Source organism: Pseudomonas sp. SJZ078, assembly GCF_007828255.1.
Taxonomy (GTDB): domain Bacteria; phylum Pseudomonadota; class Gammaproteobacteria; order Pseudomonadales; family Pseudomonadaceae; genus Aquipseudomonas.
Map to the genome: position 1 here is coordinate 57,672 of NZ_VIUG01000026.1, position 41,713 is coordinate 99,384.

Consider the following 41,713-nt stretch of genomic DNA (forward strand, 5'->3'; position numbering starts at 1 on the left):
CACTATGTTCATCCAGCAGCAGCTGAACCCGACGCCTCCGGACCCTATGCAGGCGAAGGTCATGAAAATGATGCCGATCATCTTCACCTTCTTCTTCCTGTGGTTCCCGGCCGGTCTGGTGCTGTACTGGGTTGTGAACAACGTGTTGTCCATTACTCAACAGTGGTACATCACGCGTAAGATCGAATCGGCTACGAAGAAAGCCGAGGCGTAACTTGCACTGTGGATAACCACACAGAACGCCCCCTAGTGGGGCGTTTTGCTATCTGTCACTTTTGTCTGGATACCGGTTTATGAGCACACCTCGTGAAACCATCGCCGCCGTTGCCACCGCCCAAGGTCGCGGTGGCGTCGGCATCGTCCGTATTTCGGGGCCTCTGGCCAGTGTCGCGGCCCAGGCCATCAGCGGTCGTGAGCTCAAGCCACGGTTTGCTCATTACGGCCCATTCTTCAGTGACGACAAGCAGGTGCTCGACGAAGGCCTCGCTCTGTATTTCCCGGGGCCGAATTCATTCACCGGTGAAGACGTACTGGAACTGCAGGGCCATGGCGGGCCCATCGTGCTGGACATGCTACTCAAGCGTTGCCTTGAACTGGGTTGTCGGCTGGCCCGGCCGGGGGAATTCAGTGAACGGGCCTTCCTCAACGACAAACTCGACCTGGCCCAGGCCGAAGCGATTGCCGACCTCATCGAAGCCAGTTCGGCCCAGGCAGCGCGCAATGCCTTACGTTCGTTGCAAGGTGCTTTCTCGCAGCGTGTGCATAACCTCACCGAACAATTGATCGGCTTGCGTATCTACGTTGAAGCGGCGATCGACTTCCCGGAAGAAGAAATCGACTTCCTCGCCGATGGCCATGTGCTTAGCATGCTTGATAAGGTTCGCGATGAGTTATCCACAGTATTGCGCGAAGCGGGGCAGGGTGCCCTGTTGCGTGACGGTATGACGGTGGTGATCGCTGGACGGCCAAACGCAGGTAAATCCAGCCTGCTGAATGCCCTGGCTGGTCGTGAGGCAGCGATTGTCACAGAGATCGCCGGTACCACCCGAGACATCCTGCGCGAACATATCCACATCGATGGCATGCCGCTGCACGTGGTGGACACTGCGGGTCTGCGAGATACCGATGATCATGTGGAAAAGATTGGCGTTGAACGGGCACTGAAGGCTATTGGCGAGGCCGATCGTGTATTGCTGGTGGTCGATGCGACGGCACCGGAAGCGGATGATCCTTTTGCGTTGTGGCCTGAGTTCCTCGAAGTGCGCCCGGACCCGGCGAAAGTCACCTTGATCCGTAACAAGGCCGACCTGACCGGCGAAGCAATCGCCCTTGAGGTCAGCACCGACGGTCACGTGACCATCAGCCTGAGCGCAAAAGCCGCAGGAGAGGGCCTGGAACTGCTGCGTGAACATCTCAAGGCCTGCATGGGCTACGAGCAAACCTCGGAAAGCAGCTTCAGCGCCCGGCGTCGTCACCTCGAAGCCTTGCGTCATGCCAGCGCCGCGCTGGAACACGGTCGTGCACAGTTGACGCTGGCGGGTGCCGGTGAGTTACTGGCCGAAGATTTGCGCCAAGCCCAGCAATTCCTGGGAGAAATCACCGGCGCCTTCAGCTCCGATGACTTGTTGGGGCGGATTTTCTCTAGCTTCTGCATCGGCAAGTAACACCTTCCCTCAAAGCGGGCTGCAGATCTGTTCCCTGCGGCCCGGCGTCCCTTTTCCTTCTCTCGATTGCCCTTCATGGCGGCTCGCCCATGGGGTTCGCTTGTGGATTAAGCCCTGTGGGTAACTGACGTTGAGCTCAGTTGATAAACCCCCTCGAAAAGTGAAGATAACCTGCCCTGTGGATAACCATTCACTTAATCCACAGGCTTACACCGCTTATCCAAGCCCCTCAGCGCCAGATGATCACAGGGTTCAGGATCTCTGTACATATTGAATTTAAAGGCCTGCATGGTTTTATCCACAGAATGCTTGGGCTGTAAGAATAAACATAAAAACAAAGGTTTTATAAATTTCTTTCTTTTTTATTTTTTTAACCGCGAGTTCTCCACAGCTGGTTAAATTTTGTGCAAAGGGTTCTTTAGGAAAGGGGAAGTCCCTATACTTGCCGACCTGGTCCATAAAACATTCGGACCAGGCTCATAACCTATTTCCGAATTACCTGAATTAAGCAGGCACGAGGTGCGTGGTGGATTTCCCTTCCCGTTTTGAAGTGATCGTCATCGGCGGCGGTCATGCCGGTACCGAGGCAGCACTTGCATCAGCGCGCATGGGTGTAAAAACCCTGCTGTTGACGCATAACGTGGAAACCCTCGGCGCCATGAGCTGTAACCCAGCCATCGGTGGTATTGGCAAAAGCCATCTGGTCAAGGAAATCGATGCCCTCGGCGGCGCGATGGCGATGGCTACCGATAAGGGCGGTATCCAGTTTCGCGTATTGAACAGCCGCAAGGGCCCCGCGGTACGGGCCACTCGTGCCCAGGCCGACCGGGTCCTGTACAAGGCCGCTGTCCGCGAAATCCTGGAAAACCAGCCGAACCTGTGGATATTTCAACAAGCGGCTGATGACCTGATCGTCGAACAGGATCAGGTACGCGGTGTCGTGACGCAGATGGGCCTGCGTTTCTTCGCCGATTCCGTAGTGCTGACCACTGGGACATTCCTTGGCGGACTTATCCACATTGGTTTGCAGAACTTTTCCGGCGGTCGCGCGGGTGATCCGCCGTCAATCGCGCTGGCTCACCGTTTGCGCGAGTTGCCATTGCGTGTCGGGCGCTTGAAAACCGGTACGCCACCGCGTATCGACGGCCGGTCTGTGGATTTCTCGGTGATGACCGAGCAGCCTGGTGATACGCCGATCCCGGTAATGTCGTTCATGGGCAACAAGGAACAGCATCCACGGCAAGTCAGTTGCTGGATCACCCACACCAATGCCCGCACCCATGAAATCATTGCGGCGAACCTCGATCGTTCACCGATGTATTCCGCTGCCGGTGAAATTGAAGGCATTGGCCCGCGTTATTGCCCGTCGATCGAAGACAAGATCCATCGCTTTGCCGACAAGGAAAGCCACCAGGTCTTCATCGAGCCGGAAGGCCTGACCACACACGAGCTGTACCCGAACGGGATCTCCACCTCCCTGCCGTTCGATGTGCAATTGCAGATCGTGCAATCGATTCGCGGCATGGAAAACGCCCACATCGTTCGCCCCGGCTACGCCATCGAATACGACTATTTCGACCCGCGTGATCTGAAGTACAGCCTGGAAACCAAGGTCATCGGCGGCCTGTTCTTCGCCGGGCAGATCAACGGCACTACCGGTTACGAAGAGGCTGGCGCCCAAGGGTTGTTGGCCGGTGCCAACGCGGCACTGCGCGCCCAGGGCAAAGACAGCTGGTGCCCGCGCCGCGATGAGGCATACATCGGTGTGCTGGTGGACGACCTGATTACCCTGGGTACCCAGGAACCGTATCGGATGTTCACGTCCCGTGCCGAATATCGCCTGATCCTGCGTGAAGACAACGCCGATCTGCGCCTGACCGAGAAAGGTCGCGAGTTGGGGCTGGTAGATGATGTGCGTTGGGCTGCGTTCTGCAAGAAACGCGAAGGGATCGAACTGGAAGAACAGCGGCTGAAAAGCACCTGGGTACGTCCCGGTACCGAACAGGGCGACGCCATCGCGGCGAAATTCGGCACGCCGCTGACGCACGAATACAATCTGCTCAACCTGTTGAGCCGGCCGGAAATCGACTACGCCGGGCTGGTGGAAGTAACGGGCCAGGGCGCGGAAGATCCGCAGGTCGCCGAACAGGTCGAGATCAAGACCAAGTACGCAGGCTACATCGACCGCCAGCAGGACGAGATCGCCCGGCTGCGCGCCAGCGAAGACACGAAACTGCCTGTGGATATCGATTACACCGGTATTTCCGGGTTGTCGAAAGAAATCCAGAGCAAGCTCGGTGCGACCCGTCCAGAGACCCTGGGCCAGGCATCGCGCATCCCCGGCGTAACCCCAGCGGCGATTTCCCTGTTGATGATTCATTTGAAAAAACGCGGCGCGGGCCGTCAGTTGGAGCAAAGCGCTTGAGTTCGATGGTCACCTCACAACACGCCGAAGAATTATCCACAGGTGCCCGTCAACTCGGGGTCAGCCTGAGCGAAGCCCAGCATGCGCAACTGCTGGGTTACCTGGCGTTGTTGATCAAATGGAACAAGGCCTACAACCTGACCGCCGTGCGGGATCCGGATGAAATGGTCTCGAGACATCTGCTTGACAGTCTCAGCGTGATGTCTTTCATCGAAAACGGTCGCTGGCTCGATGTCGGCAGCGGCGGTGGCATGCCAGGAATACCGTTGGCGATCCTGTTTCCGGCTTCGCAAGTGACCTGCCTGGACAGCAACGGCAAGAAAACCCGCTTCCTGACCCAAGTCAAACTCGAGCTCAAGCTGGACAACCTGCAAGTTATCCACAGCCGGGTCGAAGCGTTCCAACCTGCACAGCCGTTCAACGGGATCATCTCCCGGGCCTTCAGCAGCATGGAGAACTTCAGCAACTGGACTCGCCACCTGGGCGATGTCGAAACACGCTGGCTGGCAATGAAGGGCGTCCATCCGGCCGATGAGCTGGTAGCATTGCCGTCGGATTTCCACCTCGATAGCGAACACGCCCTGGCCGTACCCGGTTGCCAAGGCCAACGCCATCTGCTGATACTGCGCCGCACGGCATGATTGGGAACACAAGCAAGAATGGCTAAGGTATTCGCGATAGCGAACCAGAAGGGTGGTGTGGGCAAGACCACCACCTGCATCAACCTCGCAGCATCCCTGGTCGCGACCAAGCGACGGGTGCTGTTGATCGACCTTGATCCACAGGGCAACGCCACCATGGGCAGTGGTGTGGATAAACATGGCCTGGAAAACTCCATCTATGACGTCCTGATCGGTGAATGCGATCTGGGCCAGGCCATGCATTTCTCCGAACACGGCGGTTATCAACTGCTGCCGGCCAACCGTGACCTGACGGCGGCCGAAGTGGTGCTGCTGGAAATGCAGATGAAGGAAAGCCGTCTGCGCAGCGCATTGGCGCCGATCCGGGAAAACTACGATTACATCCTGATCGACTGCCCGCCGTCGCTGTCGATGCTGACCCTTAACGCCCTGGTGGCCGCCGATGGGGTCATTATCCCCATGCAGTGTGAGTACTTTGCCCTGGAAGGCTTGAGCGACCTTGTGGATAACATCAAACGCATCTCCGAATTGCTGAATCCGGACCTGAAGGTCGAAGGTCTGTTGCGAACCATGTATGACCCGCGCCTGAGCCTGATGAACGACGTATCGGTGCAGCTCAAGGAGCACTTCGGCGAGCAACTCTACGACACGGTCATTCCACGTAACATCCGCTTGGCCGAAGCACCGAGCTATGGCATGCCCGCCCTGGCCTACGACAAACAATCCCGTGGTGCGCTGGCTTACCTGGCCCTGGCGGGCGAAATGGTTCGCCGCCAGCGCCGCAACCCACGCACCGCTGCCGCCCAGCCAACTTAAGGAAACCCCATGGCCATCAAGAAACGTGGTCTCGGACGTGGACTGGACGCGCTGCTCAGCGGTCCCACAGTCAGTGCGCTGGAAGAGCAGGCCGTACAGGCCGACCAGCGCGAGCTGCAACACTTGCCGCTGGATCTGATCCAGCGCGGCAAGTACCAGCCACGCCGGGACATGGACCCGCAGGCGTTGGAAGAACTGGCTCAGTCGATCAGGGCCCAGGGCGTGATGCAGCCGATCGTGGTTCGTTCGATCGGTAATGGGCGCTTCGAGATCATTGCCGGAGAACGCCGCTGGCGCGCCAGCCAGCAGGCCGGCCAGGAAACCATTCCGGCGATGGTGCGTGACGTATCGGATGAAACCGCCATCGCCATGGCGCTGATCGAGAACATCCAGCGCGAAGACCTCAACCCGATCGAGGAAGCGGTCGCGCTGCAACGTCTGCAGCAGGAATTCCAGCTGACCCAGCAACAAGTCGCCGAAGCGGTGGGCAAGTCCCGCGTCACCGTGGCCAACCTGTTGCGCTTGATTGCGTTGCCGGAAGTCATCAAGACCATGCTGTCCCATGGCGACCTGGAAATGGGTCATGCCCGGGCCTTGCTCGGATTGCCGGAAAATCAACAGGTTGAAGGGGCGCGACATGTTGTCGCACGAGGCCTGACCGTGCGCCAGACCGAGGCACTGGTTCGTCAGTGGCTGAGCGGTAAACCGGCCCCCGTCGAAGCCCCCAAACCGGACCCGGATATCGCCCGCCTGGAACAGCGCCTGGCCGAGCGGCTGGGCTCTACGGTGCAGATTCGCCACGGCAAGAAGGGCAAGGGGCAATTGGTAATCGGTTACAACTCCCTCGATGAGCTGCAAGGCGTCCTTGCGCACATTCGCTGAAACAATTGCTCTTGTAGCGCGCGATCGGAAATCACTACCCGGCAGTTGAATAGGGGCAGAACCGCCCCTATACTCTGCGCGCATTTTGTCGGCACAAATTATGCCAAGTTATTGATTTCAGGCAGCCGACCATTGGAGAGCAAAAGCGATGGAAACCCGCACGCCAAACCGCCTGCCATTCCATCGTCTGGCTGTTTTCCCGGTGTTGATGACTCAGTTGGTCGTTGTACTGATCGCCTCATTGGCGCTCTGGCAATGGAAAGGAGTCGTCGCCGGATACTCGGGTCTTTGCGGAGGCCTGATAGCCTTGCTTCCCAATATTTATTTCGCTCACAGGGCATTTCGGTTTTCCGGCGCCCGAGCAGCCCAAGCCATCGTCCGGTCTTTTTATGCCGGTGAGGCGGGGAAACTGATTTTGACGGCAGTGCTGTTTGCATTGACGTTCGCAGGTGTGAAGCCGTTGGCACCACTGGCTGTATTCGGTGTCTTCCTGTTGACCCAGATGGTCAGCTGGTTCGCTCCCCTGCTAATGAGAACAAGACTTTCGAGACCTTAGGGCGTTTGAGGCAACCATGGCAGAGACAACCGCTTCGGGCTATATCCAGCACCACTTGCAGAACCTGACCTTCGGTCAGCTACCCAACGGCGGCTGGGGCTTTGCCCACTCCGCAGCAGAAGCCAAGGAAATGGGTTTCTGGGCTTTCCACGTCGATACCCTCGGCTGGTCGGTCGCGCTGGGTCTGATCTTCGTTTTCCTTTTCCGCATGGCAGCCAAGAAGGCGACTTCGGGCCAGCCAGGTGCCTTGCAGAACTTCGTTGAAGTCCTGGTCGAGTTCGTCGACGGTAGTGTGAAGGACAGCTTCCATGGTCGCAGCCCGGTGATCGCACCGCTGGCCCTGACCATCTTCGTCTGGGTGTTCCTGATGAACGCCGTCGACCTGGTACCGGTCGACTGGATTCCTCAACTGGCCATCCTGATCTCCGGTGACCACCACATCCCGTTCCGCGCCGTGTCGACCACCGACCCGAATGCGACCCTGGGTATGGCGTTCTCGGTTTTCGCACTGATCATTTTCTATAGCATCAAGGTCAAGGGCATCGGCGGCTTCATCGGCGAACTGACCCTGCACCCGTTCGGCAGCAAGAACATCCTCGTTCAGGCCCTGCTGATCCCGGTGAACTTCCTGCTGGAATTCGTGACTCTGATCGCCAAGCCGATCTCTCTGGCTCTGCGTCTGTTCGGCAACATGTATGCCGGCGAGCTGGTGTTCATCCTGATCGCCGTGATGTTCGGCAGCGGCCTGCTCTGGCTCAGCGGCCTGGGCGTCGCACTGCAATGGGCGTGGGCTGTGTTCCACATCCTGATCATCACCCTGCAGGCGTTCATCTTCATGATGCTGACCATCGTCTACCTGTCGATGGCGCACGAAGAAAACCATTAAGGCCAGTCTCGACTAGTCTGATGTCCTTCCCGGTCAAACGGGAAGGGGGCCGAACAGGCCTTGATGAAACGATTTGTTTTACCGCTTTAAATTAAAAAAACCTAAACCATACGACGTAAAAGTCGGGAGGAAAGATGGAAACTGTAGTTGGTCTAACCGCTATCGCTGTTGCACTGTTGATCGGCCTGGGCGCACTGGGTACCGCAATTGGTTTCGGCCTGCTGGGCGGCAAGTTCCTGGAAGGCGCTGCGCGTCAGCCAGAAATGGTTCCAATGCTGCAAGTCAAAATGTTCATCGTTGCCGGTCTGCTCGACGCCGTAACCATGATCGGTGTTGGTATCGCTCTGTTCTTCACCTTTGCGAACCCGTTCGTTGGTCAGATCGCTGGCTAATTACTCGGATTTCTCGAGTAGTTTGATGTGATGGACAACGTAACTGCGAGGTGTTGGCGTGAACATTAATGCGACCCTGATTGGCCAGTCCGTTGCGTTCCTGATTTTTGTATTGTTCTGCATGAAGTTCGTATGGCCTCCGGTCATCGCGGCTCTGCACGAACGTCAAAAGAAGATCGCAGATGGTCTGGACGCTGCCAGCCGTGCAGCTCGCGACCTGGAGTTGGCCCATGAAAAAGTGGGTCAGCAACTGCGCGAAGCGAAAGCCCAGGCAGCTGAAATCATCGAGCAAGCCAAGAAACGCGGTACCCAGATTGTCGACGAAGCCCGTGAACAGGCTCGCGTCGAAGCTGACCGTGTGAAGGCTCAGGCTCAAGCCGAGATCGAACAGGAACTGAACAGTGTCAAAGACGCCCTGCGCGCCCAAGTGGGTAGCCTGGCCGTTGGCGGTGCTTCGAAGATCCTGGGTGCCACAATCGATCCAAGCGCGCACGCAGAGCTGGTTAACCAACTGGCTGCTGAAATCTAAGCGAGGGCGATCATGGCAGAACTGACCACGTTGGCCCGACCTTACGCTAAGGCGGCCTTCGAGCACGCTCAGGCCCACCAGCAACTGGCCAATTGGTCAGCCATGCTCGGCCTGGCAGCAGCGGTGTCGCAAGACGACACCATGCAGCGCGTGCTCAAGGCCCCGCGACTGACGAGCGCACAAAAGGCCGCCACGTTCATTGACGTGTGCGGCGACAAGTTCGATGCCAAGGCACAGAATTTCATCCATGTCGTTGCTGAAAACGACCGTCTCCCGCTTCTGCCGGAGATCGCCGCCCTGTTCGACCTGTACAAGGCCGAGCAAGAGAAGTCGGTAGACGTGGAAGTGACCAGTGCTTTTGCATTGAACCAAGAACAGCAAGACAAACTCGCCAAGGTTCTCAGTGCACGACTCAACCGGGAAGTGCGCCTGCAAGTCGAGGAAGACAAATCCCTTATTGGGGGCGTTGTCATCCGCGCCGGCGACCTGGTTATCGATGGCTCGATTCGCGGCAAAATCGCGAAACTTGCCGAAGCATTGAAATCTTGAGTTTGAAGGGGCAGCAGAGCAATGCAGCAACTCAATCCTTCCGAAATAAGTGAAATCATCAAGGGCCGCATCGAAAAGCTCGATGTGACCTCCCAAGCCCGTAACGAAGGCACTGTCGTCAGCGTATCTGACGGTATCGTGCGGATTCACGGTCTGGCCGACGTCATGTACGGCGAGATGATCGAGTTTCCGGGCGGCGTCTACGGTATGGCCCTCAACCTGGAGCAAGACTCCGTAGGTGCCGTTGTACTGGGCGCTTACACGACTCTGGCTGAAGGCATGAGCGCCAAGTGCACCGGCCGCATCCTCGAAGTTCCGGTTGGTAAGGAACTGCTGGGTCGCGTAGTCGATGCACTGGGTAACCCTGTTGACGGCAAAGGTCCGCTGAACAACACCGAGACCGACGCGGTCGAGAAAGTTGCTCCAGGCGTGATCTGGCGTAAGTCGGTAGACCAGCCTGTACAGACTGGCTACAAGGCTGTCGATGCCATGATCCCTGTCGGCCGTGGCCAGCGTGAGCTGATCATCGGTGACCGTCAGATCGGTAAGACCGCTCTGGCGATCGACGCGATCATCAACCAGAAAAACAGCGGCATCTTCTGCGTATACGTGGCAATCGGTCAGAAGCAATCGACCATCGCCAACGTGGTTCGCAAGCTGGAAGAGAACGGTGCACTGGCTAACACCATTATCGTTGCTGCCAGTGCGTCCGAATCGGCCGCGCTGCAGTTCCTGGCACCGTACTCCGGTTGCACCATGGGCGAATACTTCCGCGACCGCGGTGAAGACGCGCTGATCGTTTATGACGATCTGTCCAAGCAAGCAGTGGCTTACCGCCAGATTTCCCTGCTGCTGCGCCGTCCGCCAGGACGTGAAGCCTACCCAGGCGACGTGTTCTATCTCCACTCCCGTCTGCTGGAGCGCGCATCCCGCGTTTCGGAAGAGTACGTCGAGAAGTTCACCAACGGCGCCGTGACTGGCAAGACCGGTTCCCTGACCGCTCTGCCAATCATCGAAACCCAGGCTGGCGACGTTTCCGCGTTCGTTCCGACCAACGTGATTTCCATCACCGACGGTCAGATCTTCCTGGAATCGGCCATGTTCAACTCGGGCATCCGTCCTGCTGTGAACGCCGGTGTTTCGGTATCCCGTGTAGGTGGTGCCGCTCAGACCAAGATCATCAAGAAGCTGTCCGGTGGTATCCGTACCGCCCTGGCCCAGTACCGTGAACTGGCGGCATTCGCCCAGTTCGCTTCTGACCTGGACGAAGCGACCCGTAAGCAACTTGAGCATGGTCAGCGCGTTACCGAGCTGATGAAGCAGAAGCAATACGCACCGATGTCGATCGCTGACATGGCGCTGTCGCTGTATGCCGCTGAGCGTGGGTTCCTGACTGACATTGAAATCGCCAAGATCGGCAGCTTCGAACAAGCGCTGATTGCTTTCTTCAACCGCGATCACGCCGATTTGATGGCCAAGATCAACGTGAAGGGTGACTTCAATGACGAAATCGACGCTGGCCTCAAAGCCGGTATCGAGAAGTTCAAGGCCACCCAAACCTGGTAAGCCGCAGCGGGAGCCGCAAGGCTCCCGCTTGCTAACCTGATAGGTGTTACATGGCAGGCGCAAAAGAGATTCGCAGTAAGATTGCGAGCATCAAAAGCACGCAAAAGATTACCAGCGCCATGGAAAAAGTGGCGGTCAGCAAAATGCGCAAGGCACAAATGCGCATGGCTGCTAGCCGTCCTTATGCGGAGCGCATCCGCCAGGTGATTGGTCATCTGGCCAACGCCAACCCGGAATATCGCCACCCCTTCATGATCGACCGCGCCGTCAAGCGCGTCGGTTACGTTGTGGTGAGCAGTGACCGTGGTCTGTGCGGTGGCTTGAACACCAACCTGTTCAAGGCCCTGGTCAAGGACATGGCGGTAAACCGCGAACAAGGCGTCGAGATCGATCTGTGCGTGGTAGGTAGCAAGGGTGCGGCTTTTTTCCGTAACTTCGGCGGTAACGTCGTCGCCGCTATCAGCCACCTGGGTGAAGAACCGTCGATCAATGACCTGATCGGCAGCGTCAAGGTGATGCTGGATGCTTACCTGGAAGGCCGGATCGACCGCCTGTCCGTGGTATCCAACAAATTCATCAATACCATGACGCAACAGCCGACCGTGGAGCAGTTGATTCCATTGGTTGCAACCCCGGAACAGGAACTCAAGCACCACTGGGACTACCTCTACGAACCGGATGCCAAGGAGCTGCTCGACGGCTTGATGGTCCGCTACGTGGAGTCGCAGGTGTACCAGGCGGTGGTCGAGAACAACGCAGCTGAACAAGCCGCGCGGATGATCGCGATGAAGAACGCTACCGACAACGCCGGTGATTTGATCAGCGATTTGCAGCTGATCTACAACAAGGCGCGTCAGGCTGCGATCACCCAAGAGATCTCGGAAATCGTCGGCGGCGCTGCCGCGGTTTAACGGTTCAAATATTCAGAGGATCCAGCTATGAGTAGCGGACGTATCGTTCAAATCATCGGCGCCGTTATCGACGTGGAATTCCCACGCGACAGCGTACCGAGCATCTACGACGCCTTGAAGGTTCAAGGCGCCGAAACCACCCTCGAAGTTCAGCAGCAGCTGGGCGACGGCGTGGTTCGTACCATTGCGATGGGCTCCACCGAGGGCTTGAAGCGCGGTCTGGACGTCAACAACACTGGCGCAGCCATCTCCGTACCGGTCGGTAAAGCGACCCTGGGCCGGATCATGGACGTACTGGGCAACCCGATCGACGAAGCGGGTCCGATCGGCGAAGAAGAGCGTTGGGGCATTCACCGTCCTGCGCCGTCCTTCGCTGAGCAAGCGGGCGGCAACGACCTGCTGGAAACCGGCATCAAGGTTATCGACCTGGTTTGCCCGTTTGCCAAGGGCGGTAAAGTCGGTCTGTTCGGTGGTGCCGGTGTAGGCAAGACCGTAAACATGATGGAACTGATCCGTAACATCGCCATCGAGCACAGCGGTTATTCCGTGTTCGCCGGTGTGGGTGAGCGTACTCGTGAGGGTAACGACTTCTACCACGAGATGAAGGATTCCAACGTTCTGGACAAAGTGGCACTGGTCTATGGCCAGATGAACGAGCCGCCGGGAAACCGTCTGCGCGTAGCCCTGACCGGCCTGACCATGGCCGAGAAGTTCCGTGACGAAGGTAACGACGTTCTGCTGTTCGTCGACAACATCTACCGTTACACCCTGGCCGGTACCGAAGTATCCGCACTGCTGGGCCGTATGCCTTCGGCAGTAGGTTACCAGCCGACCCTGGCTGAAGAGATGGGCGTGCTGCAAGAGCGCATCACTTCGACCAAGCAAGGCTCGATCACCTCGATCCAGGCGGTATACGTACCAGCGGACGACTTGACCGACCCGTCGCCAGCGACCACCTTCGCCCACTTGGACGCCACCGTCGTACTGTCCCGTGACATCGCTTCCCTGGGTATCTACCCAGCGGTAGACCCACTGGACTCGACTTCCCGTCAGCTGGATCCGAACGTGATCGGCACCGAGCACTACGAGACCGCTCGTGGCGTTCAGTACGTGCTGCAGCGCTACAAAGAGCTGAAGGACATCATCGCGATCCTGGGCATGGACGAGCTGTCGGAAACCGACAAGCAGTTGGTAGCCCGTGCTCGTAAGATCCAGCGCTTCTTGTCGCAGCCGTTCTTCGTGGCTGAAGTCTTCACCGGTGCTTCGGGTAAATACGTTTCCCTGAAAGACACCATTGCTGGCTTCAAAGGCATCCTCAACGGTGACTACGACCACCTGCCAGAACAAGCGTTCTACATGGTCGGCGGCATCGAAGAAGCGATCGAGAAAGCCAAGAAACTGTAATCCCGGCGCCCGGCAACGGGCGCTAATTTAGGTTGAGGCAATCAGATGGCTATGACAGTCCATTGCGATATCGTCAGTGCGGAAGGGGAAATTTTCTCCGGTCTGGTCGAGTTTGTGGTTGCGCATGGTGAGCTGGGGGATCTTGGTATCGCTCTGGGGCACGCACCGCTGATCACCAGCTTGAAGCCAGGTCCGATTAGTCTGACCAAGCAGGGCGGGGAAAAAGAGGTGTTCTACATCTCTGGTGGTTTCCTCGAGGTTCAGCCGAACATGGTCAAGGTCCTTGCCGACACCGTGCAACGTGCTGCCGACCTGGACGAAGCCTCCGCTCAGGAAGCCGTCAAGGCTGCCGAGAAGGCCCTGCATGAAAAAGGCGCAGACTTCGACTACGGTTCTGCTGCTGCACGTCTGGCCGAGGCCGCAGCCCAGCTGCGCACCGTCCAGCAGATCCGCAAGAAGTTCGGCGGCTAAGCCGTCTGCTTTCTGTGCGATTGATTAAAAAGGGTAGCCTCGGCTACCCTTTTTTCTTTTCACGACTCTCATCATCTGGTCGCAGTCGTTGACCACCCAGGATTGGTACCAGTCATGTCTCTCGAAATCGTTATCCTCGCGGCCGGCCAAGGCACTCGCATGCGTTCGGCGCTGCCCAAGGTACTGCATCCGATCGCTGGCAACTCCATGCTCGGTCATGTTATCCACAGCGCTCGCCAACTCGATCCACAGCGCATTCACGTGGTGATCGGCCACGGTGCCGATGCCGTGCGTGAACGGCTGGCCGCCGATGACTTGAATTTTGTCCTGCAGGATAAACAACTCGGGACAGGTCACGCGGTGGCCCAGGCGGTGCCGTTCATTACCGCTGACACGGTGCTGGTTCTTTACGGTGATGTGCCGCTGATCGAAGTCGACTCCTTGCTGCGCCTGCTCAAGCATGTAGGCCCGCAGCAACTGGGCCTGTTGACCGTCGAGCTGGACGACCCTACCGGCTACGGTCGCATCGTGCGCGACGCCGACGGCCAGGTCACTGCCATCGTCGAGCAGAAGGATGCCAACGAAGCCCAACGCGCCATTACCGAGTGCAATACCGGGATCCTGACGCTGCCGGCCGGGCACCTGGGTGACTGGATGAGTCGCCTGTCGAACAACAACGCCCAAGGCGAGTACTACCTGACCGACGTCATCGCCATGGCGGTGGCAGACGGCCTGGTGGTTGCCACTGAGCAACCGCTGGATGCGATGGAAGTGCAGGGTGCCAATGACCGTCGGCAGCTGGCCGAGCTGGAACGCCACTATCAGTTGCGCGCCGCTCGCCGCCTGATGGCCCAGGGCGTAACCCTGCGTGACCCGGCCCGTTTCGATGTTCGAGGTGATGTCAGCGTCGGCCGCGACGTGGTCATCGACATCAACGTGATCCTCGAGGGCAAGGTGGTTATCGAAGACGACGTGGTCATCGGTCCGAACTGCGTGATCAAGGACAGCACCCTGCGCAAAGGCGTGGTGATCAAGGCCAACAGTCACCTGGACGGTGCGGTGATGGGTGAGGGCAGCGATGCTGGCCCGTTTGCCCGTTTGCGTCCTGGCTCCGTGCTGGAAGCCCGCGCCCATGTGGGGAACTTTGTCGAACTGAAGAACGCCCATCTGGGTGAAGGCGCCAAGGCCGGTCACCTGACCTACCTGGGTGACGCTGAAATCGGCGCCCGCACCAACATTGGTGCCGGCACCATCACCTGCAACTACGATGGCGCGAACAAGTGGAGGACGGTGCTGGGCGAGGACGTGTTCATCGGCTCCAACAACTCCCTGGTGGCGCCTGTGGATATTTCCAGCGGTGCGACCACGGCGGCTGGTTCGACCATTACGCAGAATGTGGATAACCAACAACTGGCTGTGGGGCGTGCGCGCCAGAAGAATATCGACGGCTGGAAACGTCCGGAAAAAATCAAGAAACCTTAAAGTTATCCACAGTCACCCTGTGGGAGCGGGCTTGCTCGCGAAGGCGTCGGCACATTCGAATTAGATGCAAGCTGACCCACCGCTTTCGCGAGCAAGCCCGCTCCCACATGTACTCGATCATTTCTGAATTTTTCTCCCTCGGCCTTGACGATCGCAGCACAATAGGTTTTGATTGCTTACGTTATCTTTCGAATCGAAACTTAAACCGTCATGTCGAAGCGCAACACTCCCCAACGCCGCCACAACATCCTAGCCTTGCTCCAGGACCAGGGTGAAGTGAGTGTGGACGAGCTGGCCAAGCGCTTCGAAACCTCGGAAGTTACGATTCGCAAGGACCTGGCCGCCCTGGAAACCAATGGCCTGCTATTACGTCGCTACGGTGGCGCGATACCAATGCCGCAGGAGTTGGTCGCCGATAACGCACTGACCGTCTCGAAGTACAAGCAAGCCATTGCCCGGGCTGCAGTGAAGCGGATTCGCGAACACGCACGGATCATCATCGACAGCGGCAGCACCACCGCCGCCATGATTCCCGAACTCGGCCTGCAACCGGGATTGGTGGTCATGACCAATTCGCTGCACGTTGCCAGTGCCTTGAACGAACTGGAACACGAACCGGTATTGTTGATGACTGGCGGTACCTGGGACCCGCATTCCGAATCCTTCCAGGGTCAGGTCGCCGAACAGGTCCTGCGTTCCTATGACTTCGACCAGTTGTTCATCGGTGCCGACGGCATCGATCTGGTTCGTGGCACGACCACCTTCAACGAACTGCTGGGGCTGAGCCGTGTCATGGCTGAAGTTGCCCGCGAAGTGATCGTGATGGTGGAGGCCGACAAGGTCGGCCGCAAGATCCCCAACCTGGAACTGCCGTGGAGCAGCGTCCATACCCTCATTACCGATGATCGCCTGCCCGTGGAGGCCCGCGATCAGATTCAGGCGCGTGGCATCCAGGTGATCTGCGCATCTGTCAGCCAGGAGAAATAACATGTGTGGAATTGTCGGCGCCGTTGCTGAACGCAACATCACAGCCATCCTGCTCGAAGGCCTCAAGCGCCTGGAATACCGTGGCTATGACAGCGCGGGTGTGGCGGTGCTCACCCACGACGGGCAGCTTGCACGCATGCGTCGGCCGGGCAAGGTCAGTGAGTTGGAACAGGCACTGGAAGCCGAGCCGCTGATCGGTCGCCTGGGCATTGCCCACACCCGTTGGGCCACCCACGGTGCGCCGTGCGAGCGCAATGCCCACCCGCATTTCTCCGGCGACCTGGCGGTGGTGCACAACGGCATCATCGAGAATCACGAAGCCCTGCGCGAGCAGCTCAAGGCCTCGGGCTACGTCTTCACCTCGGACACCGACACTGAGGTCATCGCCCATCTGCTCAATCACAAGCTCAAGGAGCTGATAGACCTGACGCTGGCCCTCAAAGCGACCGTCAAGGAGCTCCACGGTGCCTATGGCCTGGCGGTGATCAGTGCGAAACAACCGGATCGCCTGGTGGCGGCCCGCAGTGGCAGCCCGCTGGTGATCGGCCTGGGTCTTGGGGAGAACTTCCTCGCGTCGGACCAGTTGGCGCTACGTCAGGTCACCGACCGTTTCATGTACCTGGAAGAAGGCGACATCGCTGAAATTCGCCGCGACAGCGTGCAGATCTGGGATCTTGATGGCAAAGCGGTAGAGCGCGAGACGGTGCAGTACCAGGACGGTGCCGAAGCCGCCGACAAAGGCGAGTTCCGTCACTTCATGCTCAAAGAAATCCACGAACAACCGGCTGTGGTGCAACGTACCCTGGAAGGCCGCATGAGCCAGAACCAGGTATTGGTCCAGGCCTTCGGCCCACAGGCCGCCGAATTGTTTGCCAAGGTGCGCAATGTGCAGATCGTCGCCTGCGGCACCAGTTATCACGCCGGCATGGTCGCCCGTTACTGGCTGGAGGAATTGGCTGGTATCCCGTGCCAGGTGGAAGTTGCCAGTGAGTTCCGTTACCGCAAGGTGGTGGTGCAACCGGATACGCTGTTCGTCACGATCTCCCAGTCCGGTGAAACCGCCGACACCCTGGCGGCCCTGCGCAATGCCAAGGCCCTGGGTTTCCTTGCCAGCCTGGCGATCTGCAACGTCGGCATCAGCTCGCTGGTGCGCGAATCCGACCTGACCCTGTTGACCCAGGCCGGCCGTGAAATCGGCGTGGCTTCGACCAAGGCCTTCACCACCCAGTTGGTCGCCCTGTTGTTGTTGACCTTGTCGTTGGGCCAGGTGCGTGGGACTTTGGCCGAGGGCGTAGAGGCGAAACTGGTGGAAGAACTGCGTCGTCTGCCGGCTCGTTTGGGTGAAGCCCTGGCGATGGATAGCACTGTGGAAAAAATCGCCGAACTGTTCGCCGAGAAGAACCACACGCTGTTCTTGGGCCGTGGCGCGCAATTCCCGGTGGCGATGGAAGGCGCCCTGAAGCTTAAGGAAATCTCCTACATCCACGCCGAAGCCTACCCGGCCGGCGAACTCAAGCACGGCCCGCTGGCCCTGGTGGACAACGACATGCCGGTGGTCACCGTGGCGCCGAACAACGAGCTGTTGGAAAAGCTCAAGTCCAACCTCCAGGAAGTGCGCGCCCGTGGCGGCCAGTTGATCGTCTTCGCCGACGAAAAGGCCGGCATGACCAATGGCGAAGGGAATCACGTGGTGCACATGCCGCACATCCATGACAGCCTGGCGCCGATTCTCTACACCATTCCACTGCAGTTGCTGTCGTACTACGTGGCTGTGCTCAAGGGTACTGACGTGGACCAGCCGCGGAACCTGGCGAAGTCTGTGACGGTGGAGTAAAGAGTGCAGCTGTCGAACAGGACTGGCTTCACGGAATAAAGATTGACACAAAATAATAAAGTCTGACACAAGCTATTATAGTTTGACACTAACCGTAAGCCCCTGTATCTACAGGGGTTTTCTGTTTCTATGCTAGGCCGTTTGTCAGGAGCCGCTGCCTCAATTTTCAGCAGGAGTATTCTGGAAAGCCCTACGACATGGCAGCTTGTGAGCTCATGTTTTCCTATAACTACTCTCTTGCCGAACGAGGGGAGCGGTCCGGACGGACTTAGGAGGGCGGGTGCGAGGTCGTAGGTTTGCTTCAAATCAGGATATCGAACGGCACATCGCCAATGGGTTTGGAGCTGGCGCCGGAGCTGAGTATGTGCCTTGGTTACGTGTTCAGGATGTCCCTTCGATGGGGCGTTCCTGGAAAATCCAAGGTGTTAAGATTGATCGAATTCATCACCTCTTATCCGACCTTGAACGAGCGTACTTTTTACTCTGTGAGTTTTCAGAGGACGTCGTAGATATCCGCGAGCAGTATCCCCTACTGCCGGTGGAGAGCACCCAGGCGATCGCCAGGGCTATCGGTGTACGGTATCCAAAATACAAAACGACCTCTGTTCCTATGGTAATGACCACTGACTTTTTGCTGTCTGTAAAGCAGCCAAATGGAGACGTAAAGTCCGTTGCCAGGACGATCAAATACGCGAAAGACCTTCAAGGAAAAGGCTGTGCTCGCACGTTAGAAAAACTCGAAGTCGAGAGACGGTTCTGGGTGAGCCAAGGTGTAGACTGGAGCATCGTAACGGAGGAGTTGTTTACGCCCGATTTGATCCTGAATCTCGTATTTCTTCGCAAATTTGCCAAATTGCCTCGTGCCTTGATGGATGTCCCGCTGCATTTGCAATTCATCGAGATACTTGAATCAATAAAGGGTTGCCCTTGGTCAACGTCGGAGAGCTTGCGGAAGATTGGACACCGATTATCCATACCGTATACCGATGCTCGCGACATTTTCTTTAATTTGATCTGGCGGAAAACTATTAGGATTGACTTAAGTGGTGCGCCGTTACAGCTCAAGTCACCTTTGCCAGACTTCAGTGTTGTTTATCCCACTGAAATATCCACACTGAGCGAGAAGTCGTCATGAAAATTTCAGTTAATGACGTCTTTGAGCCTGTCACGGAACTCTCCTTGCTCTCTACTATGGCGAGAGCAATTCACCTCGACGAGAAGCACGACGCACTGATTGTTATGGATCTAACGGATCCTCCCAGGAAGCCGTATTCGATTGGTCTTGAGGAATTCAGGGTGTCATTGGTATCAGGCGATACAAAGCCTGTGGTGATGGCAGTGCCAGAATTTCTACTGGTTTTGGAAGAAGATCTCGACGAGCGCGCGAGGCGTGATAGAGACCAAAAATGGGCTCTGATTGCGCCACTTTTGGACCCGGCCTATCCAGGGCGAATATTTGTTCATGGCGAGATGGGCCGATTGGTAAGTGATCGCGCCGCTGAGGCGGGTGTGCAGCGTAAAACGCTATATCGTTTGTTGTATCGATACTGGTTTTACGGGCAAGTAAGAAATGCGCTTCTTAACAACTATTCTGCTGTAGGTGTTGGGAGTCGTAATTACTCCGTTGATAAGCCGCCGGGACGAAAACCAAGGTTTCAAGGGTTGTTAGTGTCGCCTGCCAAATTACTAAGCGATATCGACAAGAAGTGTATCCGGGTTTGTTACGCGCTTTACGTAAAGAACAAGAAGTCGACGATTGATAGCGCGTACAACAAAATGCTCAATAAATATTATTCGGAGAAGCGGCTTTCTAAAAATCCCGAAAACGAGGTCGTATTGCTTCCTCAATCTGAAATTCCAACGTTTAACCAGTTTAATTACTGGGGAAAGCAGTTCTTTGATGATACCGAGACTGATCGTGGACGCATGGGGTTGACGAAGTGGCTGAAGGATTGCCGTCCATTATCCGGTACCGTCCGCGACTGGCTTAGAGGCCCTTGTCATCAATTCGAGATCGACGCGACCATCGCTGACATTTACTTGGTCAACAGCTACTCCCGACGAATGCTTATCGGTCGCCCCGTGGTGTACATCGTAGTCGACAGTTTCTCAGGGATGATCGTTGGCCTTTATGTAGGCCTTGAGGGGCCTAGCTGGAACGGAGCTCGACAGGCGCTGTTCAACGCGTTCACCTCCAAGGTTGAGTTCTGCGCGCAAAACGGTGTTGATATCACTCCTGAGGATTGGGACTGTCGTCATCTGCCACATCAAATCTACGCCGATAGAGGTGAAATGTTGGGGGCTGCTGCTGAGGGGCTCGCGTCTGGCCTGGGTATCGATATGGGGACAGCCCCGCCATACCGACCGGATTGGAAACCGATGGTCGAGAGCCGCTTCGGCATCCTGAACGACTTAACCGGTATTAGGTGGCTCCCCGGCGGAGTAGCAGCCCGAGAGAAGGAACGCGGTGAGCGTGATTATCGGCTCGACGCGACGCTGAATTTGAAGGAGTTCACCCAAGTCCTCATCGAGTGCATTCTTCACTACAACCGTTTCCACCGACAGCCGGATCGTCTTACCCAGGCGATGATGAACGATGGCGTGGAGCCCACTCCGATGGGGATCTGGAGGTGGGCGTTAGAGAACGACCTTATCCAGCCTAACAAGCGACCTGACGAGCTGATTTATCTCAATCTGCTGCCTCGGGAAAGGGCCACCGTCCAAAAAGGTGGCGTGTTGTTTCGCGGCATGCATTATCTCTGCGAGATGGCTATCGAAAAAAACTGGTTCGCAAAAGCGCGTCGCAATGGCGTCTGGGCGATTGATTGCTGGTTTGATCCGAACTCTGCGGCGCACATCTGGATCCAGGACGAGAACAAGGAGTTCCTGCGTTGCGACCTGCGGAGGTCGGATGCGAAGTATGCGGATTATCGCTCGGACGAGATCTACGACCTCCTGGAGGCCTACAGGCAAGTGCCACCAGCTCACAGACGAGCTGAACGGGAAAGCCAAGTTGGCCTGGTCGATAAAGTTGAGCAAATTGTCGGCAATGCAATGGCCGAGAAAAAGCTTGAACCCGCAGCCGGCTCTAAGGCTGAAGCAGTGGCGAATATCCGCGAGAATCGTACGGAAGAGCGGTTATTGGAGAGAGAGCAGGCGACTGTACCTGACGGTATACGTGCGGATCCCGTTCAACCTGATGCTCAGAGCCCTTCCATTGTCAGAGAGTCGTACGCTGGGCCGCGCACCGCGCAGGTTATCGATTTACTCAAAAGAGTTCGCCCGGGGCAGCCCAAATGAGAGGTGCTAAAGCTCTTGCGAGCTATACGAAGCAGGCCATCACTGAGTACGCGGGAAACCCTCTGATCGAAGCGCTGCCACCAATTCTTGACGAAGCGGCGGCTGCCGAGCTGATATCAAATTTTCCCCAGCCGGTAGCACCTGAGGAGCTAGAGCTCGACGGGGCAATGCGGATTCACTGTATTGATCGCTTGAGGACGGTTGTGCAGCCGTTTCTGCTGCACCTAGAGCTAGAGTCCCTGTTATCTCTGCTGATCCGTCGTGGATATGTTGGCCGTAATCCAACTAGCGCCTCCACAGTCAGGCACCTGCATTCTTTGTCAGGGGCTCAGCGCTATCACGATGCTTTCAAATCAACAGCTGACACTTTCAGCGTTGTGGGACTGAGTGGTATTGGGAAGTCCACCGCACTGCATGCCATTTTAAGCTTGTACCCTCAGACGATCCGACATGAGCGTTATGAGGGTCAGCAATTCGTCCACACCCAGATCACCTGGCTCAAGCTTGATTGTCCACGAGATGGCTCGTTGGCTGGATTTTGTCAGCAGTTCTTCCACGCGGTTGGCCAGGCACTCGGCGATCAGGACTACCACAAGCGCCACCGGCATCGAAATATCAACGATGCGCTTCAGCAGATGGAACAGGTAGCCAGCACGTTTTTTATCGGCGCCTTGCTCATTGATGAGCTGCAGAACCTTCACCTGGCCAAGACCGGGGGTAAGGAAAGCATGCTGAATTTCTTCCTTCACCTGGTGAACAATATCGGTATCCCGGTCGTGTTCATCGGGACGAATTCGATGGTCAGTCTGTTCTCGGACGTAATGCGTGTCGCCAGGCGCAGTTGCGGTGGGGGGATGATCGAGTTCAAGCGCTTCGAGAAGGAGGATGACGAGTGGCGTTTTCTAGTCGAGAACCTTTGGAGCTATCAGTGGTGCAAGCAGGCCGCTGAACTGACTCCTGAGATTTTTGACGCGCTGTACGAGCACACCCAGGGTGTGACTGACTTCCTAGTTAAGTTATTGGTGCTGAGCCAGCGCTATGCAATTCAGAGTGGCTCCGAGTGTCTGACTGCCGAGACGATCGTCAAAGTAAGCAATTCCAAGATGCAAATACTCAGGCCAGCGCTATCGGCTCTGCGTAGTCGCGACCCTAGTCGCATGCGCAAGTTCGACGACCTGCTTCCCATAGAGGAGCAGTTGATGGAAATGATGGCGTTCAACGGACTTGGGCGAGCAGACCGTCTCGCTTTGCTTCGAGGCATAACTCCAGCTGCACGGGCAAATACTGCGTTACCGGAAGCTACTGTGAGCAAACCTAATGCGCCTTCAGCAGTTGCCGTGGAGGCTTCTGAAGCGAAGGTGTTCAGCGAGCATCCCGACACCCTTGCAGAACTGAAGTCAGCTGGCTGGATAACCAGGGATCTCTTCGAGTTCTCGCCGGCCTACCGCCGACCATGATTCGAGGGTCGTGTAATGGAGCTGAAATTCCATTTCTTCCCTGCTGCGTTCCCCGACGAGACGCTTCACAGTGTCCTATCCCGCTATGCCCGGCTTTGTGGCGGGCATAGCCGAAAAGCCGCTTTCGCTGGCGATAGGGCTGCAATCTCATACACACAGAACGTAGCGTTTCCCTGTCGATTGGGTGACTTAGCCGAGTCACTTCCACCTGCCACGGATCTCTCGGTATCCAAAATAATTACATGCCATACCGTTCTGCCCTATTACGCGCCCTTTCTCACCGACGATCAGGTGCAGCATGCTCGTACCTCAATGGCCGGGGCCGGCAAGTGGCTGATGCTGAAATTAGGAGTCAACGCCAGTCGGATCGAGGTCGCTTCGAGAGTACGATTCTGTCCTGCTTGCCTCAATGAGGATATCGTTCGGGTTGGCGCAGCGTACTGGCACCGTGTTCACCAGCTTCCCGGTGTATTGGTATGTCCCCACCACGGCCATTCGCTCAAGATGGTGGATCCCAGTTGGTATAGCCGCAACTCATGGCAGCTCCACCTGCCTGACGAAGACGATGTACAAGCTCATTCATATCAGGTCGATGCTGATCTGGAGGCTTATCCAGCGCTGCGTCAAATAGCGCTCCGATCAATGCAATTGCTTGCGCTAGACCTCAAACCTCTTTCACCCACTGCAGTGCGCTCTTGCTTTGTTCAAAGAGCTGTAGAGTTAGGCCTGACCCATGGCGCATCGCACCGGCTGGATCTATGCCGTTTGGCCGCACATATGGCCGGCGTTTTCAACGCTCTGCCTGCAGCTTGGGAATACTCGATTCTAGGAGAGTCACCCGCAGATCTACCCGCGACTTGGGTCACCAAGCTGCTACGGAGGCCAAGGCATACGCACCACCCACTCAAATACATTGTGCTGGCCACCGCCCTTGGGGTTGATCTGGCTCATCTCCAGTGCAGCGACAAACCATCAACGCCAGCTGTTAAGCGATCATCGCCAACTGGTGTCGGCTACCCAAAAACGAAACTTTCTAAGGCCCTGCTAGAGGGGCTAGAAGGCTTACCTGCTGCTGTTTGGGAACTAGCACTTGCAGGGTGCGAGGCTCGGCAGATCGCCTCTGCGCTTGGAGTCTCCCAAGTGTATGTGTATCGAACCATTCGTACCGTCGATGGCGGCTCGCAGGTCTGGAAAGACGCAAGATTTCAAAGCGAGCGCCACAGGCGCCGAGCTACTTTCGAGGTTGAATATCGGGGCCTGCAAGCTCACCAATGCAAAGATTACATGTGGCTGTATCGCCATGATCGAAACTGGCTCTCAGGCTGCATCGCCAAACATGCAGGTACTCATACAAGCCGCGCTGATAACACCGATACATTCGCTACTCTCGACGCGAATCTTGCTGATCAGATCAGGTGCTGTGTGCAGCGCCTTCGAGCAGGATCGGGAAAGCCTATTTTGATCTCGCGCGCTAGGATAGGGCGAGAGCTGCATGTCCTTTCACGCCTTGAGAAACAACTCTCCAAGCTACCCCTTTGCGCCAGAGCACTGGAGCAGACGTGCGAGTCTATTGAGGAGTTTCACGCTCGTCGCCTGCAGTGGGCCAAGGAGAAGCTGGCAGACGAGCAGCGAAGCGTAACCCGGTCAGCGTTGTATCGGACTGCTTGCATCAGACCGTAGTCACGTGCACCACTGTGCGGCACTGTTCCACTTTTCTTCGTACATATTTTTAAGAAAGTGTGAGCCTTCGTAAGACCCTCATTAGGGTGTGGCCCGTGATATGGCTGGTGCAAACCTGATTTATATTAGTTAACTGCTTTTCGCAAAAATGTGTGAGAGTGCAAAATCGGTGTGGCACCCGTCCGCCATATTTTCGTGTGCTTTTAATATCCTTCCTCTGTAAAACTATATGTTATGTGTTAAAAATACGCCGCATCGTAGAATGCGTGTACTTCCAGGCCTTATCTCGCTAGTTAATTATCGATGTCTGATCTGCTATTTTTCCCCATGTCCATGCCGGACGAGATGTTGCATTCTCGTATCACGCGCTACCACTTCCTGTCAGGTAACAGGACTGCAGCTGAAACCTTCCAAGACCTATTTGGCTCGGCACCCTTCAGCGTAGGGCTTCTGCCAAAGCAGATTGAAGTGCTTGCTGCCAGACTACCTGGAGATCCAGAAAGCAATCTCGACGAGCTGATCTGTACCAATACGCTGTTTCCAGCGTACAGGCCCTTTCTAGGGGTTAGCCAAGGGGCGGAGAATGCCCCAGCAGGCTCCAGTTTATTTGGGGTTGCTCGTATTCCCCGCCGAGAGGGTGCGGTCCACGGGAAGGCTAAGCTCTGCTCCACCTGTGTGCAGCAGGATCTGCTTGAAACGGGATACGCATACTGGCATCGCTCACACCATTTGCCAGGTGTGTCCGTCTGCTGGCGCCATGGTGAGCCGCTGATGCACGCGTGCCCCAAATGCTCTCACCCGTTCTTCCGTAAGCTTAGGCTGCTTCCAAATCCGACTGATCCGTGTGTATGCGGCTGGAGCGCTCTCGATCCTTCGACAGTTAAGCAGGGCACTGTGCTGGAAAAGAATTTTGCGCAGTTCGCCTACGAAGTACTGCAGCGTAAGTTTCCGCTAATGAGTTGTGAAACGTTAGGCGCAAGTTATGTACGACAATGCAGAAAGCGAGGTTTCGTACACGGAAACCTTGTCGGTACTGCGAAGCTATTTGACAGTATCCGCACGAAATATGGAGATGAAGCCCTGTCTCGAATGGACAAAGCTTATGAAGCAGGTAAACACGATCAATGGATACGGTTTAGATTTTACAATGGCCAGATGGATATGCCCCTCGCCCGGCATATGATTATTGCGCAGCATTTATTTGGGAGCGCGGATGACTTTGAGGCCGCCTTGCAGAAAGAACTCATTCTTCGGCACGCGGCAAGTGCAAAATTACGTTTAAAGTTGGAAAAGCCTCAGCTTGGTAGGAAGGCGCAGCATCGTCAGAAAATAAACACGATCTTGGCTGTACGAGCGAATGTCGATTTGGGGTATCTCTGGGATAACGCTTACCAAGCCACCCGCTGGCTTACGGAGCACGACAACGCATGGTTGATGGAAAAGCTCAGTATGCCAAAGCACGTACCTGAAGTAGTCGAGGAGGTTAGCGATCCCCGAGATAGCGCGTTTGCTGCCGTTCTTCTAGCGGGTGCTGAGGATCTTTATCGAATTTCCAAAGGACAGAAGCGGGTTAATCTCAGTAATCTGCAGAAACTCCTACCCGTGCGTTTACCTCCCTGCCCAAAATTACGTAAACGTAGATTCCCCTTGGCTTCTCATCAGGCTGAACTCCTCATGGAGTCTGTTTGGCACTTTCGATTGAGAAGGCTAATTTGTGCCCTTGCCGATATGAAGAGGCTAAACCTTCCGATGAACACTGGGAGCCTGGGTCTGGTTTCCAGCGTGTCAAACACTATTTTTCAAACCCTCGTCAGTTTTTTTGAGTGGGACTTGGAGGCGTTTTTAAGAAACGGCGTGGACTCAGAAAACCTGCTTAAGTCCACTGGTGTGCCAAGGGATTGGCAGGGACCTCCTGGCTTCAACCGGGTTTTGGGGGGCACTGCATACTACCGGAATAAGGCTGTAGCTGAGCAACTGGAAAAAAGCAGCAGTGAGTGAGGTGCCTGTGGTGCTGCCCCTGGTTTGGATGAAAGTGACATGCACTATTATCCATCCGCTCGGCACGCTGTCGAATGGCCGGTATTCGGCTGCCGCACACCCGTGAGGTTGAATAGGTTTGCCAGCCCCCGAAGGTGCACCATTAGCACAAGGAATTTTCCGGCTTCGCAATGAAGAGGCTAGGACGCTCTAGAATCGGCTTTATAGGCTTTTATAGTCAATTATAGAGTGATTATAGAATCCGTCCTGGGCGCCTGATTTACGCTGCCCGCTTCCGGCCAGAAGCGGGCGCTTGCAAAAGGCAGTGTCGAACTCAAGCTGATGATCGCGATGCTGGGCTGACGACAAAATGAGTGCCCCCAGCTTGGCAAAATCGGTCGGGACGGCATGGGCTAGGGGCAGAAGATGCCTTGTGGTCGATGAGCCCTGGCTAACAACACAGCCCAATATTGCCGCCAGTGACCTAGAAAGCAGCGTGCAAACGTCGACGCCGCCGATATTCGATAGATAAGCCGTTGGACTCAAAGTGGTTGTTAGGTACTCAGCCACTATTCCTGCAAATCACAGCCGCCAGAAAATATGGCTAATGAGAAATGCGTACACCAACTTCTTAGCCCGAAGAACTGCACCGCCTGCTTGCACCATCAGGAGAGAATCGCCTTGACGACTCTCGACTTGAAATGGTCGATCATCCACAAGTTACTGTCGGGGCCCATGACTATATCGATAAGCCCTGAATCGCCCTGCGGCGCATCTAGCACACTGAAACTGCCATCTGGCGCAAGCCGGAAGATCTGAGCGGCACCACGAACGATACCCCATATGGCGCCATCCGGGCCGGCCGCGAGGCAGTTGGGCTTGCGGTCCGCCCCCAAGTTGAACTCGACCACGTCGCCGTTTGGCAGCAGGTGCGAAACTCGGTACCGCTCGAAGTCCACGAACCACAGCTCGCCGCTAGCCGACAGTATGGGAGAAACCAGGTGCCACCCATCCGGGTCGAGCGCCATATCGAACACCAGTTGGCCGTCGGCATCTAGCGAGAATATACGCGCCCGGCCAACGCCCCACATGCGCCCATCTGAACCGAACACCAGGCCTTGGTTCTTGACGCTATGCAGGACTCGCACCCCTCCAGACGGCAATATTACGCTGATTACCGAATTAGCCCCCGAAACCCACACCTCCCCGTTTGCGTGTACGGTCATATGACTGGGGTGGCTTCGCCTGTCCAGCGCGATTTCCCGGCTTTCAAACGTCCCGTCCGTCGAAATGTGGCCCACCACAGCACCAAGGGAATCGCAATACCAGATGCGGCCACCGGGCCCAGCCACGATATCTAAGAAGTCCTTGCCGTCTGGGCGCTTGTACAGGCGCTTACGACCGTCCACTTCAATGCATCCAATGGTATTGGGACCGGCACGAAACCAGAGCTTCCCGTCCGGACCATTGGTGATTCTGGTCGGCATTGAATCCGGCACGAGGTGAAACTGCATGAACTTTAATGGCGGATGGAGGACAGGCTTGAGCACGCCCTGTACCATCTGCCCCGGGCGAGTTGGCAGCCGGCTCATTCCTGCACCTCGAAGATATCAACCGGGGGCTCGCCATGGAGCGGGGTCTCCACCGGAAAAGGCCAGAACCAGCCGGCAGGGTCGTCCTCGCACGGAATCCGCTCGCCCCAGCTGTACAGCCCCAGGATGCGCCGGTCATTGGCCACCACCACCGATCCGGAATCACCCGGGCAACCAAAGCCGCGCGAGGTTCGATAAACGCCGCGGAACCAATGACCGTTGTCCAGATTGATGTTGGCCTGCGCCTCCACGATCCCGCCCGTTAAGTGGGTGCGGGCGCCATACTTGCGAATGTCCTCCCCCAGCACTGGCCGTCTGACTTTCGTGACGACGCCGCCGATACGCCGAACCTGGCAAGACCGTACCCGACTCCAATCCTTTACCTGCGCAAACGCCAAGTCGCCGTTGCAGCGCAGCGGTAGGAAAGCATCGAGTTGCGCAATCATCCCGGCCCCCTCCACCTGAATTTCCTCCCCCAACTTGCCCGCATCGGAACGTGCGATAACGTGGTTATTGCTAATCAAAACGGGCGAAGTGCGCATGTTCACATTGCAGCTCCCCTGCTGCATGTAGACCGCAGAACCTGCATAAAACGAAACGGTCCCATACCCCTTGCTGTTGACGTTCCAGCACTTGTCGCCGCCCATCGCGCCCTCAACGGCTTCATCCGCCCCTGGCTTGGGCGGATGAAGCGTGGGATCGCCCAGCGCGTGCGTAATGTCCGGGCTGATCCGCGCATTAATTGCAATCGAATGCTCGCAACCTTCAGCGTTCGACCGTAATGAAATAGCCGCAGGCAGATCCTTTGGAATATCTCGCCTGTATCGAACGGTGATGGTCTCGTTTGCTTCGAACTCGACGGCGATCAAGTTGCCATCTAGCTTTAGCTGATCCGTGATCGTATCGAGCGCTGCCTGTATTTCTTCACTTGTGAAGCGCTGTGTCATATCCCATCCTCATTACTAAAGTGGTTACCAAACAGCTTTCAGTGCGACAGAAGCGATAAATAAATGCAGTTGCCAGAACTGCTTATACTGGTGGTGGCCTTGCTTAGAGGATGCCGCTGAAAACGGGATCGATCATCTATTTTCTAAGCTAAGGGGCCCGCTTTAGCCGGTCCCTGCGAACGAGTGAGGCGCGTTGAGCGTCAGTTGGCCGTCGAGCGCAGATTTAACAATAGACGCAGCAGTATTTTTGGCCAGCCTCTGTTGACAGCGGCTTAGATTCGAATGATGCCAGTACCCGGCGTGCGGAGCTGTTCGAACCACCTGGAAACAGCGTCCCGCTCAACGGCGCGGATAGGGTAACCACGCGCTTCAATGGTTGTCTTCGCGCCTGGACTGAGGGTGGATGATGTGACGATTACGCCATACTCGGCCTGCTCCCATTGAACATCCGCAAGTAGACCCTTGATCACAACCTTTTCAACCTTTGCTTTCTGCCGTTTGCACTGAATGAGGCACAGAGGGGTTGCGCCTGGCCCCGAGTCTGATTTCCAGACGCGCACATCTACCCCATCATCATTGGCCCCTGGTCCGAGTTCAACCTTGAAGCCTTCACGCTGAAAGAATTCTGCAGTTAGCTCTTCGAATCGGCGCCAGTGCATTTCTGGAATGCGGTCTTTGTTGACTGACAGGTAGTCAATGAACCGCTGGTCGATAAAAGCACCTTCTTTCGCAATATGCTGGGCGCCCTGGAAGAGCTGGGCTAACGTCACTCGGTCACCCCAGACCTCGCCTTGCGATGTACTGATGATGCTCATGCGCAACGCCATATCCAGCACCTTAATCTGCTCCACTGCCATATCCAGGCCAGTGTGACCAAAGGCTTTAGCGCAGCGCTCAAGGTAAGGGGAAGGGTCGATACCTCCAGCACACTTCTGAGCTGCCTCCATCATTGATGGCATCATCTCTATCCAGAGAGTGCAGACCCTTTGATACAGTTCGAGCTGACCACTCTTCCGGTACTTGTGGTACCTCCAAGCGCCAGTATCATCGCCATCATACTCTTGCTCTGTGTAACCGACTCGATGCATCAGTCGGTAGGTAATGGACTCCACTTCCGTTGAGTGAAGTCGGATACCGTTCTGTTCAGACTGCCTGGCGATATCGGCGTACCCCTCCACACCGTTGAGGTGGTCATATAACTCCTCTAGGGTCAATGCTAGACCGACTTTGTAACCAGCCAAGTCCGCCAGGTACTCGTTGAGCTCTCCAGAGGAAAAGTTGATGGCCATAATGGTATCCGTAATTAATTGCTATGGCGGGCGGAAATTGGCAGTCAATTCCTGGCATGTAAGTGAGGGGGCTCATTTTGCATGCTCTTCTTGAATAGTGCGTCAGTGGTTTGCCAGATCAACTGGCACTTCATCCACGCTCAGAGTCAGAAATACAGGCCAGGTAGAGAGGTTCTTGATATCCCACACATAAAAGTTATTTCCAGGGACTCCCATAATCTGCGAGTGATCTTCGACCAAACGACACGCCTGCTCATCTGGACCGCAAACGTGGAAGGCGTATCGCGGTTGCCCAGTATCTAGATGATATGGGCCAGCCTGCCGGCGAAACCGGCCACCGGGGGGTAAAATTATTTGGCGCTCGCTCTCTTCACTGCTCACTGCTTTTTCTCATATCGTAACGGCGCTTTCTGCGCTATAGCAGCTACGCGCTTTTCCTTTGTGTGCACCTATCGAGAGTCGGTTCGCTGAATCGCCTCTCGACAGGTTAGGCAAACTGGGGCCAGCGTGGTTTGAGTTATTACGCGTCGACCGGGATGCCAACGCGCTCGCATTCGCCCTCATCCGGCAAGAATACAAACGCAATTTCGTTCCCGTACAGCTCCAGGCCCTCGACCTCCCCGGTAACCTGGTAACGGCGAGCTCGTACTTCGCCGCCATTTTCCGCACAGACCCCCTTGTCCTGCATGTCGATCAGTGTCAGTGAGCCGGGGGTTAGCGACCCACCTTCCTCGCGGTAGTGTCCTTTCATGATGCGAATTCGGGTATTCATCGTGCTCTCCATTTTCTTGTTGCCCTGAGCGGCGCGAAGAGCCGCAATTACAAGTGAACGTGAGCCGACAGGTACTGATAAGAGCGGGCTGATCTCGATCGTTCCGTTCGGTCTGGCCAAAGGCCGGGTGCTCAATGATTGCTCTCGGCCAAAAGCGGCCGATTGAAGCCGCAGCTATCGGGCTGTGGCTGGCTCAAGTATCATTTTGACGTATCACAACAAAAGGTCGGGAGGCCAGGGAATGGAAGAAGAGTTTTTGTTGAAGTTTCTTGAAATTGGAGCCATCGACCTCAAGGGCGATGACACAAAACTAGATAAGCTTCGATCCACGGCCAAAGACCTGGCTGCCATTCTTCGAAAATCACCCACCAAGACCGCTAGTTTCACGATGGTGGCGGCCGATCCCAACATTGCAGCTACGGACCCAACCGTGGAGGAGGCGATGGTGGCCCTCCGTAAGCAATGGGAGACCGTTGCCAATGCCTTCGCAGGGCGCCCAGTCAGTATCTTACGGGCCACCCTTCTTGATGCGATCGTGCAGGCGGCCCGTTCGGACGATGGGATTGCCGTCGCCTTTGTCAACACTGCACGCAATGCTCTGACTCACACCGAAACAGCCGACGAAGCTGATATTTGGCGCGAAGCTGTGAGCGAAATTGAGACGAAGGTCGATGCACGTGCCGAGGCAGAGTGGGCAACTCCGGAGATGATTACGGTCGACCCGTTGCAATACACACCGCCAGCCTCAGTGTCTATGGACTATGAGGCCCCTACTGTCGATCAGGATGAGCTACTGGCGAAAATCCATTCAGCTGCGGGCCCCTGGGGCCCCACTGATCCGAACAAGTATTCTCCGTCGAACAATCACCAAGCGTGGTCGCAGCAATTTGCAAACAAGATGAGTGTTGCCATTGCTGATGCTTTGGATGCTATGGCCGAGGAGCTTGCGCCAGCTCCTGTGGATATCTCAGGCCCAATGTCTACGCTGGCAAAGGCGGTCACCACTCACATTGATAAGGTATTAGCGAGCTTCAGTGGCGCCACGGCAGGCCTGCAGCGCCGCACGAATTTGCTTTGGTGGAAGGAAGCTCTGTACTCCCCGAGCGCTCATGCTAGCTACCTTGACCTTCCGCCTTTCGAGGCCTCTGCTTTGATGGCTCTCGACTTACATGAGCAGGTGCCAACCTACTCACCAGCGAGCGTATCGGCCTTTCTGCGGGAGGCCATCCGTTGCCTACCGGTTGAAGATGAAGGCGCTGCGAGCGGTGAGCGTGATCTCGCGAGCCTTGTGCGCGAAGCCAGGACAGCTACATTTATGCAACCTTTTCGCACGTTGGCTGCTAAATACGCGCCTGTACCTGTTGGCCGAGGCCCGCTGCTGTCGTTGATTGGACACCCGCAGGGTTCAGACGCAGTCGAACCAACCACCCTGCGTGCACTCTGTGGCGTGGATGCTTCTACCGTGATGACCCCGTCTGATTGGGGAACTTACCTATTCCGTGAGCTTCAGACAGCCCGCGCCACCAGCAACGGCCCAACCACTCGGGCAAAAAAGAAGTGAGACGCCCATGGACAGGTGCCCCCAACCAAACTGTTTCGCGGACGACAACACCACTTGTACTTTGGGCCACATCCGGCTTGACATGTGCCCCGAGTGGAAACGTGTCAGCAAAGGAGAGGTAACTGCCTCGCCTGGCGATGACCAGATGCTGCTCCCGTGGAGCGGCTTGGCAATGGGAGAGTCTGACCTCAACTTTGTTAGTGGTAAGGTCAAGCCCATCACTGTAGGTATCGTCGGTCCAGAAAGCGCAGGTAAGACGACCATTCTTGGTGCGTTCTATCTACTGCTTGGTCGAGGCGCGCTGACCACTGACGCAAATTTATTTAGCAACTCTTACACGCTTGCAGGTTGGGAGGCAGTTGCGACCTATCTACGCTGGAAACCGGGACAGCCTCCAAGCTTTCCGCCCCATACGCCAAGTGGGGCGGCTCGAGCACCAGGGATGCTTCACCTTGGCTTTCGTCGTGAGGACGGGTCGCTGCGCGACCTTCTTTTTGCCGACGCCCCAGGAGAGTGGTTTCAAAAATGGGCGGTCAATGAACAGGCAGTCGACGCTGAAGGGGCCCGTTGGATTGCCCGACATGCAGATGTCACGCTACTGATTGCTGATCGCCAGGCACTTGCTGGACCCAAGATGGGGGCCGCTCGAAACGATTTTCAACTGCTTGCTCAGCGTGCAGTGACTGAGGCCCGCGGACGGCGTCTGGCACTCGTCTGGACGAAGGGGGACGTAGACGTGGCGCCAGCCATGGAAGCGCAGATTAGAAAAGCGGTGGCCTCTGCGTCATCAAGCGTCCCAGAGTTCACAGTCAGCGTATCCCCCCGTGGTGAAGTCGATGCTGCAGAAGGCTTCCGCGAGCTATTTGGCTGGGTTCTTTGCACCAAACGAACGGGAGTTGATTTGCCCACGACAGAAGCGTCTGGTCACGACCCGTTTTTTCGATTTGATAGGAGATAGTTGGTGGCTGCTCAACACACTATCTTGTTGGTCGGCGAGTCAAACGTCGGTAAGACTCACTATGGAGCCCAGTTTTTGAAGCGGCTCATGGTCAGAGCATGTGCACTCAAGATGTCCGGCGCTCCGACTAATCTGGAGGCGTTTACTACAGCTCTCAGTTGCCTGACAGAGGGAAAATCGACCGACCACACGCCGGCCAGCACCTATGTCGAGAGCGTCTGGCCTATTACGGACGAGGCCGGTCGCCACGCCGAACTGGTTTGGCCTGACTACGGCGGCGAACAGGTTCGCAACCTTGTCACGCAGCGCCGGATTCCTGCCGCCTGGCGCGAACGTGTACTCGGGGCCACCGACTGGGTATTGCTCATCAGACTGCATTCGCTTCGGTCTGAAGACGACCTGTTCTCACGCCCGCTGCAGTCATTCGCTGCGGTGGAGTCCCAGGCAGAGGCGCCCGCATACGAGCTGTCAGACCAAGCAAGAACAGTGGAGCTTCTTCAAATGCTGCTCTATCTGGCGCAGTTCCACTTGGACCGGCCGCTTCGCAAACCTCGCTTGACGCTCCTTCTGAGTTGCTGGGATGAGCTTGAAACGACGGAGCTACCGGCTGACCTTCTGGCCTCTCGACTGCCGATGCTGTGGTCGTTCGTACGCAGCAATTGGGCGTCGCCTACTGTCATTGGCCTCTCGGCCCTCGAGCGCACACTCAGCAAGACGGATGCGGACCAAGAGTACGCAATCCGCGGCCCCGAAGAGTTCGGCTACGTAGTGCTACCCGACGGTGTGAAGAGCGCCGACATTACCCTGCCGATCCAACGCTTGATGATCGATGGAACCTGAGTGAATGCGAGTCGAACAGGCTGTCTATGGCGAGGTACCGGGTCGCGGTCACGGACTCAAAACATCAAGTACGAATGCGCCTATAGCCGCTGCCATTGCATCAAAGCTCGACCTGCCAGATGCAGTGCCTCTAGGTGTCCAGACTTGGTCGCCGTTCGTTCGCGGCTTCCCAATCGACGAGCACTACGTTCTTGCTCGCACGTTCCTGGATTCGAGCGCGTCGCGCGGCGGCATGGTGCTGACTCACGCGCTGATCATCAGCTTGGACGATATGTGCGAGGTTGGCAGCCTGGCCATGCTGTTTGGGCGGCTGGCACCCTCGGTTACGGATTGCCCCGGCTCGGTGGCAACGCTTGAGCTTGAGAATGTCGGCAGCAGCCACGAACCGGCTGCTGACCTGATCGGCGCGGCCAACGCGTTGACAGCCCAAGAGCTTGCTCCAGTTGTCCGACTGAGCGCCGGAGGATTTGAGCACCTCGTCGATTCGCTGTGGAGGAACCTCTGGCCAGCCTTCAGGCGAACTTTCGCGTTCCGGCTGAGCTTCGGTCCGAACGACATAGTAGAGCAACCCGTGCCGGCGCTCGTATGCACGCCCGAGCAGCTCCAAGCTCGCTGGACGAAGCACCGTATAATCAAGCCAGATGATCAAACCCCGGAATCTGACGCCGCAAGGGTTCTCTGCGGCCTGCGCGACCTGCAGCCAATCCTGGCTCTTGCTGCAGAGCTGGGCCTTGAAGTTCATACGCTCAAGGATCTGATTAAGCTCGAACGGCTATATACACTCCTCTCTGGTCGCGAGAGCTTCGATGACTTGCTGGCTGCCATACGTTTGATAGACGGTCTCTCAAGTCAGACGACTCTCGGCGTAAATATTAAGGATAAGATCATCGGGCGATTCACGGCCTTGATTTCAGTCGCAACCTGCAAGCAGTTGCTGCCAATGAGGAATTTGGCACTCCCGGTTTTTTCCAACACGCGGTCGCTATGGTCGGCCGTTGAGCTTCTCGTTAGCAACCTTGTATTCGCGCCAGTGGACGACAGCGACTTAATAGAGATGGCCGCTGCGTCGGCTGATGAGGATCTCGCATTGCCGTCTTGGCGCGCTGCAGTGACAGCAGGCTTATCGACTGCTGCTCGTCGAGACAACCCCGCCATTTCTCAAGCGATCTGGCGATGGGCTGAGGTTAGCCAAGCCGCGTTCGCCGCGGTCATAGACTCTGTACCGGCTGATGCAGCAGTTGAGCAACGGCTGGCGGAGGAAGTGCCTCGAAAACTCCACGTTACCAATCAGGCCGGCTTGCTCTCGCCGTTGCTGAAAAAGCGCTGGCTGATCGCGTACGGCGCCGCGTTAGCTTCGACTCTCTCTCCTCTCGATGCTACGGCTCAGCAGCTCAAGGTGGACAAGGATCCAGACCATAGCGCCGGTTTACGGTCAGCTCTTCGGTACGCAAGCCCTTTCCAGATGCTGGAGTGCGCACTCACGCATACGGACTTGCGCCTGGTCGAATTGTGCGCTGAGCTGGCGGCCACCCACCCTCAGATCCTGTCTAACATCCGCTGCGACGATATCACCGAGCAAAAGCTGTGGGGCGCTGCGCTCGGCAGGAGCCCCTCTCTGTGGAACGCACCAAGCAATGCCACCTGCGTGCGCGACAACGTTTTAGCTCAACTCGTCGAAGGGCGGTCCGTCGACACTGTCCTACTTGAGAGGTTGGCCCAGACTCCCTTGGCTGACCTTAGTGCCATCCCGGAGCGGGCGCTGCTTTGGCCGTCTCTGCCAGCTTCGCAGCGTGAGCACTACCTACAGGCGACAGCAAACGGCTGGCTGAACGTCGCAGCGAAAGGCTCGGCGGTTACTCCCCCTGAAGCGTTGCTTGAGCGCGCAATCATGGCGAGTTCTAGCTTACAGTCCGTGCTTGAAAGGTCATCTGTGACGGTTGCTGCGCGTCTCTCAATCATCAGAGCCCTTCCGTCCTTCCTCGAAGAGATGTTCATCTCATGGCTGAGCAACCTTTTGAGGAACGTTCGCACTCTTTCTCATACGGATTCTGAGCAACTTGGAGCGTTTGTGGCGTCCCGACGTTGGGAGCGCGCAGCCAAAAATCTCTCGGACCGGTTTGCCGACCATCGTCCAGATCTCATGCCGGGGCTACGGTTGTGCGCAGACTTACTTAACTTTTATACGCGTTGGATGCTTGGAGTCTCGAAACCAAGCGCTGTCGAGAAGTGGAATGCATTCGAGAAAGAGGCCCGTGAACTCTATCCAAGCGGGCCAGACAGTGACGAGCTTTGGTCACGCGCTGGAGGCAAGAATTCCGACCTTCCAGGGCAGTCCCAAAACGGGGCAACACGTTGGCACACTGCATTGAATTCAATTCGTTACGGCGGCCGGCCGACTGCACGCGAGCTCCTTAAAGTGATGTGCCAGGACTTTCCTTTGAACGAGAAACTGCGCCTGTGTGTCAGTGACACTGACATCGTTGGTCGGCGTTGACACTCCATGGTTGAAACATGAACCCAACTAGCTATCCGCAAGGCCACGCCCTTCTTATCGGCGTGGCGAGCTATCAGCAAGTCTCCAGCCTGCCTGCTGCTATTCTGAACGACGTCAACGACATCGCAGCGACACTCTCATCGCCGCAGTACTGTGCCTATGCCCCCGCCAACGTGGTCACTCTATTAGAGGCGAGCGCTACTCGGGCAGCTGTGTTGAAGGGGCTAGACGAGCTGGCTGCCCGGGTGGGGCCTGATGACACGGCTTGCGTGTTCTTTTCCGGTCACGGTGCCGTCGTGGGCAGCCCTGGTAATGAGGACAGCGTGTTGGTGACAGTGGATAGCGATCTCGCTGACATTGAAAACACATCGATTAGCTCGAATGAGTTGGCCGCGGCCCTTGCGCAGATTAAGTCGAAGCGACTGCTGGTCTTCATCGACGCCTGTCATGCTGGGGGGGCTGCAATCTCGAAAAGATTGACTGATGGCAAAGGCCACGAGTTCAAGTCTGGCTATACCCAAAACACCTTCGCGAAGCTGGCAGCTGGGAGCGGACGTGCGCTGATGGCATCGTGTCGCGCTGACGAAGTGTCGGCCGTATTTGTCGGTGCGAGAAATAGCGTTTTCACTGCGGTACTGCTCGAAGGTTTGCGGGGAGCTGCCGACAAGGGTGCCAGCGGCTTCATCAAGGTCTTTGACCTGTTTAACTACGTATCCGAAGAGGTGCAGAAACTGATCCCTGACAACCAGCATCCAATTTTTAAAGCTGACAACCTTGAAGGGAACTTCGCTGTCGCGCTGAGCCAAGGCGGGAAGAAATCGCCGCACACGCCAACGATGCAAGAGGAGGCTCCGTGGTTGATGCTAGAAGAGATACTGGTCGAACTCTACCCTTTCGGACCGCGGGATCAAGAGGTGTGGAGCCGCGCTGGTGGTGACCTGTCCCGTCTCCAGTTTCACCCCACCGGTCAGGCCGCTTGGCATGCAGCGCTTCGCACTCTGAAACAGGGCGGCGGAGGCAGGAGTATCAACTTTTGCAGCTTGCTTAGTACAGTAAAGGAGGACTTTTCGAACCATCCTCAGTTGGCGGCGCTCAAGATGCTTTAAGCAGCCGTTAAAGCATTGCCAGGCTTACTAGAGGACAGCTGAAATGTAGTGGTTTCAGCTTAATTACCGACTTTCGGCAGCCGTTGATATTCGCAGAAAACGTCGAAATTTTGGGGGCGGCGTAGATCAGCCATTCAGTTACGACCTTTCAATAATTACTCTTGGCCAGTGAATGCAAGGAGACTGGATGGACAGTGTTTTGGCTGAAGCTCTGCCGGTATTGCAAGCCATAATGCCGGGTTTTGTTGTTACATTTATTTTCTATTGGCTTTCTGACGCGCCTAAGCCCGGTCAGTTTGAGCGAGTAATCCAAGCTTTGATGTCGACAGTAGTGATTCAGGTTGTTGTCGAGGTCATCCGGTGGCTAGCGCTTTTGGCAGGACAATTCCACAGCCTGGGTCAATGGACTGATGGTGTTGCGATGGGGTGGAGTGTCACGATTGCCGTCGGCTCTGGACTTCTGCTTGCCAAGTGGGCCAACAACGACGCTATTTACGCGATATGCCGAGACCTTCGATTGACCTCCCGATCAGCTGATGGGGAATGGCGTTTCGCACACCGTACGCAAAAAGATAGGGGTGTTACGCTGCAGCTTAAGGATGGAAGGAGGCTCGCGGGATACCCAAGGGCTTGGCCGACTGATCCCACAACTGGCCACTATTTGATTATTCAGCCGACGTGGATTGTTGATGGCTGCTATGAGCCGGCTGACAGGATTACTTCTATGCTAATTTCCGTAACTGATGTGGCTTGGACTGAGTTTCTAGATCAGCCGGAGGAAGAAGATGAGTCGTGATAGAGAGAGCATCGATGAGGTGCTAAGAAAAAGCATTAATGAGGGGTTGAACGTTAATCCGCTTATGCCGAGGAACGTTTTGCCGAAAACACCGCCCAAGTCGCCGCCGAAGCCTCCTACGAAACCTAGCGAGTCGTGACGTTAAAATAAGGGCTGCCCATGGGAGAGATGACGCACACCTCTCGGAAGAAGTCGCCTGCAAAGGCGGCTTCTCCAGTTATCCCCCCTATCATCAGGGTGCTGCTTACTCAGAAAATGAAGGCTCCTTGATCCTGGAACCCTATGGTTGGCGAAATTGCCCGGGCGATTCGCCCCTGTACTGTCCGGCGAACGGCTAGATCGATCCCCCCACGGTGGTCGTTCATGATCCAGGTGCCGTTCGCCCGTTCAAGCCAACCAATTGCAGTCGCCTCACCAGACTCGAACCCACCCGAATAGCGAATACGATCATCCTTTGGCCAGCATGCGACTTTGACGGTGAGCTCACCCATCCCGTTATCGTCCACCCAGGCCAGCGTCGGTACCCCCTCCGGCATCCATACATGGAAAAAGGTACCGGTCTTGGATCGGCCGGTTCGATTGTCGATGTCAGCGCCTGGCCAGAAGTTCTCCTTAGCGCCTAACCCGAACAGGCGTTGAGTGAGCCCGGAAATAATCGCTGCGGTTAACAGATTTCGCGCACACATTGCACGTTCTGAACGGTACATCGTGCCGATCCATTTATGCTTTGCAAAGCGAGAAAAGCCAGGCCACTCTCCGGTGTCCTCGTAGTCAAATTGGCGTAGTCGCTCTAGGAACTTCCCATCGTGAAATTCAAGCGCCGGAAAGGACGCGGGATCCTTTCCTGGCTCCCAGAGTGATGCCCGAAGAGATGCATTGGTTCTGAAGCCAGCAGAGGACGCGAGGGCTTCGGTGAGGTGCGACGACGATATATGGGGAAGAACAGCAGACAGGCGGGTTTTTACAGTACGGAGCGCGTTAGCGCACGGAGGCACGAAGAGCATAGAGCCTTCTCCCAATAAACGGGTCATGGCCACCGATTACACTTCGACCCTGACGGGGAAGACGTGAGGGTATTTACCGCAGCTTCGTTTCACCCGGTGGCAGGTGTGGTTGAGCCGACCTGCGAAAAGGATATTGCGACCTTTGGGTGTGAGCAAGCCTCATGATCATCCGGGCTGTACTGAGCGTGAAGAGGGCTGCTGGTCCTTTTTTAGCCCGGACGGAGCTCAAGACGGCTGACCAAAGATCGCAGTGACGCAGCGGGATGTTGCGTCAACCTTTGTTGGCGACATCGTTATACACCTGCAATATCCTGCGTAGCTTTGGGGCCCAAGCAGCTATTGGGCTTCGATGTGGTTTGCTTCAGGCGTGATAACGTCACAATGATTTTTTGACAGTAAAGGACTGATGTCGTGACCGACTCAAAGAAGTTGCGTAGCGCTGGGGATTTTCCGAATAAATCGGTAGTGGAGTACGCGACGGTTCGAGTCGAGATACCCCACCGTCTTATCCCGTCGAATCTTAGTAATCCCCACTATAGAGATGAGGACATCGTTGCCGGGCTCTATGCGAGCCCTACCGGTCGCCTCTCGTACAAGACGCTCTACCTGGATAGCGTCGAGCTAGCTGAGCGATTTGTAGCTTACCTCCGGCAGCTCTTTCAGAACCGACCCTATGCCAATGACTTCGCCCTCAAGATTGAAGTGATTACAACCACCCAGAAGGTCACTGCTACCAAAGGTAGGACCAAGCATTCTGCCGCAGTAGCTGAAACGCTCCAGAAAACTCAGTTCTGACGAAGTCGCCTGAACCGGACACAGCATAGATCGTATGGAGCGCCGTCGAGCAAGGGGCAAGCTAGGTAAACGGAGGGCCGCTATTTATGAGCCCTCCCAAGCTTTTCCTTAAGTGCTCAATGTAGGATTGAAGGCCAGCTTGCACGCTGTCTTCGGAGGCTGGGGCGGATACGCCGAACGCATTTGTGAGGGCCTTATCTACGCCGGCGTTGGCTCTAACAATGTGTTGGATGGCCGGTAGATCTAGGCGGGCAAATCCTTGTATCAGCGCTTCCAGAGTGATCAGCTTGTTGGTCAGCCAGGAGGTAAGCTGCATGGGATCCTGGGCTAGTAGGCTGGATAGCGCGCGCTTATCCCCTGTTAGTACCCTGCCGTTGTCATCGTCTGCCGCTGCAGCGAAAAGGAGGGCCTCTCCAGCATCGATTCCTGGCGCAGCGTTGAAGATCTCTAACGTATTGAGATCAACCACGCTAGGCGACAACTTCGTAGCGCTATCAAGAAAATGCTCAACCTGAAGAGCCACTTCCTCGGTTCCACAGAGTTCCAAGCGACTGCGCCTAGGTAGGAGCTTGTATTTGGCAGAGTCCAGAACAATTAATTGGACGTGCTCGCCCTGGTCGCTAAATAGCTCGGGCAGGCGCTCGAGGATCCCGTACTGGGCAAGGGGGATGCGGCGGAAATCTTGGACTACCTGGAGGTAGTTCATGTATTCATACGAAGACCGTATCCGAGCGGTCAAGCTCTACATCAAACTGGGCAAGCGAACCGGGGCAACTATTCGTCAGTTGGGCTACCCGACGAAGAACTCTTTGAAGAGCTGGCACGCAGAGTATGAGCGATGCCTCGACCTACCGCGTGGCTACGAGAACTCGAAGTCGAAGTACTCACTGGCCCAAAGGGAAAAGGCTGTCGGGCACTATCTCGAATACGGTCGCAACATCGCCGCTACCATCAAGGCGTTGGGCTACCCCGCGCGGGATTCGTTGCGTGCCTGGATTTACGAAATGCACCCCGAGTTGCATACGCGTATTGTCGGTCGATCAGACGGTTTAGCCCGGCCGCCAGCGGTGAAGCAGGCAGCGGTCATCGCGCTGTGCACGCGAAAAGAAAGTGCGAAAGCCCTGGCTCAAAAGCTGGGCGTGTGCAGGCC

Annotated in this window: 36 protein-coding genes and 1 pseudogene (1 of these 37 running past the window's edge); 31 read left to right on the forward strand and 6 right to left on the reverse strand. The window is 56.3% G+C overall.

Translation table 11 applies throughout. The annotated features are described in order from the left end of the window. The 23 genes from yidC to FBY02_RS20765 all read left to right on the forward strand — a co-directional run. On the forward strand, positions 1-214 hold the 3' portion of the coding sequence (gene yidC, locus FBY02_RS20650; protein ID WP_144930036.1) for a membrane protein insertase YidC. It extends 1,469 nt beyond the left edge of the window; the window shows 214 of its 1,683 coding nt (coding positions 1,470-1,683); the start codon falls outside the window, past its left edge; the stop codon is at positions 212-214. Positions 215-293: 79 nt separating this feature from the next. After that, on the forward strand, positions 294-1,664 hold the full coding sequence (gene mnmE, locus FBY02_RS20655; RefSeq protein ID WP_144930037.1) for a tRNA uridine-5-carboxymethylaminomethyl(34) synthesis GTPase MnmE: 1,371 nt from the start codon (positions 294-296) through the stop codon (positions 1,662-1,664). A 526-nt stretch (positions 1,665-2,190) separates the two neighbouring features. Further along, positions 2,191-4,089, forward strand: a complete 1,899-nt coding sequence (gene mnmG / locus FBY02_RS20665) for a tRNA uridine-5-carboxymethylaminomethyl(34) synthesis enzyme MnmG (RefSeq protein WP_144930038.1) — start codon at positions 2,191-2,193, stop codon at positions 4,087-4,089. 5 nt (positions 4,090-4,094) lie between these two features. Continuing rightward, a complete protein-coding gene (gene rsmG, locus FBY02_RS20670; protein WP_178111922.1) occupies positions 4,095-4,730 on the forward strand; it encodes a 16S rRNA (guanine(527)-N(7))-methyltransferase RsmG in 636 nt (211 codons plus the stop codon). A gap of 18 nt (positions 4,731-4,748) precedes the next feature. Then, the gene (locus FBY02_RS20675) at positions 4,749-5,546 is read left to right on the forward strand and encodes a ParA family protein (RefSeq protein ID WP_024777783.1); all 798 of its coding nucleotides are present in this window, start codon (positions 4,749-4,751) and stop codon (positions 5,544-5,546) included. 9 nt (positions 5,547-5,555) lie between these two features. Continuing rightward, positions 5,556-6,428 carry a ParB/RepB/Spo0J family partition protein gene (locus FBY02_RS20680; protein WP_144930040.1) on the forward strand — a complete coding sequence of 291 codons (873 nt, stop codon included), beginning with the start codon at positions 5,556-5,558 and terminating at the stop codon, positions 6,426-6,428. 148 nt (positions 6,429-6,576) lie between these two features. Continuing rightward, complete coding sequence (locus tag FBY02_RS20685; protein WP_041023020.1) at positions 6,577-6,984, forward strand: F0F1 ATP synthase subunit I; 408 nt, start codon at positions 6,577-6,579, stop codon at positions 6,982-6,984. A 16-nt stretch (positions 6,985-7,000) separates the two neighbouring features. Continuing rightward, complete coding sequence (atpB, locus tag FBY02_RS20690; protein ID WP_047703951.1) at positions 7,001-7,870, forward strand: F0F1 ATP synthase subunit A; 870 nt, start codon at positions 7,001-7,003, stop codon at positions 7,868-7,870. A gap of 134 nt (positions 7,871-8,004) precedes the next feature. Then, positions 8,005-8,262 carry a F0F1 ATP synthase subunit C gene (gene atpE, locus FBY02_RS20695; protein WP_003097235.1) on the forward strand — a complete coding sequence of 86 codons (258 nt, stop codon included), beginning with the start codon at positions 8,005-8,007 and terminating at the stop codon, positions 8,260-8,262. A gap of 58 nt (positions 8,263-8,320) precedes the next feature. Then, on the forward strand, positions 8,321-8,791 hold the full coding sequence (locus FBY02_RS20700) for a F0F1 ATP synthase subunit B (RefSeq protein WP_144930041.1): 471 nt from the start codon (positions 8,321-8,323) through the stop codon (positions 8,789-8,791). Positions 8,792-8,803: 12 nt separating this feature from the next. Further along, the gene (locus FBY02_RS20705) at positions 8,804-9,340 is read left to right on the forward strand and encodes a F0F1 ATP synthase subunit delta (RefSeq protein ID WP_144930042.1); all 537 of its coding nucleotides are present in this window, start codon (positions 8,804-8,806) and stop codon (positions 9,338-9,340) included. 21 nt (positions 9,341-9,361) lie between these two features. Further along, complete coding sequence (gene atpA, locus FBY02_RS20710) at positions 9,362-10,906, forward strand: F0F1 ATP synthase subunit alpha (protein WP_024777788.1); 1,545 nt, start codon at positions 9,362-9,364, stop codon at positions 10,904-10,906. A 50-nt stretch (positions 10,907-10,956) separates the two neighbouring features. After that, on the forward strand, positions 10,957-11,817 hold the full coding sequence (atpG, locus tag FBY02_RS20715) for a F0F1 ATP synthase subunit gamma (RefSeq protein ID WP_030139034.1): 861 nt from the start codon (positions 10,957-10,959) through the stop codon (positions 11,815-11,817). 27 nt (positions 11,818-11,844) lie between these two features. Then, complete coding sequence (atpD, locus tag FBY02_RS20720) at positions 11,845-13,221, forward strand: F0F1 ATP synthase subunit beta (RefSeq protein WP_042727805.1); 1,377 nt, start codon at positions 11,845-11,847, stop codon at positions 13,219-13,221. Positions 13,222-13,266: 45 nt separating this feature from the next. Then, a complete protein-coding gene (locus tag FBY02_RS20725) occupies positions 13,267-13,692 on the forward strand; it encodes a F0F1 ATP synthase subunit epsilon (RefSeq protein WP_024777790.1) in 426 nt (141 codons plus the stop codon). Positions 13,693-13,806: 114 nt separating this feature from the next. After that, positions 13,807-15,174, forward strand: coding sequence for a bifunctional UDP-N-acetylglucosamine diphosphorylase/glucosamine-1-phosphate N-acetyltransferase GlmU (gene glmU / locus FBY02_RS20730; protein ID WP_144930043.1), 1,368 nt, complete (start codon positions 13,807-13,809; stop codon positions 15,172-15,174). A gap of 210 nt (positions 15,175-15,384) precedes the next feature. Next, positions 15,385-16,161: a DeoR/GlpR family DNA-binding transcription regulator gene (locus tag FBY02_RS20735; RefSeq protein ID WP_144930044.1), complete on the forward strand. Its 777-nt coding sequence runs from the start codon at positions 15,385-15,387 to the stop codon at positions 16,159-16,161. Position 16,162: 1 nt separating this feature from the next. Beyond that, entirely contained in the window at positions 16,163-17,995 is a 1,833-nt protein-coding gene (gene glmS / locus FBY02_RS20740; protein ID WP_144930045.1) for a glutamine--fructose-6-phosphate transaminase (isomerizing), read from the forward strand. A 280-nt stretch (positions 17,996-18,275) separates the two neighbouring features. Continuing rightward, positions 18,276-19,130, forward strand: a complete 855-nt coding sequence (locus FBY02_RS20745; protein WP_144930046.1) for a TnsA endonuclease N-terminal domain-containing protein — start codon at positions 18,276-18,278, stop codon at positions 19,128-19,130. Beyond that, positions 19,127-21,295 (forward strand): Mu transposase C-terminal domain-containing protein, encoded by a 2,169-nt coding sequence (locus FBY02_RS20750; RefSeq protein ID WP_144930047.1) that lies wholly within the window; start codon positions 19,127-19,129, stop codon positions 21,293-21,295. Before FBY02_RS20745 ends, FBY02_RS20750 begins: the two co-directional genes overlap by 4 nt. After that, a complete protein-coding gene (locus FBY02_RS20755) occupies positions 21,292-22,752 on the forward strand; it encodes an AAA family ATPase (protein ID WP_144930048.1) in 1,461 nt (486 codons plus the stop codon). Before FBY02_RS20750 ends, FBY02_RS20755 begins: the two co-directional genes overlap by 4 nt. A gap of 15 nt (positions 22,753-22,767) precedes the next feature. After that, entirely contained in the window at positions 22,768-24,432 is a 1,665-nt protein-coding gene (locus FBY02_RS20760; protein ID WP_144930049.1) for a TnsD family Tn7-like transposition protein, read from the forward strand. A 303-nt stretch (positions 24,433-24,735) separates the two neighbouring features. Next, positions 24,736-26,430 (forward strand): TniQ family protein, encoded by a 1,695-nt coding sequence (locus tag FBY02_RS20765; RefSeq protein ID WP_144930050.1) that lies wholly within the window; start codon positions 24,736-24,738, stop codon positions 26,428-26,430. Between the two features lie 644 nt (positions 26,431-27,074). Here the strand turns inward: FBY02_RS20765 and FBY02_RS20770 are convergent. From FBY02_RS20770 to FBY02_RS20785, 4 genes are all read right to left on the reverse strand, one after another. Then, complete coding sequence (locus FBY02_RS20770; RefSeq protein WP_144930051.1) at positions 27,075-28,001, reverse strand: hypothetical protein; 927 nt, start codon at positions 27,999-28,001, stop codon at positions 27,075-27,077. After that, positions 27,998-28,948, reverse strand: coding sequence for a hypothetical protein (locus FBY02_RS20775; RefSeq protein ID WP_144930052.1), 951 nt, complete (start codon positions 28,946-28,948; stop codon positions 27,998-28,000). The genes FBY02_RS20770 and FBY02_RS20775 overlap by 4 nt, the downstream gene beginning before the upstream one ends. A 272-nt stretch (positions 28,949-29,220) precedes the next feature. Continuing rightward, positions 29,221-30,237, reverse strand: coding sequence for a restriction endonuclease (locus FBY02_RS20780; protein ID WP_144930053.1), 1,017 nt, complete (start codon positions 30,235-30,237; stop codon positions 29,221-29,223). Between the two features lie 520 nt (positions 30,238-30,757). Next, positions 30,758-31,009, reverse strand: a complete 252-nt coding sequence (locus FBY02_RS20785) for a hypothetical protein (protein WP_144930054.1) — start codon at positions 31,007-31,009, stop codon at positions 30,758-30,760. 241 nt (positions 31,010-31,250) lie between these two features. On the opposite strand from FBY02_RS20785, the gene FBY02_RS20795 reads away from it, so the two are divergent. The 6 genes from FBY02_RS20795 (at position 31,251) to FBY02_RS20820 (ending at position 38,764) form a co-directional block, all read left to right on the forward strand. Further along, positions 31,251-32,570: a GTPase-associated system all-helical protein GASH gene (locus tag FBY02_RS20795; protein ID WP_144930055.1), complete on the forward strand. Its 1,320-nt coding sequence runs from the start codon at positions 31,251-31,253 to the stop codon at positions 32,568-32,570. Between the two features lie 172 nt (positions 32,571-32,742). Beyond that, positions 32,743-33,528: a hypothetical protein gene (locus tag FBY02_RS20800; protein ID WP_144930056.1), complete on the forward strand. Its 786-nt coding sequence runs from the start codon at positions 32,743-32,745 to the stop codon at positions 33,526-33,528. A 3-nt stretch (positions 33,529-33,531) separates the two neighbouring features. Further along, on the forward strand, positions 33,532-34,368 hold the full coding sequence (locus FBY02_RS20805; protein ID WP_144930057.1) for a hypothetical protein: 837 nt from the start codon (positions 33,532-33,534) through the stop codon (positions 34,366-34,368). A gap of 4 nt (positions 34,369-34,372) precedes the next feature. Continuing rightward, complete coding sequence (locus tag FBY02_RS20810; protein ID WP_144930058.1) at positions 34,373-36,862, forward strand: effector-associated domain EAD1-containing protein; 2,490 nt, start codon at positions 34,373-34,375, stop codon at positions 36,860-36,862. A gap of 17 nt (positions 36,863-36,879) precedes the next feature. Continuing rightward, the gene (locus FBY02_RS20815) at positions 36,880-37,968 is read left to right on the forward strand and encodes a caspase family protein (protein ID WP_144930059.1); all 1,089 of its coding nucleotides are present in this window, start codon (positions 36,880-36,882) and stop codon (positions 37,966-37,968) included. Positions 37,969-38,155: 187 nt separating this feature from the next. Further along, the gene (locus FBY02_RS20820; RefSeq protein ID WP_144930060.1) at positions 38,156-38,764 is read left to right on the forward strand and encodes a DUF6338 family protein; all 609 of its coding nucleotides are present in this window, start codon (positions 38,156-38,158) and stop codon (positions 38,762-38,764) included. 248 nt (positions 38,765-39,012) lie between these two features. Here FBY02_RS20820 and FBY02_RS20825 read toward each other — a convergent pair whose 3' ends face one another. After that, complete coding sequence (locus FBY02_RS20825) at positions 39,013-39,795, reverse strand: hypothetical protein (protein ID WP_144930061.1); 783 nt, start codon at positions 39,793-39,795, stop codon at positions 39,013-39,015. A gap of 384 nt (positions 39,796-40,179) precedes the next feature. On the opposite strand from FBY02_RS20825, the gene FBY02_RS20830 reads away from it, so the two are divergent. Further along, entirely contained in the window at positions 40,180-40,563 is a 384-nt protein-coding gene (locus FBY02_RS20830; protein WP_256662546.1) for a hypothetical protein, read from the forward strand. Positions 40,564-40,624: 61 nt separating this feature from the next. On the opposite strand, the gene FBY02_RS20835 is transcribed toward FBY02_RS20830, so the two are convergent. Continuing rightward, positions 40,625-41,269, reverse strand: a complete 645-nt coding sequence (locus tag FBY02_RS20835; protein ID WP_144930062.1) for a hypothetical protein — start codon at positions 41,267-41,269, stop codon at positions 40,625-40,627. Here FBY02_RS20835 and FBY02_RS20840 point away from each other — a divergent pair. Further along, positions 41,268-41,713 (forward strand): annotated as a pseudogene (locus tag FBY02_RS20840) (IS3 family transposase); the annotation flags it as partial. The gene FBY02_RS20835 and the pseudogene FBY02_RS20840 overlap by 2 nt on opposite strands.

What these genes read in the sequence shown, in the direction of transcription:
- mnmE (WP_144930037.1), top strand. Translation starts at nt 294, where the DNA reads ATGAGCACACCTCGTGAAACCATCGCCGCCGTTGCCACCGCCCAAGGT.
- rsmG (WP_178111922.1), top strand. Translation starts at nt 4,095, where the DNA reads ATGGTCACCTCACAACACGCCGAAGAATTATCCACAGGTGCCCGTCAA.
- FBY02_RS20675 (WP_024777783.1), top strand. Translation starts at nt 4,749, where the DNA reads ATGGCTAAGGTATTCGCGATAGCGAACCAGAAGGGTGGTGTGGGCAAG.
- FBY02_RS20680 (WP_144930040.1), top strand. Translation starts at nt 5,556, where the DNA reads ATGGCCATCAAGAAACGTGGTCTCGGACGTGGACTGGACGCGCTGCTC.
- FBY02_RS20685 (WP_041023020.1), top strand. Translation starts at nt 6,577, where the DNA reads ATGGAAACCCGCACGCCAAACCGCCTGCCATTCCATCGTCTGGCTGTT.
- atpB (WP_047703951.1), top strand. Translation starts at nt 7,001, where the DNA reads ATGGCAGAGACAACCGCTTCGGGCTATATCCAGCACCACTTGCAGAAC.
- atpE (WP_003097235.1), top strand. Translation starts at nt 8,005, where the DNA reads ATGGAAACTGTAGTTGGTCTAACCGCTATCGCTGTTGCACTGTTGATC.
- FBY02_RS20705 (WP_144930042.1), top strand. Translation starts at nt 8,804, where the DNA reads ATGGCAGAACTGACCACGTTGGCCCGACCTTACGCTAAGGCGGCCTTC.
- atpA (WP_024777788.1), top strand. Translation starts at nt 9,362, where the DNA reads ATGCAGCAACTCAATCCTTCCGAAATAAGTGAAATCATCAAGGGCCGC.
- atpG (WP_030139034.1), top strand. Translation starts at nt 10,957, where the DNA reads ATGGCAGGCGCAAAAGAGATTCGCAGTAAGATTGCGAGCATCAAAAGC.
- atpD (WP_042727805.1), top strand. Translation starts at nt 11,845, where the DNA reads ATGAGTAGCGGACGTATCGTTCAAATCATCGGCGCCGTTATCGACGTG.
- FBY02_RS20725 (WP_024777790.1), top strand. Translation starts at nt 13,267, where the DNA reads ATGGCTATGACAGTCCATTGCGATATCGTCAGTGCGGAAGGGGAAATT.
- glmU (WP_144930043.1), top strand. Translation starts at nt 13,807, where the DNA reads ATGTCTCTCGAAATCGTTATCCTCGCGGCCGGCCAAGGCACTCGCATG.
- FBY02_RS20735 (WP_144930044.1), top strand. Translation starts at nt 15,385, where the DNA reads ATGTCGAAGCGCAACACTCCCCAACGCCGCCACAACATCCTAGCCTTG.
- glmS (WP_144930045.1), top strand. Translation starts at nt 16,163, where the DNA reads ATGTGTGGAATTGTCGGCGCCGTTGCTGAACGCAACATCACAGCCATC.
- FBY02_RS20750 (WP_144930047.1), top strand. Translation starts at nt 19,127, where the DNA reads ATGAAAATTTCAGTTAATGACGTCTTTGAGCCTGTCACGGAACTCTCC.
- FBY02_RS20755 (WP_144930048.1), top strand. Translation starts at nt 21,292, where the DNA reads ATGAGAGGTGCTAAAGCTCTTGCGAGCTATACGAAGCAGGCCATCACT.
- FBY02_RS20760 (WP_144930049.1), top strand. Translation starts at nt 22,768, where the DNA reads ATGGAGCTGAAATTCCATTTCTTCCCTGCTGCGTTCCCCGACGAGACG.
- FBY02_RS20765 (WP_144930050.1), top strand. Translation starts at nt 24,736, where the DNA reads ATGTCTGATCTGCTATTTTTCCCCATGTCCATGCCGGACGAGATGTTG.
- FBY02_RS20770 (WP_144930051.1), bottom strand. Translation starts at nt 28,001, where the DNA reads ATGAGCCGGCTGCCAACTCGCCCGGGGCAGATGGTACAGGGCGTGCTC.
- FBY02_RS20775 (WP_144930052.1), bottom strand. Translation starts at nt 28,948, where the DNA reads ATGACACAGCGCTTCACAAGTGAAGAAATACAGGCAGCGCTCGATACG.
- FBY02_RS20780 (WP_144930053.1), bottom strand. Translation starts at nt 30,237, where the DNA reads ATGGCCATCAACTTTTCCTCTGGAGAGCTCAACGAGTACCTGGCGGAC.
- FBY02_RS20785 (WP_144930054.1), bottom strand. Translation starts at nt 31,009, where the DNA reads ATGAATACCCGAATTCGCATCATGAAAGGACACTACCGCGAGGAAGGT.
- FBY02_RS20795 (WP_144930055.1), top strand. Translation starts at nt 31,251, where the DNA reads ATGGAAGAAGAGTTTTTGTTGAAGTTTCTTGAAATTGGAGCCATCGAC.
- FBY02_RS20800 (WP_144930056.1), top strand. Translation starts at nt 32,743, where the DNA reads ATGGGAGAGTCTGACCTCAACTTTGTTAGTGGTAAGGTCAAGCCCATC.
- FBY02_RS20810 (WP_144930058.1), top strand. Translation starts at nt 34,373, where the DNA reads ATGCGAGTCGAACAGGCTGTCTATGGCGAGGTACCGGGTCGCGGTCAC.
- FBY02_RS20815 (WP_144930059.1), top strand. Translation starts at nt 36,880, where the DNA reads ATGAACCCAACTAGCTATCCGCAAGGCCACGCCCTTCTTATCGGCGTG.
- FBY02_RS20820 (WP_144930060.1), top strand. Translation starts at nt 38,156, where the DNA reads ATGGACAGTGTTTTGGCTGAAGCTCTGCCGGTATTGCAAGCCATAATG.
- FBY02_RS20825 (WP_144930061.1), bottom strand. Translation starts at nt 39,795, where the DNA reads ATGACCCGTTTATTGGGAGAAGGCTCTATGCTCTTCGTGCCTCCGTGC.
- FBY02_RS20835 (WP_144930062.1), bottom strand. Translation starts at nt 41,269, where the DNA reads ATGAACTACCTCCAGGTAGTCCAAGATTTCCGCCGCATCCCCCTTGCC.